Annotated in this window: 33 protein-coding genes and 2 pseudogenes (1 of these 35 cut by a window edge); 19 read left to right on the top strand and 16 right to left on the bottom strand. The window is 68.9% G+C overall.

The window, feature by feature from the left end:
- The first annotated feature begins 699 nt into the window (after window positions 1–699).
- A complete protein-coding gene (locus tag ACQG3P_RS07030) occupies window positions 700–1,893 on the top strand; it encodes a benzoate/H(+) symporter BenE family transporter (protein ID WP_426804623.1) in 1,194 nt (397 codons plus the stop codon).
- 13 nt (window positions 1,894–1,906) lie between these two features.
- Here the strand turns inward: ACQG3P_RS07030 and ACQG3P_RS07025 are convergent, their stop codons facing one another.
- The 4 genes from ACQG3P_RS07025 to ACQG3P_RS07010 all read right to left on the bottom strand — a co-directional run bounded on the left by ACQG3P_RS07025 (window position 1,907) and on the right by ACQG3P_RS07010 (window position 6,877).
- Window positions 1,907–4,084, bottom strand: a complete 2,178-nt coding sequence (locus tag ACQG3P_RS07025; RefSeq protein ID WP_426804622.1) for a lytic murein transglycosylase — start codon at window positions 4,082–4,084, stop codon at window positions 1,907–1,909.
- A 55-nt stretch (window positions 4,085–4,139) separates the two neighbouring features.
- Window positions 4,140–5,114 carry an L-histidine N(alpha)-methyltransferase gene (gene egtD / locus ACQG3P_RS07020; RefSeq protein WP_426804621.1) on the bottom strand — a complete coding sequence of 325 codons (975 nt, stop codon included), beginning with the start codon at window positions 5,112–5,114 and terminating at the stop codon, window positions 4,140–4,142.
- Window positions 5,111–6,403 (bottom strand): ergothioneine biosynthesis protein EgtB, encoded by a 1,293-nt coding sequence (gene egtB / locus ACQG3P_RS07015; RefSeq protein WP_426804620.1) that lies wholly within the window; start codon window positions 6,401–6,403, stop codon window positions 5,111–5,113. Before egtB ends, egtD begins: the two co-directional genes overlap by 4 nt.
- Window positions 6,404–6,487: 84 nt before the next feature.
- Window positions 6,488–6,877, bottom strand: coding sequence for a YchJ family metal-binding protein (locus tag ACQG3P_RS07010; protein ID WP_426804619.1), 390 nt, complete (start codon window positions 6,875–6,877; stop codon window positions 6,488–6,490).
- A gap of 59 nt (window positions 6,878–6,936) precedes the next feature.
- Between ACQG3P_RS07010 and ACQG3P_RS07005 the strand changes: the two genes are divergently transcribed.
- A complete protein-coding gene (locus tag ACQG3P_RS07005) occupies window positions 6,937–7,713 on the top strand; it encodes a sulfite exporter TauE/SafE family protein (protein WP_426804618.1) in 777 nt (258 codons plus the stop codon).
- Window positions 7,714–7,718: 5 nt separating this feature from the next.
- Here ACQG3P_RS07005 and ACQG3P_RS07000 read toward each other — a convergent pair whose 3' ends face one another.
- From ACQG3P_RS07000 to folE, 4 genes are all read right to left on the bottom strand, one after another.
- A complete protein-coding gene (locus tag ACQG3P_RS07000) occupies window positions 7,719–11,090 on the bottom strand; it encodes an ATP-binding protein (protein WP_426804617.1) in 3,372 nt (1,123 codons plus the stop codon).
- A gap of 19 nt (window positions 11,091–11,109) precedes the next feature.
- The gene (locus ACQG3P_RS06995) at window positions 11,110–11,811 is read right to left on the bottom strand and encodes a DUF4194 domain-containing protein (protein ID WP_426804616.1); all 702 of its coding nucleotides are present in this window, start codon (window positions 11,809–11,811) and stop codon (window positions 11,110–11,112) included.
- Complete coding sequence (locus ACQG3P_RS06990; protein ID WP_068847954.1) at window positions 11,798–13,267, bottom strand: DUF3375 domain-containing protein; 1,470 nt, start codon at window positions 13,265–13,267, stop codon at window positions 11,798–11,800. The genes ACQG3P_RS06995 and ACQG3P_RS06990 overlap by 14 nt, the downstream gene beginning before the upstream one ends.
- A gap of 94 nt (window positions 13,268–13,361) precedes the next feature.
- Window positions 13,362–13,964, bottom strand: coding sequence for a GTP cyclohydrolase I FolE (folE, locus tag ACQG3P_RS06985; RefSeq protein WP_068847956.1), 603 nt, complete (start codon window positions 13,962–13,964; stop codon window positions 13,362–13,364).
- 129 nt (window positions 13,965–14,093) lie between these two features.
- Between folE and ACQG3P_RS06980 the strand changes: the two genes are divergently transcribed.
- From ACQG3P_RS06980 to ACQG3P_RS06955, 6 genes and pseudogenes are all read left to right on the top strand, one after another.
- Window positions 14,094–14,549: a MarR family winged helix-turn-helix transcriptional regulator gene (locus ACQG3P_RS06980; RefSeq protein WP_426804615.1), complete on the top strand. Its 456-nt coding sequence runs from the start codon at window positions 14,094–14,096 to the stop codon at window positions 14,547–14,549.
- An 84-nt stretch (window positions 14,550–14,633) separates the two neighbouring features.
- Window positions 14,634–14,843 carry a DUF1656 domain-containing protein gene (locus ACQG3P_RS06975; protein ID WP_017354740.1) on the top strand — a complete coding sequence of 70 codons (210 nt, stop codon included), beginning with the start codon at window positions 14,634–14,636 and terminating at the stop codon, window positions 14,841–14,843.
- Complete coding sequence (locus tag ACQG3P_RS06970) at window positions 14,840–15,748, top strand: efflux RND transporter periplasmic adaptor subunit (protein WP_426804614.1); 909 nt, start codon at window positions 14,840–14,842, stop codon at window positions 15,746–15,748. Before ACQG3P_RS06975 ends, ACQG3P_RS06970 begins: the two co-directional genes overlap by 4 nt.
- Window positions 15,745–17,178, top strand: a pseudogene (locus ACQG3P_RS06965) (efflux transporter outer membrane subunit); the annotation flags it as partial. The gene ACQG3P_RS06970 and the pseudogene ACQG3P_RS06965, both read left to right, overlap by 4 nt.
- A gap of 103 nt (window positions 17,179–17,281) precedes the next feature.
- Complete coding sequence (locus ACQG3P_RS06960) at window positions 17,282–19,306, top strand: FUSC family protein (protein WP_426804613.1); 2,025 nt, start codon at window positions 17,282–17,284, stop codon at window positions 19,304–19,306.
- Window positions 19,307–19,341: 35 nt separating this feature from the next.
- Window positions 19,342–19,764: a hypothetical protein gene (locus ACQG3P_RS06955; protein WP_306990362.1), complete on the top strand. Its 423-nt coding sequence runs from the start codon at window positions 19,342–19,344 to the stop codon at window positions 19,762–19,764.
- 27 nt (window positions 19,765–19,791) lie between these two features.
- On the opposite strand, the gene recD is transcribed toward ACQG3P_RS06955, so the two are convergent.
- The 3 genes from recD to recC are packed head-to-tail and all read right to left on the bottom strand — an operon-like array spanning window position 19,792 to window position 28,666.
- Window positions 19,792–21,681: an exodeoxyribonuclease V subunit alpha gene (gene recD / locus ACQG3P_RS06950; protein ID WP_426804612.1), complete on the bottom strand. Its 1,890-nt coding sequence runs from the start codon at window positions 21,679–21,681 to the stop codon at window positions 19,792–19,794.
- Window positions 21,678–25,325, bottom strand: coding sequence for an exodeoxyribonuclease V subunit beta (gene recB, locus ACQG3P_RS06945; protein WP_426804611.1), 3,648 nt, complete (start codon window positions 25,323–25,325; stop codon window positions 21,678–21,680). The genes recD and recB overlap by 4 nt, the downstream gene beginning before the upstream one ends.
- Window positions 25,322–28,666 carry an exodeoxyribonuclease V subunit gamma gene (gene recC / locus ACQG3P_RS06940; protein ID WP_426804610.1) on the bottom strand — a complete coding sequence of 1,115 codons (3,345 nt, stop codon included), beginning with the start codon at window positions 28,664–28,666 and terminating at the stop codon, window positions 25,322–25,324. The genes recB and recC overlap by 4 nt, the downstream gene beginning before the upstream one ends.
- A 234-nt stretch (window positions 28,667–28,900) precedes the next feature.
- Here recC and ACQG3P_RS06935 point away from each other — a divergent pair, with 234 nt between their 5' ends.
- The 6 genes from ACQG3P_RS06935 to ACQG3P_RS06910 are packed head-to-tail and all read left to right on the top strand — an operon-like array spanning window position 28,901 to window position 32,978.
- A complete protein-coding gene (locus tag ACQG3P_RS06935) occupies window positions 28,901–29,689 on the top strand; it encodes an ABC transporter ATP-binding protein (protein ID WP_426804609.1) in 789 nt (262 codons plus the stop codon).
- Window positions 29,689–30,438, top strand: a complete 750-nt coding sequence (locus ACQG3P_RS06930) for an MlaE family lipid ABC transporter permease subunit (protein WP_068847974.1) — start codon at window positions 29,689–29,691, stop codon at window positions 30,436–30,438. Before ACQG3P_RS06935 ends, ACQG3P_RS06930 begins: the two co-directional genes overlap by 1 nt.
- Before the next feature lie 37 nt (window positions 30,439–30,475).
- The gene (gene mlaD, locus ACQG3P_RS06925; RefSeq protein ID WP_068854468.1) at window positions 30,476–31,000 is read left to right on the top strand and encodes an outer membrane lipid asymmetry maintenance protein MlaD; all 525 of its coding nucleotides are present in this window, start codon (window positions 30,476–30,478) and stop codon (window positions 30,998–31,000) included.
- The gene (locus ACQG3P_RS06920) at window positions 30,997–31,659 is read left to right on the top strand and encodes an MlaC/ttg2D family ABC transporter substrate-binding protein (protein ID WP_068847976.1); all 663 of its coding nucleotides are present in this window, start codon (window positions 30,997–30,999) and stop codon (window positions 31,657–31,659) included. The genes mlaD and ACQG3P_RS06920 overlap by 4 nt, the downstream gene beginning before the upstream one ends.
- Window positions 31,649–31,960, top strand: coding sequence for an STAS domain-containing protein (locus ACQG3P_RS06915; RefSeq protein WP_068847978.1), 312 nt, complete (start codon window positions 31,649–31,651; stop codon window positions 31,958–31,960). The genes ACQG3P_RS06920 and ACQG3P_RS06915 overlap by 11 nt, the downstream gene beginning before the upstream one ends.
- A 1-nt stretch (window position 31,961) precedes the next feature.
- Complete coding sequence (locus ACQG3P_RS06910) at window positions 31,962–32,978, top strand: MlaA family lipoprotein (protein ID WP_210132866.1); 1,017 nt, start codon at window positions 31,962–31,964, stop codon at window positions 32,976–32,978.
- 36 nt (window positions 32,979–33,014) lie between these two features.
- Here the strand turns inward: ACQG3P_RS06910 and ACQG3P_RS06905 are convergent, their stop codons facing one another.
- Genes ACQG3P_RS06905 through rmuC form a run of 3 tightly spaced genes read right to left on the bottom strand, consistent with a single transcriptional unit; the run spans window position 33,015 to window position 35,533 of the window.
- Window positions 33,015–33,575, bottom strand: coding sequence for a glutathione peroxidase (locus ACQG3P_RS06905; protein ID WP_426804608.1), 561 nt, complete (start codon window positions 33,573–33,575; stop codon window positions 33,015–33,017).
- A gap of 58 nt (window positions 33,576–33,633) precedes the next feature.
- The gene (locus tag ACQG3P_RS06900; RefSeq protein WP_426804607.1) at window positions 33,634–34,011 is read right to left on the bottom strand and encodes a hypothetical protein; all 378 of its coding nucleotides are present in this window, start codon (window positions 34,009–34,011) and stop codon (window positions 33,634–33,636) included.
- 58 nt (window positions 34,012–34,069) lie between these two features.
- Window positions 34,070–35,533, bottom strand: coding sequence for a DNA recombination protein RmuC (rmuC, locus tag ACQG3P_RS06895; RefSeq protein WP_426804606.1), 1,464 nt, complete (start codon window positions 35,531–35,533; stop codon window positions 34,070–34,072).
- A 49-nt stretch (window positions 35,534–35,582) separates the two neighbouring features.
- On the opposite strand from rmuC, the gene ACQG3P_RS06890 reads away from it, so the two are divergent.
- Window positions 35,583–36,203 (top strand): glutathione S-transferase family protein, encoded by a 621-nt coding sequence (locus ACQG3P_RS06890; protein WP_426804605.1) that lies wholly within the window; start codon window positions 35,583–35,585, stop codon window positions 36,201–36,203.
- Window positions 36,204–36,206: 3 nt separating this feature from the next.
- On the opposite strand, the gene ACQG3P_RS06885 is transcribed toward ACQG3P_RS06890, so the two are convergent.
- Window positions 36,207–37,214 (bottom strand): zinc-binding alcohol dehydrogenase family protein, encoded by a 1,008-nt coding sequence (locus ACQG3P_RS06885; protein WP_426804604.1) that lies wholly within the window; start codon window positions 37,212–37,214, stop codon window positions 36,207–36,209.
- Window positions 37,215–37,301: 87 nt separating this feature from the next.
- Between ACQG3P_RS06885 and ACQG3P_RS06880 the strand changes: the two are divergent.
- The 4 genes and pseudogenes from ACQG3P_RS06880 to ACQG3P_RS06865 form a co-directional block, all read left to right on the top strand.
- Window positions 37,302–38,266 (top strand): annotated as a pseudogene (locus ACQG3P_RS06880) (LysR family transcriptional regulator); the annotation flags it as partial.
- Between the two features lie 18 nt (window positions 38,267–38,284).
- Window positions 38,285–38,911, top strand: coding sequence for a leucine efflux protein LeuE (gene leuE, locus ACQG3P_RS06875; RefSeq protein WP_217537879.1), 627 nt, complete (start codon window positions 38,285–38,287; stop codon window positions 38,909–38,911).
- Between the two features lie 165 nt (window positions 38,912–39,076).
- Entirely contained in the window at window positions 39,077–39,460 is a 384-nt protein-coding gene (locus ACQG3P_RS06870; RefSeq protein WP_208856117.1) for a hypothetical protein, read from the top strand.
- 100 nt (window positions 39,461–39,560) lie between these two features.
- Window positions 39,561–40,991 carry an amino acid permease gene (locus tag ACQG3P_RS06865; RefSeq protein ID WP_426804603.1) on the top strand — a complete coding sequence of 477 codons (1,431 nt, stop codon included), beginning with the start codon at window positions 39,561–39,563 and terminating at the stop codon, window positions 40,989–40,991.
- A 45-nt stretch (window positions 40,992–41,036) separates the two neighbouring features.
- Here ACQG3P_RS06865 and ACQG3P_RS06860 read toward each other — a convergent pair whose 3' ends face one another.
- Window positions 41,037–41,574, bottom strand: partial view of a dipeptidase gene (locus ACQG3P_RS06860; protein ID WP_217537876.1) — the 3' end only. It continues 698 nt past the right edge of the window; only the last 538 of its 1,236 coding nucleotides appear in the window; the start codon falls outside the window, past its right edge; it ends in the stop codon at window positions 41,037–41,039.

Here is a 41,574-nt window from a genome sequence, read left to right as displayed (position 1 = left end):
CTTGCATGTGTTAGGCCTACCGCCAGCGTTCACTCTGAGCCAGGATCAAACTCTTCACTTAAAAACGCATAGTCCGAAGACTAAAAATTTAAAGCTGCAGATGCTTGACCGCTGGCAACGTTTCGCTTGCTTTAAAACAATTGATATGTTGCTTGATCAAACGTCTGCAAGATGGACAAATCATCCTTCCTGCAGGCGCCTTCACAAGATACCTGCGCATACTGTCAAAGAACTTGGGAGTCGGCCTCAGCGCCTTTCTCCGTGTGCCCCGACGTTTCCGTCGTTGCGAGCCGCCCATTATAGCTGGCTTTTCCGCTTCGTCAACACCCTTTTTCGAGGGCCGTCTCACCGAAGTGGACGTTGTTGCCGATGCTGCTTCGTCGTGCGACCCGGAGGTCTTTTCGTCGAAGCGAGCCGCCTATTATGTCAGGCTTTTCGTTTCCGTCAACACCTTGTTTCGAAGGATGTTGCCGCCGCTTTGGCTTGGTGTTCACCGGGGTGAAGACCGCGTCGCAGCGAGGGAGCGAATACTAAAGACTTCTCGAAATTCGTCAAGCGCTTTTTTCAATTCGTACCGACAAACGCCCGGTACCTGCCGTGTGTGGGCACAGCGCCAACGGCGATGCGCAGCACGCGCGTTGCGCGTGCTGCGCAGGGCTGCCAACAATGCAGCTTCTTGTCGTCAGGGAAGCATGCGTCATGTCTGCGGTTGCCAAGCGTTCGTTGTTGCGCGATCTCTCATTGCCCGCCGTGGTCGCAGGCTTCATTACGGTGCTGGTGGGCTTTGCCAGTTCCGCGGTGATCGTGTTCCAGGCCGCACAGGCGGTCGGTGCAACGCAGGCGCAGATCGCATCGTGGATGTGGGCGTTGGGCCTGGGCATGGGCGTGACCTGCATCGGGCTGTCGCTGCGCTACCGCGTTCCCGTGGTGACTGCATGGTCGACCCCTGGTGCCGCGATGCTGGTGGTAGGCACGGGCGCGGTGGCCTATAGCGATGCCATCGGGGCATTCGTACTGGCGGCGGTGCTGGGGATGCTGGCCGGCTTCTCCGGTGTGTTCGCCAAGGTCATGCGCCGCGTGCCGATGGCGTTGGCCGCCGGCATGCTGGCCGGCGTACTGCTGCGCTTCGGGTTGGAGGTGTTCGTCTCCATGGGCACGCAGCTGGGGATGGCGCTGGCGATGTTCGCGACCTGGCTGGTCGGGCGCCGGCTTTTCCCCCGCTACGCGGTGATTGCCACCCTACTGGTGGGCGTGGGCGTTGCCGTTGCACAGGGCCTGCTGCATGCCGAACAGCTGCGGCTCGAACTGGCCATGCCGGTGTTCACCTGGCCCACCCTGTCATGGCCGGCGGTGTTCGGCATCGCCCTGCCCCTGTTCGTGGTCACCATGGCCTCGCAGAACATTCCCGGGGTCGCCGTGATCCGGGCGTCCGGCTACGACACCCCGATTTCCCCCGTCATCGGCTGGATCGGCGTGGCCAACACGGTGCTGGCCCCGTTCGGCGCCTACGGCCTCAACCTCGCGGCGATCACGGCGGCCATCTGCATGGGACGCGAAGCGCATGAGGATCCGGCCCGGCGTTACACCGCTGCCGTGGCCGCCGGTGCCTTCTACATCGTGGTGGGCCTGTTCGGCGCGACGGTGGCCGCGGTATTCGCCGCCTTCCCGAAGGAACTGGTGGCCTGCGTCGCCGGCATCGCCTTGTTCGGGACCATCGCCAACAGCCTGGCCATGGCCCTGCGCGAGGAAAGCGACCGCGAGGCCGCACTGGTCACCTTCCTGGTGACCGCCTCGGGCCTGTCGCTGGGCGGGATCGGCTCTGCCTTCTGGGGCCTGGTGGCCGGCGGCATCTGCCTGGTCGCCTTGCGGCCGCGTGGTGCCGCCCTGCCCTGAGCGCTGGCCGCGCTTACTGGGGCAGGACGCGGAGGGTCTGCACCAGGCTGTGGCGCGCGCCCGGGGCCAGGGTGACCACGTCAGGGCCGGCGTTGGCCGCCTCCAGGCACACATAGTGTCTCCAGCCGGCGCCGACGTCGGCCATCTTCGCCGCACCTGCCTGGCCGGGGTTCCAGGCCACCAGCGAGCGACTGCCCTGGGTACTGATCTCGATGCTGCGCTTGAGCCCCGGGTCCTTCAGCAGGTAGCGGCCACCGGCCTGGGTATAGATGCGGTCGCTGCGGCCGGGGTCACGCGGGTCGTTGAGCGACCAGTCGCCCTGTTGGGTGCGCGGGGTGGCGTAGTTCTCGAACTTGTCCAGGTAGGTCAGGCCATCCAGCCCGGACACGCTGACCTGCATGGCGTCGCTGACCTTGAAGTAGTTGTGCAGCGCCTGGGTGAAGGTGACCGGCTGGCGGCCGGTGTTCTCGGTGACCAGGCGCTGTTCGAGGGTGCGGCCGATCCGCAGCTGCATGCTGAGGCGCAGGTCGAGGGTCTCCAGCGCCGGCGGGGCGAGGGTCAGCACCACGGTGCCATCGGCTTCGCGCTGCGCGCTCTGCAGGGTCCACGGCACGTTGCGCACGAAGCCATGCGAGGGCACGTCACTGCCCTGCCCTTGTTTGCCGAAGTACGGCCAGCACACCGGGCTGCCGCCGCGGATCGGGGTGGGCAGCGCCTGCGCGGTGGGCGACAGCCACAGCACGTCCTGGCCGCCCTTGGGAATGAAGGACAGCAGCTGCCCGCCAAACACGGAGATCGCGGCAGTGGCCAGCGGGGTTTCCACCTTCCAGGCCGGGAAGCCTTGGATGTCGACGATGCTCAGGCCCTCCAGCTTCGGCAGCGCGGCGCCGGAGGCAGCCGGCGACTGCACGAGGCGGGCGTGGTTGGGCGGCAGGGAGAACGCGGTGGTGTCGGGCATGGCGGTAGTGGGCTTGGGTAGAGGGGGTGCGCTGCGCAGCGCGGTGAGGATGCGTTGGCCGGCGCGGCCGTCCGGATTGGGCCAGCCCAGCGCCTGCTGTTCGGTCTGGATGGCACGCCGCGTGGCAGTGCCGACCATGCCATCGGCGGCACCGATATCGTGGCCGCGTGCCAGCAGCAGGGTCTGCAGCTCGCGGCGTTCAGTGCGGCCAATGCCGGGATCGTCGGTGGGCCAGGCCGCCACGAGGCCGGGGCCGCCCCGCAGGCGGTCGGCCAGGGTGGCAATGGCCAGGGCATAGCTCTCCGCAGCGTTGTAGGCGTAGATCGCGTCGTAATTGCGGAACACCAGCCAGGCCGGGCCCTTGGCGCCGGTGGGCAGCAGCAGCGCGGCGTTGGCATCCTCGGGCAGTCCCGCAGGCGCGAGCGCGCCGCCGCCGATGGGGGCAATGCCCAATGCCCGCCAGGCCGCGAGCGGCTTGCGCTGGGTGCGACCGGCCAGGCTTGCGTTGAAGCCGGTGGGGATCGTGACTTCGATGCCCCACGGCTGGCCGGTACGCCAGCCGGCCTGCTTGAGATAGTTGGCAGTGGAGGCCAGCGCGTCGGGAATGCTGGCCACCAGGTCGCGGCGGCCATCGCCATCGCCGTCCACCGCGATACGCGCATAGGTGGAGGGCATGAACTGGGTGTGGCCGAAGGCGCCGGCCCAGGAGCCGGTCAGGCCATCGGCACTCAGATCACCGGCGTCGAGCAGCTTGAGCAGGGCCAGCAGCTCGCCGCGGAAGAACGGCTGGCGGCGCCCGTTGCAGGACAGGGTGGCCAGCGACTGCAGCAGCGGGCGCTTGCCGAACACGCGGCCGTAATCGCTCTCCACGCCCCAGACCGCGACGATGGTGGCCGGATCCACGCCGTACTGCGCCGATACGCGGGCGAGCAGGTCGCGGTGCTGGTCCAGGCGGGCGCGGCCATCGTCGACGCGCTGGGTATCGACCAGGGCGGCCAGGTAATCCCACAAGGGCGTGGTGAACTCCGGCTGCGCATCCAGCAGCGGCAACACGCTCAGGTCCGGGGTGAGGCCGGCGGTGAGCCGGGTGAACCCGGCCGCGCTGACGCCCTGCTTGAGCGCCTGCGGCTGCAACGTGGCCAGGCAGCGGTCGAAATCGTCCTGCGGCGCGGCAGCGACCGGGGTGCCGGCCAGGCACAGCGCGCCCAGCAGGCCGACGGTGGTAAACCTCATTGGCGTGAATCCCTGCAGCCAAGTGTTACCGCATCATAGCGGCAACCCACGCGGTTCAGGCCCGTTCCAGCAACCGCAGGCCGAAGGCGGGGGCATCGGCATTCCACTGCATGCGCACGCGCAGGCCGGCCTCGGCGATCAGCGCGCCGAAGGCGGCGTCGGTGTACTTGTGGCTGTATTCCACCGTCATCGCTTCCCCGTCGGCGAAATCGAACGCGCGGCCGGCCACGTGCACCCGCTGTGCGCAACGGCTGACCAGCTCGGTTTCAATGCGCAGGTGCGGCACGCTGTAACGCGCGCGGTGCTCGAAGCCGTCCAGGTCGAAGTCGCTGCCGATCTCGCGGTTGAGCCGGCGCAGCAGGTTGAGGGTGAACGCCGCCGTGACACCGGCCGCATCGTTGTAGGCCGCTTCGATCAGTGCCGGGTCCTTGTGCAGGTCGATGCCGATCAGCGCCAGCCCGGTGGGGCCCATGGTCTGGCGCATGGCATCGAGCAGCGCCACGGCATCGTCGTGGGCGAAGTTGCCAAGCGTGGAGCCGGGGAAGAACAGCAGCCGGCGTGCCGGTTCGCGCTGCGGTTCGGGCAGCGTTACGGGGCGGGTGAAGTCAGCGCAGACCGGCAGCATCTCGATCTCCGGCAGCGCTTCGGCCAGGCGTGCCACGCTGTCGAGCAGCGCCGCGCGCGATATTTCGATGGGGGTGTAGGCCACCGGATCGGCCAGGGCATGCAGCAGCAGCTCGGTCTTGCGCCCGCTGCCACTGCCCAGTTCCACCACGTGCAGGTGCGGCCCCACGGCGCGTGCGATCTCGGCGCTGACCTGCTGCAGCAGCTGCAGCTCGGTGCGCGTGGGGTAGTACTCGGGCTGGCGGGTGATCTGTTCGAACAGCTGCGAGCCGCGTGCATCGTAGAAATACTTGGAAGGCAACTGGCGTGGGCGCTGCGACAGGCCGTGCAGGATGTCGGCGGTGATCCGCGCGCGATCCGGCTGCAGGTCGGTCAACGCATCCAGGGCATCACTGACAGTGCTCATGCGGCATCCTTGGCCAGACGCAGGCCGGCGAACTGCCAGCGCGCCGACGGTGCGAAGAAATTGCGGTAGCTGGCACGGATGTGGTCGGCCGGGGTGGCGCAGCTGCCGCCACGCAGTACCCATTGGCCGCACATGAACTTGCCGTTGTATTCGCCGAGGTTGCCTTCGAAGGTACGGAAACCGGGATAGGCCCCGTACGCACTGCTGGTCCACTCCCAGACATCGCCGAACAGCTGCAGGTGGCGGTCGTGCGCGCTGCCCTGGTCGGGCGCGGCCGGATGCAGGCGCCCGCTGTCGGCGAAGTTGCCCTGCGGCGCCTGACCGGCGGCGGCCGCTTCCCATTCGAACTCGGTGGGCAGGCGCGCACCGGCCCAACGGGCGTAGGCGTCGGCTTCGAAGTAGCTGAGGTGGCAGACCGGTGCATCGGGGTCGAGCGCGCGCCAGCCCGCCAGGGTGAACTCGCGCGCCAGTGCGTCATCCCAGTACAGCGGGTGCTGCCAGTGTTCCTGCTGGCACAGGCTCCAGCCCTCGCTCATCCAATGGGCGGGCTCGCGGTAGCCGCCGGCTTCGACGAAGCGGCGGAACTCGCTGTTGCTGACCGGGCGGTTGGCCAGCGAATGGGCAGGCACCAGCACGCGGTGCACCGGCGATTCGTTGTCATAGGCGAAGGCGGCATGCGCCGGCCACGCGGGCGCGCCGATCTCCACGATCTGTTCCGGGCTGTGGATCCACGCCAGCGGCGAGGCGGTGCCGGTGCTGCGCGGCAGGTCGTCGCGGTAGGCCGGCTGCAGCGGGTTGCTCCACAGCGCGTGCTTGATGTCGGTGAGCAGCAGCTCCTGGTGTTGCTGCTCGTGGTGCAGGCCCAGTACCAGCTGGCGGGTCGCCTGCTCATCCAGTGCATCCGCCTGCAGCGCCGCCAGCACGCGCTGGTCGACCAGGTTGCGGAAGCGCAGCACTTCGTCCAGTGAGGGCCGCGACAGCAGGCCGCGCTGTGGCCGCGCATGGGCCGGGCCGATGCTCTGGTAGTAGCTGTTAAACAGGTAATGCCAATCGGCGTCGAACGCGACGTAGTCCGGCTGGGTCGCCAGCACGAAGCGCTCGAAGAACCACGTGGTATGGGCCAGGTGCCATTTGCTCGGGCTGGCATCGGGCATGCTCTGCACCATCGCATCTTCGGCGCTGAGCGGTGCGGCCAGGGCCACGCTGCGGGCGCGTACCCGGGCGAACTGGGCCGCCAGGGCGGTGGCAGCGGTGGCGGCGGTAGGAGGCGGGGCAACGACGGCGTTCATCGCACGAAGGATCGGCGAGCATGGGTGAGCGCGATGTCATGGCGCGGCGTACGCGGTGTTACGCCGTTCAAGTTGAATAGGCGATCAGGGCAGCGCGTCGAGATAGAACCAGCGCCCATCGAGGCGCACGAAGCGGCTGTGCTCCTGCATCTTCACCGCGCTGCCGCCGCCGATCCGGTAGCGCGCGGTGAAACGCACCTGGGCGTGGTCGGCATCCTGCAGGGCGTGTTCGTGCACGGTCAGGCCCAGCCAGTGCGTGCGCTGCCCGGCCGGCTCGTCCAGCGACAGGGTTTCCGGACGGGTATCGGGGTGCCAGCTGGCCAGCAGGTATGCCGGCAGCTGCTTCACGTAGGCGCTGTAACGCGAGCGCATCAACGCCTCGGCATCGGGCGCGGCGTCACCGGCGTGGAACCGGCCGCAGCAGGCGGCGTAGGCGACGGGGCGGCCGCAGGGACAGGGATCGGCAGGGGTCATGGGCGTATTGTGCCGCGAGGAGGCGTATGCTGGCGCGCTTTCCGCCGTGATGCGCTGCCGTGTTCGAGCTGGCTCCCCCTGAACTGTTGTGGTTGGTGGCGATCGCCTTCATCGCCGGCCTGGTCGATGCCGCTGTCGGTGGTGGTGGGCTGGTGCAGTTGCCCGGACTGTTCACGGTGCTGCCGCAGCACACTCCGGCAATGCTGTTTGGTACCAACAAGTTCAGTTCGATGTTCGGCACCGCCGCAGCGGCATTCCGCTACGCGCGCAATGTGCGCTTCCCCTGGCGACCGGTACTGTTCGCGGCCGCCACAGCCTTCGTGTTCTCGTTTGCCGGGGCCACGGCGGTGAGCCTGCTGCCCAAGGACGCGGTGCGCCCGCTGGTGCTGGTGCTGCTGGTGGCGATGCTGGGCTACACGCTGTGGAAGAAGGACTTCGGCGCCCTGCACCGGCCGCGCGAGATCGGCCGCAAGGAACTTGCCACGGCGCTGGCGATCGGCGCGGTGATCGGCTTCTACGACGGCTTCTTCGGGCCGGGCACCGGCAGCTTCCTGATCTTCCTGTTCGTGCGCTTCTTCGGGCTGGATTTCCTGCGCGCCTCGGCCGCCTCGAAGGTGGTCAACCTGGCCACCAACGTGGCCGCGATCTCGTTCTTCGTGCCGACCGGCAACATCCTGTGGCTGTTCGCCATCCCGATGGCCACCGCCAACATCGTCGGTTCGGTGGTCGGGACCCGGCTTGCGCTGCGCGGCGGCACGCCGTTCATCCGCAAGCTGTTCGTGGGCCTGGTGGTGGTGCTGATCGCCCGGATGGGCTGGGACACGTTCGCCGGCTAGGCAGGTCAGTCCTCGACCTGCCCGGCCGCGCTGCGGGTGCGCTCGGGAAGCTTGAGCCGCTTGCCTTCTTCGTCGTACTCGATCAACAGCACGCCGGAGTCGTGCCGGCCGCTGATCTCGACGAAACAGGCGCCGCCGATGAAAGGCTCCAGCGTCATCACCGATTTCAGCGGGGTGGCCACCACCATCTGGAAGCCGAAGTTCTCGAAGATGTTCATCGCCAGGGCGGTGAACTCGTTGTCGGCCTTGTCGAACGCTTCGTCCAGCACCACGGCGGCGTAGCTGGGCAGCTGGCTGTCGGCGCCGCCGAGCTGGTAGCGCAGCGCCGCCGCCAGGCAGGTGGTGGCCAACTTCTGGCGCTGGCCACCGGACTTGCCGGCGCCGCTGCGGTAGATCTCGACCTGCTGGCGGGTGGCGGCGTCCAGTTCCACGCCGATGAACTCCACATGCAGGCGTACGTCGAGCACGTTCTCGCGCCAGCGCTTGTCCTCGCCTTCCTGCGAGCCCAGCCGCTTGACCAGCTCGCGCAGCACGGCGAACTGGGTCTCGGCGACGTCGCGCTCTTCGGTCTGGTGATGCGACAGCACTTCGCGCAGGTGCTGGTGGAACTCGAGCACTTCCGGCAGGCGCCGGTCGCTGAGCTCGATGGTCAGCAGGGTGCCGCGGTTGAACGGCACCTGCTCCAGCGATGCATTGACCTCGTCCAGGCGCTGGCCGATCGACTTGCGCGCTTCGGCGCTGTGCCGCTGCAGGGCCAGCAGGTTGTTCTTGCTCTGGTTCTGCAGCAGGTCGAAGAAACGCTCCTCGTGCTGCGGCAGGCCATCGCGTTCCAGCCGCGCCAGACGCGCCAGGTAATCCTCCGCGGAGGATACCGACGCGGTGAAATCACCGGACTCCTCCGGCCACGCCTGCGCGAAGCGGCGGAAGCAGCCCACCAGCTGGGTCTCGACCCGGTGCACGTCCTGCTGGGACGAGGCCAGGCTTTCGTTGATGCCCTTGCTGATCTCGCGCATGTGCGCTTCCAGCGTTTCCAGGCTGAGCCCGCCGAGGAGATCCAGACGCTTCTTGAGCCCGGCTTCCTGGGTGGCGCCCAGCGCCGGCAGCACCAGGGCGCGGCTGCGCTGGCGCTGGGCATCGAGCTTGTCGCGCTCGCGCGAGAGCTGGATGAGCTCGACCCGGGTGTCTTCGTAGGTGCGCCGTGCCTGCACGATGTCCGCGCGGGCCTGGTCGATCTGCTGGGCCAGGCGGGCCAGGTCGGTGTTGCCTTCGCGCAGCTCACGCAGTGCCGTTTCGATGTCCTGCAGGCGTTGCAGCGCGGTGGCGACGTCGACCTCCTCCCACGCCACGTTCACCAGCTGGTGGCAGGCCATCCGACGCTCGTTGTCGAGGTCACGCTGGCCGCGCAGGCGCGCGACATCCTCGTCGCAGGCGGCAATGCGTTGCGCCAGTTCCTGCGCTTCGCGCCGGAACAGCGCCAGCTTTTCCTGGTTGTTGAAGCCCAGCAGCCAGCGACGGCGATCGCCGATCGCGCTGCGGTCATCCTTCTCGAACCGGTCGCCGGGATGCTTGACCTGGCCTTCGCGCGAAATGCCGCGCTCGACATCGCGCAGCTGCCTGGCATCGACGCACTCATAGTCGAAGCGCTTGCCCAGCTCGCGGCGCAGCCATGGCTCGAACACGCTGTCGCGCAGCTCCAGCTTGTGCAGCAGCGAGCGCGCGGACGGCGAACGTGCGATCGCGTCGTCGTTGCGGCGGACCCGGTAGTAGGTCAGGCGCATGCCCAGCTGGGTGCGATTCACCCAGGCGTTGATCTCGTTGTAGTGCTTGTCTTCGACCAGCAGCGACTGTGCAAAGCCGAACAGCACGCGCTCGATCGCCCCCTGCCAGGCACTCTGGTCCTCGTGGACCTGGATCAGCTCGCCAACGAACGGCAGTGCGGCCTCGGGCACGCCGGTTTCTTCGGACATCCGGCTGCGCAGCTTCTGCAGCGGCGCGGGAATGCTGGAGGGATTGCGCTCCATGGCCTCCAGTTCCGCGCGGACATCGGCGAAACGGCGGGTATCGTCCTGCTTGCCAGCCTGGCGCTCGGAGATGGCGTCATCCAGGGCTGCGGCGGCCTGCTGGCGATTGTCGAGTTCGCCCTGCGCGCGCGCAACCAGCGCAGCGAAGGCATGGGCGTCATCGGGAAGTTCGTTCTGCAGCCTGGCGGCGGCCTGGCGGGCCTGCTCGCGCTTGGACTGGCGGCGGTCCAGTTCGGCCTGGGCCCGGCCCTGTTCGCGTTCGAGTTCCTCGATGCGCTCGCCGCCCTGCTGGCGACGCTGCAGCTCCAGCTCGGCCAGGTGCTCCTCATGGTTGGCCAGGGCCTGCCGGCGCTGGGCTTCTTCGCCCTGCAGCCCGCGGTTGCGTACATCGATTTCCTGCAGCCGCTTCTCCAGCAGCAGCTGCAGGCGCGACTCGCGGAAACTGTCCAGGCCCAGCTTCAGCGTCTCCTCGTCGGCACGCTGCAGGTTCATCGCCTTCAGTTCGGCATGCAGCGCGCGCGCCGGCAGCAGGGTTTCCACCTGCAGGCGGGCGGTGACCACCGACTTGTGCGCGCCATCCAGCTCGGCGAAGTCGCTGACCAGCCGTTCGGCGGCATCGAAGGTGCGCGGGGTATCCAGCATGAAATCGCGCAGGAAGACGTTCAGGTCGCCCAGGTTCTTGGCCGACTGCGTCTTGTGCAGCAGGCGCAGCGCCATTTCATTGTCGATGCCCAGCAGGTGCCGGAAGCGCTCGGCGTAGCCGGTGAAGCTGTCGAAGTGGTGCACATCGCCCAAGCGCTGCTTGAGTTTGCGCAGGTCCAGGTCGAAGCCGCCGAGGTCCTTGGCGATATCGAACGGGCGCTCGGCGATCAGGTAATGCTTGCGTACGTCGGCGGCGGCCGCGCCGTTGCCGGCGATCCAGAACAGCCGCACCAGGCTGACCACGCGACCATCGCCGGCGCGGTACTCCAGCACCAGCGCGGTCCAGGTGGCGCCCTTGCGCAGGTATTGGGTGGCAATTTCGCCGGTGCCCCGGTCCTGCTGGTCCGCCCACGCGCCACGCACGTAGGAGACCAGGTTGCGGTCGCGGCCGCTGCGTTCGGCTTCGCGGGCGGCGGCGTTGAAGTCCACGATCGACGGCGGCACCAGCATTGCCGACATGGCATCGAGCAGGGTCGACTTGCCCGAACCGGAACGGCCGACGAACAGGAAGCCGCGCTCGGCGATCGGAACTTCGGTCAGGCCGTTGAAGGTGCCCCAGTTATGCACCTGCAGCCGGCGCATGCGGAACTGCTGCTGGCGCGGGTCCGGCAGCCCTTCGGTGAACAGGGCAGGAGTGTTCTTGGAGATGGCCATGCGTTATCGGTCGTTCCGTTCAGGCTTTGGCAGCAGGGGTTTCGCGCAACTGGCGGTACACCGACGAAAGTGCGGACACGTCTTCGGCGGAGAACAGCAGCTTCAATGCGGGCGATACTTCGTGCCGGTCTTCCTGGCCCGCCAGGCGGGTCAGGATGTGGTTCTCTTTCATCTTCTGCACCGCTGCGGCGACGCGACGGTTGAACCCGGCGCGGTCGGTGGAGAGGTTCTTCTCGTAGATCGCCAGCGCTTCGGCCATCTCGGTGTCGGCCACGACCGCGCGATTGCCGCGCGCGTCGGCCTCGGCCAGCTGCTGGCGCAGGTACAGCAGCAGCACCGAATCGATGAAGGTCAACGGCGAGCTGCGCAGCAGCACCGGCGCTTCGACGTCCTCGGTGTCGGCCTGGCGGGTGAAAGCCACACCACTGTCGCGGTCCAGCACCAGTTCCAGGAACAGGTCGGCCAGCGAGGAGCGGATGGCCGTTTCACTGCGGATCAGCGCCGGCCACAGCTTGGGGTGGCGCAGCTGGTCGATGCTGGGGCCGATCAGCAGCTGGCACAGCGCGCGGCGCCCATCCAGCGGCAGGCGGCCGGTGTCGCCCAGGTAGTAGACGTCGTTGTTCCGCCGCGGCAGCGGCGTGACCACCACCGGCTCTGCGTCGAGGTCGGGTGCGTCACCGTCGATCAGGGCGGCGTCGTTGGAATCTTCATGCCAGCTCATGGCGTTTCTCCTGGGTGAACCAAACCAACGGGATACGTGCCCGCCGCCACTGTCCATCGCCGCCACGCCAGTGCGCGGTTTCCTGTTCGCCTTCCACCACCGTGCCGTGGCGCGTGCCCAGCGACAGGTAGCCGATCACGCTGCCCAACCCCTGCGGCGCGTCGCGCTGCGACAGGGCCTGGGCAATGCTCAGCTTCGGTTGTATGGCCAGCAGGTCGTGCAGGTCGCGGCGCAGGGTGCGGAAGTCGATTTCCGACGAAGCCACCAGGTCGCCAACGCTTTCAAGGGAAATGCTGGCGGCATCGTTGCGCTGCACGCTGCCATCGACGTGGGCGCTGCGCGGGTCATGCAGTTTCCACTGCGACCACGAGCGCAGGCGGCTGGTGGTCAGCTGCAGATCGCGGCCGATCGGCCGCTGGGCGGTGAATTCATCGCGCAGCGCCAGTGCTTCGGACTGCGCCTGCTTGAGCAGCTGGTTGAGCCGGCGCTGCTCAAGATACCCACGGCTCTGCACGAAGCCGCGCAGGCTCCGTGCGAAGTGCTGCAGGACATCGTGGACCTGGCCGCCGCGGTCGAGCATGGTACCGGTGAAGCCGCGCAGGAAGGCGCGCTCGTCGCGGTCCAGCTTGCGGGCGAAACCGCGCGCGAGCACGGTCTCCAGCGCCGCATCCAGCTGGGCGCTCTGTTCGGCATCGTTGAGCAGCCGCCAGAACGCCTGGAAGCTGCGCCCGGCGTCGCTGTCGCCGATCACATCCACGCCCTCGAACAGCCGCGACAGCACGTCGCCGCGTTCGCTCTCGTCGTCGATGATGCGTTCGCGGAACTCGCGGTTGAGCCGTTCGAAGTCGTCGCGGACACGGCGGAAGTCTTCAGTCAGATCGTCGGCCAGGCCGATGATCTGGCGCGCCCGCTCCAGCGCGCGCTTGCCATCCAGGGTCGCCACGCGGCCAACCCCGACCCGCGCGATCTCCGCGTCGATGCGGTCGCGCTCGTCGCGCAGCGCCGACAGGCGCGCGTCCGGATCGGATTCGGTCTGCGCGGCCAGCTGCGAGAGCTGCTCGATGACCAGCGCCAACCGGCTTTCGGTGGCCGCCACGCGCGTCTGCTCCAGGCTGTCGGCGAAACGGATCGCCTGCAGCGCCTGGGTGGACAGTTCGTACTGCTCCTGGTCGGCGCCCTCGGGCAGGCGCCGCTCCAGCCAGCCCTGGGCCAGCCAGTGGGCGATGTAGGCCTGGGCGGTGCGCGGCAGCTCGCGCGACAGTTCTTCGCCATTGAGCTGGTCCAGCGCGCGCTGCAGGCGCTCGTGCAGCGCTGCCGCCGGCAGGGTGCGCTCGCCGTCCATCAGCAGGCTCTGCAGCAGGCCGATGATCTCCGGGGCGTTGGCAGCGGCCAGCAGCTTCCACTGGGGCTGTTCGCGCAGGGTGCGGTAACGGGTGATGCGTTCGCGGTGCTTCATGCAGCCAGGACATCCGGATAGACGCCGCGCGGCCAGGCGCCGCGCAGCGGGAGGGGCATCGGCCCGGCACGCTCATGCCGGGCGCGCGGCGTACTCAGCGCTTGCCGCCCACTTCGATGAAGCGCAGGAACTCGGCCCGGGTGCGGGCGTCTTCGCGGAAGCTGCCCAGCATCTTGGAGGTGACCATGCTCACGCCGCGCTTGTGGATGCCGCGGGTGGTCATGCACTCGTGCGCACCTTCCACCACCACGCCCACGCCGATCGGCTGCAGCACGTCCTGGATGCACTGGGCGATCTGCGCGGTCATCTTTTCCTGGACCTGGAAGCGGCGGGCATAGGCCTCCACCACGCGGGCCAGCTTGCTGATGCCCACCACCTTGCCGGCCGGCAGGTAGCCGACGTGCACGCGGCCGATGATCGGCGCCATGTGGTGTTCGCAGTGGCTTTCGTACTCGATGTCGCGCAGCACGATCAGTTCGTCGTAGCCGGCAACCTCTTCGAAGGTCCGTTCCATGTAGGCACGCGGGTCGTCGCGGTAGCCGCTGAACCAGTCGCCATAGGCTTCGGCGACGCGCCGCGGGGTGTCCAGCAGCCCTTCACGGGTGGGATCTTCACCGGCCCAGCGCAGCAGGGTGCGCACGGCCGATTCGGCCTCGTCCTGGGTCACCGGGGTCACGTCGTTGTCTTGTTTGCTCATTACATACAGCACCCGAAGGGGGGCGAGCATCGTACCCGACAGAGCCCCCGGGCGTCCCCCGGGCGTTGGGCTGCGGTTGGGCCGGGGGTATTGATAGGAATGAAATTAGTAGTATCCTATCTATCTGCCATGAAACGCTCCCTCGACGAACGCACCCAGCTGCAGATGCAGCTCAGCTCCGGCCTGCTCCACTCAGGGCGGCAATGGCAGCGCCTGGCCGACCAGGCGTTGGGCAGCTATGGCATTTCAGCCGCCTGCACCATGCCGCTGCTGATGATCGGCCGCGCCGGCGGTGGTATCCGTCAGGTCACCCTGGCCCAACAGCTGGGCATGGAAGGCCCCTCGCTGGTGCGCCTGCTGGACAAGCTGTCGGCCAGCGAACTGGTGCGCCGCGAAAGCGATGCCAGCGACCGCCGGGCCAACCTGCTGTGGTTGACCGACAAGGGCGAGGCGCTGGTGAGCGAGCTGGAGAGCCAGCTGATCGGCCTGCGCCAGGACGTGTTCGGCGAGCTGACCACCGAGGAACTGCGCACCGTGCTGAAGCTGTGGAAGCTGCTGGCCGAGGCGTCCGACCGCGTGACGTAAGCCACTGCCCTGCCCCACCTCCCGGTGTTGTCCTGCGACGCCGTGGTGTTCCCTTTTCCGCTTTCCTGCGAACTTCCTGCCCCGATGTACGGTGAATTCAGTCTCTATGGTGTGTTCGTCCCGACCCTGCTCGGGCTGATGCTGCTGGCCTACCTGCTCAAGAGCGGGCTGCGCCTGGTCCTGCAGCGCACCGGCGCCTACCGCCACATCTGGCACCCCGCCCTGTTCAACCTGGCCGTGTACGTGATCGTGCTCGGCGGGTTGTTTTCCCTGATGCGTTGGATGCAATCGTGAACAAGATCCTCAAGCACACCTTCCCGGTCGTCCTGACCGTGGTTGCCGTCATTGCCGCCCTGCTGGTGCTGCGCCACCTGTGGTCGTACTACATGGACGAACCGTGGACCCGCGATGCGCACGTCAGCGCCGACGTGGTCCAGGTCGCGCCGGACGTGTCCGGGCTGGTGGAAGCGGTGAAGGTGGCCGACAACCAGCCGGTGAAGCGCGGTGAGGTCCTGTTCGTGGTGGACCGGGCGCGTTACCAGATCGCGCTGGAACAGGCCCAGGCCACGCTGAGCGAACGCCGCGCCACGCTGGAGCAGCTGCGGCGCGAGATCGCCCGCGACCGCAGCCTGCAGGACCTGGTGGCCGCCGAGGACGCCGAAGTGCGCCGCGCCAAGCTGCAGGCCGCGCAGGCATCCACCGCCACCGCGCAGGCCGCGGTGGACCTGGCCAAGCTCAACCTGGCCCGCACCGAAGTACGCAGCCCCAGCGACGGCCACGTCAACGACCGCACCGTGCGCGCCGGCGACTACGTCACCGCGGGCCGCCCGGTGATGGCGGTACTGGATACCGGCTCGTTCCGGGTGGATGGCTACTTCGAGGAAACCCGCCTGCGCGGCGTGCATGCCGGTCAGAAGGTCGACATCCGCCTGATGGGCGAGGCGCAGCCACTGCAGGGCCACGTGCAGAGCATCGCCGCCGGCATCGAGGATCGTTACCGCAGCGAAGGCTCCAGCCTGCTGCCGAACGTGACCCCGGCGTTCGACTGGGTGCGGCTGGCCCAGCGCATCCCGGTGCGCATCCACATCGACACCATTCCCACCGGCGTGAACCTGATCGCCGGCCGCACCGCCACGGTCACCATCGAGCCGGACGCCGCCACCCCGACGCCGGCGCAACCGGCACGGGCGGCCCTGTGAACCGCCCGGCCCTGCACCGCATCGCCTTCGCCCTGGCGCTGACCAGCAGCCTGGCCGCATGCCGCACGGTCGGCCCGGATTACGCGGTACCGGCCGGTTCGGCTTTCCAGCGCCCTGAGGCCAACGCGGCGTTCATCGACACCGCCAACCCGCAGGTGGCCCCTGGCGCCGAGCTGCCGGCACGCTGGTGGGAGCTGTACCAGGACGCCACGCTCAATGGACTGGTGGAACAGGCACTGCGCGACAACGTGGAACTGAAGGTGGCCGATGCCAACCTGCGCCGCGCCGCCGCCGTGTACGAGCAGGCGCTGGATGCCGGTGGTTTCGAATACGAAGCCGAGGCCGGGGTCAGCCGCGCGCAGCTGTCGGCCGAATCGTTCCTGCTCGAGCACGAGCTGCCGCCGATCAACCTGGCCGACGGCAAGTTCGCGGTGTCCTACCAGTTCGACCTGTTCGGCAAGCTCAAGCGCGCCTCCGAAGCCGCGCGGGACGATGAGCAGTCGGTGGCCGCGGCGATGGACCTGGCGCGGGTCTCGCTGGTGGCCCAGGTCGCCGGCAGCTACGTGGAGATCTGCCACGCCAACCACGAACTGCACGTGGCCGAACATTCCCTGCAGCTGCAGCAGCGCAGCCGCGAGGTGACCCAGCGCCTGATCAGCGCCGGGCGCGGCACGCCGCCGGAACTGGCCCGCGCCAACGCGCAGGTGGCGATGCTGGAAGCCGCACTGCCGCCGCTGCAGGCGCAGCGCCAGGCCTCCGAGTACCAGCTGGCCGCCCTGCTCGGCCGCACCCCGGGCCAGCTGCCCGAGGGCGTGGACGCGTGCGACCACGCCCCGACCCTGGCCCAGCCGCTGCCGGTGGGCGATGGCCGCGCGCTGCTGCAGCGCCGCCCCGACATCCGCCAGGCCGAACGCAAGCTGGCTGCGGCCACCGCGCGGATCGGCGTGGCCACCGCCGAGCTGTACCCGGACATCCGCCTGGGCGCGTCGCTGGGCGCGGCCGGCCTGCTCGCCGATTTCGGCGAGCCGCTGACCCAGCAGTGGTCGTTCGGCCCGCTGATCTCGTGGACGCTGCCGTCCTCGGGCACCCACGCGCGTATCCACGCCACCGAGGCCGGGGCCGATGCGGCACTGGCCGAGTTCGACCACAGCGTGCTGCAAGCGCTGCGCGAAACCCAGACCGCGCTGAGCCGCTACGCACACGACCTGCAGCGCCTGCAGTCGCTGCAGCAGGCGCAGGCCCAGGCGGCGCTGGCCGCCGAGCAGAACCGCCGGCTGTACCAGGGCGGGCGCACCCCGTACCTGTCCAGCCTGGACGCCGACCGCACCCTGGTGTCGGCCGATGCCACGCTCGCGCAGCAGCAGGCGCAGGTCTCTCGCGACCAGATCCAGCTGTTCCTGGTCCTCGGCGGCGGCTGGAACGCCGACGCGGTGGCACAGGCGCCCGCACCTACGGTAGTGCCGACTGTTAGTCGGCATGCTGCCAATCGGCAAGCTGCCAGTCGGCACGCCACAACCCAGCAGCACTAACCCAATGCTCCTGCTCGACCGCCAAGCCTGGCTGTTCTCGGTAAAAACCTTCCTGGCCGCCCTCGCCGCGCTCTACATCGGCCTGGCCGGCAACCTCTCGCGCCCGTACTGGGCGATGGCCACCGTCTACATCGTCACCCAGCCGATGCTGGGCCCGACCCGGGCCAAGGGCGTCTACCGCATCGTCGGCACGCTCATTGCCGGCGCGGCCACGCTGTGGATGCTGCCGCACCTGGTGGAAACCCCGCTGCTGCTGAGCGCGGCGATGTCGCTGTGGCTGTCGGCGTGCCTGTTCATCGCCCTGCTCAACCGCGGCCCGCGCGGCTACGCGTTCCTGCTGGCCGGTTACACCACCGCGTTCATCGGCTTCCCGGCGGTGACCTCGCCGGACACCATCTTCGACACCGTGGTGGCGCGCAGCGAGGAAATCATCCTGGGCACGGTGGTGGCGGTGCTGTTCGCCTCGCTGTTCTTCCCGACCTCGGCGCGGCCGATGCTGCGCGCGCGGATCGGCAACTGGATGGACGATGCCGCGCAATGGTGCCGGCAGATCCTGCTGCGCGGCCAGGCCCATGGCCCGCGCAACCGGCTGGCCGCCGACCTGGTGCAGTTCGAGGCGCTGATCGAGTTCCTGCGCCGCGATGACCCGCGCCATGCAGGCGCAGCGGTGTCCATGGAGCGGCTGCGCGAACGCATGTTGCTGATGCTGCCGGTGCTGTCGTCCATCGCCGACCGGCTGGGCGCGCTGCGCGCCGGCGGCCGCGCGCTGCCGCCGGGGCTGGAGCCGCTGGTGAACGACATTGCGCACTGGCTGGAGCGGCCCGGCCGTTCCACCGCCGACGAATACACCGCCCTGCGCGCGCGGATCCTGGCGCTGAAGCCAACAGTGGATGGGGAATTGGACCACCTGCTGCTGGTGACCCTGCTGTTGCGCCTGGAAGAGCTGGTGGACCTGTGGCAGGACTGCGCCACGCTGCAGGACGCCATTGAACACGGCAGCGCGCCACGCGATACCGCCCACTACCGGGTGCGCGCCAAGCGCATGGGCGGGGCGCGCCACGTGGACTACGGCATGGCGCTGTTTTCGGCCGCCAGTGCCGGCGTGGCGCTGATGACCTACTGCGCGCTGTGGATCGGGCTGGGCTGGGAAGGCGGTGGCAACGGCGCGATGATGGCCGCGGTGGCCGCCGCGTTCTTCGCCGCGCAGGACGACCCGGCGCCGAGCATGCTGCAGTTCCTGCTGTGGGCGATCGTGGCCAGCCTGGTGGCGGCGGTGTACCTGTTCGGCGTATTCCCGGCGGTGCACGACTTCGGCAGCCTGGCGCTGGTGCTGGCGGTGATCTTCCTGCCACTGGGGCTGCTGCTGCACCGGCCCAAGACCGCGCTGATCGGGCTGCCGTTGACGGTCAACCTGGTGGCGCTGCTCAACGTGCAGAACACCTACAGCGCCAACATCCAGAGCTTCATCAATTCGTCGGTGGCGATGTTCATCGGCATTGGCTTTGCGGTGGTGATGACCCGCCTGTTCCGCTCGGTGGGTGCTGAATGGACCGCCCGCCGCCTGGTGCGCCAGGGCTGGACAACGCTGGCCGAAGCGGCCGAAGGCCGTGGCCAGCAGGACCGCCAGCAGTTCGCCGCGCGCATGCTGGACCTGCTGGGCCTGCTCGCCCCGCGCCTGGCGGCCACCCCCGAAGGCAGCGACATCGCCTCGGTGGACATGCTCACCGAGTCCCGCATCGGCCTGAACATCCTGCAGCTGCGCCGGGCACGGCATGGGTTGCCGGCGGCGAGCATGCAGGCGATCGAGGCGATCCTGGACGACGTGGCCGCGCATTACCGCGCCCAGGTGGCGCTGCGCCGGCCACAGCCGGCGCCACCCGCGCTGCAGGCCAAACTGGAGGCCTCGCTGAAGCGGGTGCAGACGGTGGAGGCCGGCAAGGCGCGTGATGAAGCGCTGATGGGCGTTCTGGGGCTGCGCTATGCGCTGTTCCCGGAGCAGCCGGCGGTCACACAGGGGGGAGTATCCTGACGCCCTGCATTCCTGCATGGAACAAGGTAATCCCAATGAGTTACGACGTGATGGTGTTCGATCCGGCCGTGGCGCCGCGCGAAGCGGAGGCGTTCCTTCAGTGGTACAACGCGCAGACCGAATGGAACGAGAAGCACGAGTACGACGACGCCGCCGTCTCGGTGCCGGCGCTGCAGGCCTTCTTCACCGAACTGGCCGAAGATTTCCCGCCGATGGACGGCCCGCTGTCCGATGACGAGGATGACCGCCCGCAGGTGACCGACTACAGCATCGGCACCCATATCATCTATGCCTCGTTCGACGACGAGGTGGCCGAAGACGCCCATGGCAAGGTGCAGATCCTGGCCAACAAGCACCAGATCGGCTTCTTCGATGTCAGCGGCGACGGTGCGATCGTGTACCCGGACGGCACCGTGCTGATTCCCGGGGAAGAGGAAGAAGAAGAAGGCGACGCCTGATTCTGCAAGCGTCGGTAGCGCCTTTCTCTACCAGAGTTCGCCTTGGGCGGGCGCTGCAGGTACAGCCGGGCAAGGCCCGGCTCTACCATTCAGTCGCTGCGCCAGCCCGGACAACCGGCTGGCATGCCGCGCCAACGCGGCCTGCATCACCTCTGCACTGCCCAGTACATGCAATGCCTGCCGCGCGCGGGTCATGCCGGTGTACACCAGCTCGCGCGACAGCACCCGGTTGTCGCGCCGAGGCAGCTGCAACCAGACCTCATCGAATTCCGAGCCCTGTGCCTTGTGCACGGTCATGGCGAAGGCACTTTCGTGGGCGGGCAACGCGGCCGGGTGGAAGGCGCGTGGCTGCTCCGGGCTGTCGCCGGGGAACCAAGCCAGCATCGCGCCTTCGCGGCTGCGCAGGCACAAGCCGATATCGCCGTTGAACAACCGGTGCCGGTAACTGTTTTCGGTGATCAGCAGCAGCCGGCCGTGGAAATAGCGCGGGCCACTGCCCGGGCGCGCGCTGCCGGCCAGGGCGGCTTCGATCCGCTCGTTCAGCCCGCGCGCACCCTGCGGACCCTCGCGCAGCGCGGTGAGCAGGCGCAGCCGGCCGGCCTGCGCCAGCGCCTGCACCGGATCATCGGCTTCACCCAACCCGCGCCAGTGCGCCAGCAGGGTGTGCCGGTGCTGCAGCAGTGGGTCGACCTGGTCTTCGTGGAACGCCACGCCGGCCAGGCTGCCGCCGCGCAGCAGCTGCAGCGCGGTGGCGCTGTCGCCCTCGCGCACCGCGCGCGCCAGCGGCGCCAGGTCCAGCGCATCGCTCTGCCGGTAGCCGCGCTGCAGCTGCACGCGGCGACCGGCGAACGCGCGGGGCGGGGCCAGCGGCAGCAACGCAGGAGCGGCCAGCAGCGGGCGCAGCGCGGCCGCGTCATCGGCCTGGGTGCCCAGGCCGTCGCCGCTGGCCTGCAGGATCGCGCTGAGCACGTCGCCGGCTTCCACCGACGGCAGCTGGTCCGGGTCGCCCAGCAGCACCAGCCGGGTGCCGCTGGCCACCGCTTCGACCAGCTTGGTCATCAGCGGCAGGTCGATCATCGAGGCCTCGTCCACTACCACGACGTCGTACGGCAGCGGGTTGTCGGCGTGGTGGCGGAAGCGTGGCGAATCGGGAATGACGCCCAGCAGCCGGTGCAGGGTCGCCCCGGTGGTCGGCATGGCCTCGGCCAGTTCGGACGCGACACCCACCAGGCGCAGCCGCTGCAGCGCCTGGCGCAGGCTGTCGGCCATGCGCTCGGCGGCGCGGCCAGTGGGGGCGGCCAGTGCCACCCGTGGCAGGGCCGCACCGGCCTGCTGCGCCTGCGCGGCCAACAGCACCAGCAGGCGCGCGATGGTGGTGGTCTTGCCGGTACCGGGGCCACCGGTGACCAGCACCAGCGGATGGCGCAGCGCCACTGCAGCCGCGCGCGCCTGGTGGTCGATGCCCTCCAGCGCCTGCGGGAACAGCTGGGCGAACAGCGTGGCGAGCCCGCCCGGATCGTGCGCCGGCAAAGAATGCGCGGCGATGCGCTGCAGGCCGAGTGCCAAACGGCGTTCGTATTCGCGGTAACGGCGCAGGTACAGCAGGCCGTGTTCGAGCACCAGCGGTGCATCGGCGGCCAGCACGTCGTCGCTGTCGGGGGATGCCACCCACGGCGATGCACGCAGCTGCGCCAGCCATGTGTCTGGCGAAGGCCAGTCCAGCTCGGCATCCACCAACCGCCGGGGCGCTGCCGGGTCGACGCCGGCGTGGCCCTGCGCCACCGCCAGCGAGGCCAGCGCGGCGGCGGCCAGCACCGCATCCGGCGTCTCCGGCTGCAGCCGGCGCAGGCTCTGCGCCAGCGCATGGTCGAGCGTGCGCAGGGTGCCCTGCTTCAGCAGTGCGTCGAGCAGGCTCATGCCTCACCCCGCGCGCGTGCCACCAGTTCGGCGTGCTTCCCGGGGCCGCCTGCAAACAGTGCATCCATCGCCTCGACCAGGGCCGGGGCGAAGCGCTGCGCATGCACGCCCGGTGCGTCGGCGCGTCCCGCTTCCAAGCCGCGGCAGAACAGATAGCGGATGCCGCCCAGGTCGCGCTCCTGTATGTAGTGGCTGCCCAGCCGGAAGCGCAGCCAGCGGTGCAGTGCCACGGTGTAGATCAAGGCCTGCAGGTCGTACTCGCTGCTTTGCATGGCGGCTGCCAGGCGCGCGGCGTCGTAGCCGGGCAAGCGGTTGGATTTGTAGTCGAGCACGTACCAGCGTCCGTCGCGCACGTAGGTCAGGTCGATCTTGCCGGTCATCAGCCCCTCGAGCTGGCGTCGCGTGCCAAAGCCGCGGCGGTCCGGCACCAGCCCGTGGTGGTGCAGCAGCTGCAGCAGCGCCGGCACCGCGGTGGGCTGCATGGCGAAGTGGAACTCGATCTCGGCCCGCCGGTCGTGCAGCGGCACGCTGTGCAGCGCGCCGCCTTCGGGCAGCTGCACGGTCAAGGTCTGGCCGACCAGCGGCACCAGCACCGCCACGCCGTCGTCCAGGTCGGCATCGGCGTAGCCTTCGCTGCGCAGCGATTCGCGCAGCACCTCGGCCTCATCGCCCGGTGCCGGGTCGCCCGCGCGCCAGTCCGCCCAGCGCGCGAAATCGGTGTTCTCCAGTGCATCGTGCAGCACATTGCCGAAGCGGCTGCCCATGAAGCGCGGGTCGATCTCCGGCTGCGGCTCACCGGGCGCGGGCGGTTCCACTTCCAGCGGCAGTTCCACGCCGGCCGGTTCGTCGGCTGCCGGGGCCGGCGCTTCGGTGGCCACCGCGTCGGTGTCGTGGCCGGCGTCGGCGTGGGCCAGCTGGGTGAAGCTGTACACCCACCAGTCGTGCGGCACCCGCCGGGTGATCGCGCGCACCGGCGGCAGCTCGCCTTCGCGCTGCACTGGCAGCTGCGCCGGGCGTGGCTCCACCGGGCCTTCGATCACCGCGATGTCCGGGTGCGCGCGCAGCGCTTCCAGGTCGGACAGCATCGGCGCCAGCCGCGTCTTCGCCAGCCCGGCCAGGTCGCCGGCCGCGATCCACAACGCGTGCTCGGCGCGGGTCAGGCCCACATACAGCAGGCGCGCGTCTTCAGCACGCTGCTCCTGTGCGCTGCGCTCGCTGGCCGCGCTCCAGGCCTCGTCCTTGTCCAGCTTCCAGTGCAGCTCGCGGCGACCGTCGGCGTACACGGTGCAGTTGGAGTCGGTGTTGCCGCCACCGCTGTCGATGCCCACGAACGGCAGGAACACCAGCGGGTATTCCAGGCCCTTGCTCTTGTGCAGGGTGATGATCTGCACCCGGCGCGCATCCGATTCCAGCCGCAGCAGCTGTTGTTCATCGTCCTGGTCGGCGTGCGCCATCTGCACCTGCAGCCAGTCCAGCAGGCCGTGCATGCCCAGAGCCTGGCCCGCGGCCTGCTGCAGCAGCTCGCCGAGCTGCAGGTAGTTGGTGAGCCGGCGTTCGCCATCCAGCAGGCCCAGCAGGCGCTCGGCGTGTTCGGCGCACAGGTCGGCGATGACCGCGAACGGCCCGCCGCGCAGCCAGCGTTCCCGCCACAGCAGCAGCCGGGTCTGGAACGCGCGCTGCGGGTCGCCGTCGCGCTCCATCGCGTCGATGGAGGCGGCGTTTTCGCCCAGCAGCACGGTCGACAGCGCCGCGCGCAGGCGGCCTTCATCGGCCGGCTGCAGCAGGGCCAGCAGCAGCACGCGCAGCTCGCGGGCTTCGGCGGTCGCATACAGGCTCTGCTTGCCGGCAGCCACCGCCGGAATACCCACCGCGCTCAGCGCGCGCTGGATGCGGGTGGCTTCGTGGTGGCGCCGCACCAGCACTGCGATGTCGCCTGGCTGCACCGGCTGCCCGCGCAGCAGCGCGCGGCCTTCGCGACCCTCCAGCAGCACCTGGTGGATCGCGGCCACGCAGGCTTCGGTGGCCTGCTGGCGCGAGGGGTCTGCCTTGAAGTCAGCACCATCGTCACTGCGCAGCAGGCGCAGGGTCAGCCCGGGTGCCGGCTGGCCATCGCGCAGGAAATCGGCATCGCTGCGGGTGCTGCCCGGCAGCACCGGTTCAAAGGCGATGTCCGCTTCCAGGAACGCGCGCTCGCCTGCGGCGTCGTACAACGCCTGCAGCGCGCGCAGCACGCCGGGGCGCGAGCGGAAGTTGCGGTTCAACGCCGGTGCGGCCTCTGCTTCGCGCTTGGCCTTGAGGTAGGTGTGGATATCGCCGCCGCGGAACCCGTAGATGGCCTGCTTGGGATCGCCGATCAGGAACAGCGCCGGCGCCAGCCCGGCGTCGCGGGTTTCGGGCGAATCGCCAAACACGCGATGGAAGATGCCCCACTGGCGGTCGTCGGTGTCCTGGAACTCATCCACCAGCGCAATGGCGTACTGTGCGCGCAGCTGCTGCACCAGCGCCGCGCGGTGCGGGCCCTCCAGTGCGGCGGCCACACCGTCGATCAGGTCATCGTAGGTCTGCACGCGGCCGACCCGCTTGAGTTCGTCCAGCCGCGCGCGGGCCTGCCCGCGCAGCTGGTGCAGCAGCAGCAGCGCCTGCTGGCGCAGCCACTGGTCGTAGGCATCGGCGGCGTGCCACCAGGTCTGCAGCGCATCGAACAGCGGCGAGGCCGGGCAATGGGCCTGCTGGTCCTCCTTGCAGAACCCGAGCAACGCTACCGGCAGCAGCTTGCCCAGGTGCGAGGTGGCACCGCGCGGCCAGGTGCGCGCCGCACGACCGGCCAGCAGCTCGGCAAAGGCTTTGTTGAAGCTGGGCCGGCGTGCGCGGCGACCGTCGAAGATCTTGCGCTCGAAGGCGTTGGCGATGCTGGCCTGGGCGGCGTCGACATGCGCGTCGATTGCAATGACGAGCGCCTCGGCGGCCACCTGCAGCGCGGAGCCGGGATCCTCCAGATGCTGTTGCGGCAAGGCGGGCAGCAGCGGCAACGGCTTGATCAGCGCCGACAGGTCGCGCGCCAGCGCATCGGGCGCGGACCACAGCCGGGTCAACGCATCCACCGTGGCCGGGTCGTTGGCGTGCACGCGCCACAGGTCGGCCGCCAGCTGGTCGTGCAGTTCGCGTTCGCTGGGCAGCAGCGTGGGCGGGTCGAAGGTATGCCCGCTTTCCAGCGCGTGCTCGCGCAGCACGCGGGTGCAGAAGCCATGGATGGTGAAGATCGAGGCCAGGTCGATCTCATCGGCGGCGGTCTGCAGGCGCTGCGCCAACGCTGCGGGGGTTTCCCGGCCCAGCGCCAGTTCGCGCTGCAGCAGGTAGCGGGTCAGCTGCACCTCGGGTGCGTCGTCGGCGGCCGGTGCGCGCGCCAGCAGCTGCGCGGCCAGCGCCAGGCGCTCGCGGATGCGCTTGCGCAGTTCCTGGGTGGCCGCGTCGGTGAAGGTCACTGCCAGGATCTGGCCGATGCGGTAACCCTGCTCCACCACCAGCCGGGTGAACAGCGTGGCCAGGGTGAAGGTCTTGCCGGTGCCGGCGCTGGCCTCGATCAGGCGCACGCCGTCCAGCGGCAGCGACAGGTACGGGTCGTCCTGCAGCATCAGCCCGCTCATGCCACGGCTCCTTCGTCGCTGAAGCCCTGGAACACCCGGCCCTCGCGGACCGCACTGAACACCACGAAGCTGGTGTGCAGCAGCTGTTGATAGCTGTCTGCGTCGGCGAACGGATCGCGGCCGCGCAGGGCCAGCTGCACCGCGTCGCCGCTGGCTTCGCCCCAGCGGCGTTCGCCGCCATGCCATTGCGCCCAGCCTTCGCTTTCACGCTTGGCGGCGGGCGCGCGGTACAGCGTCCAGGCGGTGTACGGCCCGTACAGCAGGGGCGCGCACATGCCTTCGCGACGCAGCTGCAGCAGCGCCTGCAGCGCCGCCCTGGCGGTGGGCGCGGGCACTGCAGGCAGCACGTGCGGCCCTACCCCGTCGTCGCCGCCGTCGTGGAATTCGACCAGCGCCAGTGCATCGCCGGCGGCGTTGGCCAGCAGCCAGTCCAGCCCATGCCGGATCGCCGCCGGGCCGTTCAAGCTGCCCGCGCGCAGGCGCACGATGCCCTGCGGGTGGATGTCGTCCACCCGCCCATGCAGGCGCACGCCATCGATCTCCACCTCATAGCGGCGGCTGTCGGCGTCGCTGTCGCCACGCCATTGGGCCAGTGCCAACGCATACGGGCGGGTCTGCTCCTGCAGGGCCTGGAACTGGCGTTCGCCCAGTGCGCCGGACGGCAGCAGCGCGCGGGCGCGCAGGCGTGCATAGAGAGGGGTGTCATCGCCCTGCAGGGTCGCCTCGATCACCGCGTGCTGCAGCAGGCGCTGCTCCAGTCCCCGGCCGGCCAGCACCAGTGGCTCCAGGTCGTCGGCGGTGGTCAGGTCATCGGGCAGGCGCAGGCCCAGCCGCTGCGACAGGAACTGCCCGGCGGGATCGACCAGGAAGCGGCGCAGCGCGTCCAGCGAGAGTTCGGGCATGTCCTCCTGCTCCAGCGGCGCCAGTGCCTGCTCGAACCACGCCGGCGGCGCGCGACGCACGCTGCCCAGCGAACCGGCGGCCGGGTGCCACTGCTGGCGGTAGCTGAAACGGCGCGGCTCATCGCCGCCACCGAAGGCGGCCGGCGAGAATGGCTGCAGCGAATGGCGCACGGTCAGCTGCTTTGCCGCCGCCGAGGGATCCTCATGGTATTCGGCGGCGGCATCGATCAGCTCGCTGACCAGCACCGAGGGCTCGCGAACGCTTCCATCGCGGGGATCGGCGCCCATATAGCTCAGGTAGAACACATCCTGCGCGGAGGCGAACAGCTGCAGGAACAGGAAACGGTCGTCCTCGCGCAGCGAGCGGTCGCCGTGGCGGCGCTTGTCGGTACCCAGTTCGGCAGTGAGCTGGTTGAGCCCGGCGGCCGGGTCGCGTCGCGGGAAATCGCCATCGTTCAGGCCCAGCACGCAGATCACCCGGAACGGCAGCAGCCGCATCGGCACCATGCGCCCGAAGCTGATGCCACCGGTGAGCAGCGGCGCGCGCGTGTCGGCCTCGCTCAAGGCGCCGGCGAAATGTGCGCGCACTACCTCTGGCGGTACCGTCCCGGTGAACCCGGCGCGTTCGGCATCGCGGGCGAACTCGTTGACCAGCTTGCGCAGCCGTTCCAGCGCGCGCTGGCTGCTGGCCGCTTCCGGTGCCTCGGGCAACAGCGCATCCAGCATCGCCAGCAGGCGCTGGCGCCAGTGCGCCGGTGTCAGCGCCTCGCCCAGTGCGCGCTGGTAACGGGCCAGTACCCGCATCAGCCGAAGCAGGCGGTCCAGCGCATCCAGCGCGCTGCCTTCCAGCTCCGGCCACGGCGCCACCCCGGCGATGTCGCCGTCGCTGCCGCTGGCATGGCCCAGCAGCAGGCGGTCCAGCGCGAACTGCCAGGTGTAGGCATCATCGTCCGGTGCCTGGTGCTGCGCGCGGTGCGCCGCACTCAAGCCCCAGCGCGCACCGGCGGCCTGCAGCCAGTCGTGCAGGCGGTCGAACGCGGCCGCATCCAGCCCGGCCGCTTCGGCCAGCGGCGCGCTCGCCAGCAGGTCCAGCACTTCATTGAGGCCAAAGCGCGACACCGGCAATCCCAGCAGGTGCACGAACACATCGGCAAGTGGTTCGCCGGTCAGCGGACTGGTATCGGCCAGGGCGTAGGGAATGTGGTCTTCGCCACCGCTGCGGCCGCCGAACACCGCTTCCAGGTACGGCACGTAGGGGTCGATGTCCGGTGCCAGCACCGCGATGTCGCGTGCCTCCAACGGCGGATCGAAGCGCGGGTCCTGCAGCAGCGCGCGCAGCTGGTCATGCAGCACCTGCAGTTCGCGCAGGCGGGTGTGGCAGGCATGCACCTGCAGGCTGGGGTCGTTGCGCAGCAGCCCCGGGCGCAGCGCACCGGCCGGTTGCGCGCGGCGGTGAAACAGGTCGCGCTGCAGGCGGTGCAGCAGGCTGTCGGACAGGCCGCCGTGCGCCATGTCCGGGCGCGCGTCGTCTTCGGGATCGTCGTAGGCCGCGATCTCACCGGAAGGATGCACCACTTCATAGCTGCCCAGCACCGCCATGAAGTCGCGCCCTGCCGCGCCCCAGGCCTGCAGCAGGCGGTTCTCATCGCTGCCATTGCCGAACGGATCAACCGCGCCAGCACGCAGCCGCCCGCCCAGGGTCTGGAGGTCGCCCCAGTAGGAGCGCGTCGGCGTGGGCAGGTAGAAGTGCAGCGTGCCGACCCGCGCCTGGGTGGCCACCACGCGCAGCACATCCGGTGAGACGTTCAAGGTGGCGAAGGCGAACAGACGCGGCGGCAGCCCCGCCGGCAACGGACGGTCCGCGCCTTCGAAGCCGTCGAGATAAGCATGGATGCGACGCGCGCGGTACTGGTGGCCGCTGCCGATGTGGCGCCACAGGATCGCCTGCGGATCCAGCGGGTCGGCGCCGGCCTCCCAGCGCAGCAGCCAGTCGCGGCGCCAGGCCTGGTACTTCTCGAACACCGAGGCCAGCTCCCCGGCCAGCGCCCACGGCTTGAGCGGGTCGGGCTGGGACAGGTACGCCTGCAGCGCGCGCAGCGGCGGCTGCGCCATCAGCAGCGGGTCGGTCAGCGCGGCGTACAGCTTCCAGTGCAGCGCGGCGGCAGTGAGGTCGTCATGTTCGCCCGGCACATTGGCATTGAGCGCACGGGCCACGAACTCGCCCGGGGTCAGGAACGCCAGGTTGGCGGCGATGCCATACTCCGCCGCCAGGGTGGACTGCAGCCAGCGCCGCATCGCCACCTGGGGAATCAGCACCACGTCCGGCTCCAGGATCGACTGCCCCGCCACCGGCTCGCGCAGGGTGCGGGCCAGCAGCGCGGCCAGCACGTCGAGCGAATTGGAGTGGTAGAGGCGGAAGTCTGAAGCGGGGTCGGTCATCGCGGCAGTGTGCCGCAGCCCGGCGCCAATCTCGACCCTCGCCGATACGAGCGGCAGGCCGGTGACGTCTGTGACCTCCCTCACAGATCAGGGCGGTACGCAGTGTTGCGGGCCGGGAACCGCGCCGTGGCGGGGCTTGGGATGCCGACATGCGACAATACTGCACGGTCCAGTTCGGTTTTGTTCAGCCGCCCACCACGATCTTACAACGTTGGAATTTTGTTAATGGCGTCCATGACGGCTTCCGCAGAATCGCTGGTGCAGTTGGAGAACGTGCGAATTGATCGCGGCGGTCGGGCGATCCTGCGCGACGTTTCGCTGTCGGTACCGCGTGGCAGCATCACCGCCGTGCTCGGCCCGTCGGGCAGCGGCAAGTCGACGCTGCTGGCCGCCCTGACCGGCGAGCTGCGCCCCGCGGCGGGCACCGTGACCCTGTTCGGCCAGCCGATTCCCCCCGGCAGCAGCGCGTTGCGCGCGATGCGCCGCAGTGTCGGCGTGCTGCTGCAGGGCAATGGGCTGCTCACCGACCTGACCGTGGCCGAGAACGTGGCGCTGCCGTTGCGCACGCATACCAAGCTGCCGGCGCCGGTGCTGCGCCGGCTGGTAGACATGAAGCTGCACGCGGTGGGCCTGCTGGCCGCAGCCGATGCCTGGCCGCGCGAGCTGTCCGGCGGCATGGCGCGCCGGGTGGCGCTGGCGCGCGCGCTGGCACTGGACCCGCCGCTGATGATCTACGACGAACCGCTGACCGGGCTGGACCCGATCGCCAGCGGCGTGATCATGAGCCTGATCCAACGCCTCAACCACAGCCTGGGCCTGACCAGCATCATCGTCAGCCACCATGTGCACGAGACCTTGCCGATCTGCGACCAGGTGATCGCCATTGCCAATGGCGGCGTGGTCTTCCAGGGCAGCCCGGCCGCGCTGGAGTCCAGCCAGGACCCGCTGCTGCGCCAGTTCCTGCACGGACAGCCGGACGGCCCGATCCCGTTCGATGCCGCGCCCCGCGCGAAGGTGGCCTGATGCCGTTCGTTGAAAGCACCCGTTCACTGGGCCGGGCCGGCCTGTTCTCGCTGACCGTGCTGCGCGGATCGCTGCCGACCGCCGATTTCCTGGCCGAGCTGACGCGCGAGATCTACAAGGTGGGCGCGCGTTCGCTGCCGATCATCGCGGTGGGCGGTGCCTTCGTGGGCCTGGTGCTGACTCTGCAGGGCTACCGCACGCTCACCACGTTCGGCGCCGCAGATGCGCTGTCCACCCTGCTGGGCCTGTCGCTGTACCGCGAACTGGCACCGGTGCTGACCGCGCTGCTGTTCATTGGCCGCGCCGGCAGCTCGATTGCCGCCGAGCTGGGGCTGATGCGCGCCACCGACCAGATCAAGGCGCTGGAGCTGATGGCGATCGACCCGGTGGCCAAGGTGGTGGCACCGCGCTTCTGGGCGGCGGTGCTCACCGTGCCCCTGCTCACCGGCATCTTCTGTTCGCTGGCGATCAGCGCCAGCTACTTCGAAGCCGTGCACGTGCTGGGCCTGGACAACGGCGTGTTCTGGTCGGCGCTGAGCAACAGCGTGGATTTCTGGGACGATTTCGGCGTGGCAATGCTGAAGTCGGCCATTTTCGGCGGCACCGCCGCGCTGGTGGCGTCGTACGTGGGCTTCCACGCCGAGCCGACCATCGAGGGCACGTCGGTGGCCACCACCCGCGCGGTGGTGAACGCCTCGCTGCTGGTGCTGATGTTCAACTTCGTGCTGTCGGCCATGATGTTCCGCTGACCCGCAACCCCCTTTGATCAGATACGGTGAGATGAACATGGCCATCCGCGGTCCCAGACTCGAATTTTCCGTCGGCGCGTTCCTGCTGCTGGCGCTGGCCTCGCTGCTGGTGCTGGCGATGGCATCGACCAACCAGCGCTGGGGCTTCGGCAGCGAGGGCTATGAGCTCAAGGCGCGCTTCACCCAGATCGGCCAGCTGCGCAAGCAGGCGCCGGTGAAGATCGGCGGCGTGGTGGTGGGCCAGGTGGGCAACATCGACCTGGACCCGGTCCGCTTCGATTCGATCGTCACCCTGAAGCTGGACCCGAAGTTCAAGGACCTGCCGGCCGACACCTCCGCCGGCATATTCACCAGCGGTTTGCTCGGCGAAAGCTATATCGGACTACAACCGGGCGGTGACCCGGAGGTGCTCAAGTCCGGTGACGAGATCGTCTTCACCCAGCCGGCCGTGGACCTGATCCAGATGGTTGGCAAGTACATGTTCAGCGGCCCGGGCAATGCCGGCGCCGCTTCCCAGGAAGCTCCCGGCGCGGAAGCGCCGGCAACGGAACCGCAGAAATGAAAAAGACCCTGATTCCGGCGCTGCTCGCTTCGGCCCTGCTCGCCACCCTGCCCTCGCTGTCGTTTGCCCAGGCCGCCCCGGCCACCGCCGCCGCGCCGCAGAGCCAGGCCGGCAAGGTGGTGCTGGATGCCAGCACCCGCATCCTGAACACCCTGCAGCAGCGCCGTGCGGAGTTCAGCAAGAACCCGACCGCGCTGCGCAGCTATATCGACAGCGAGCTCAACCGCACCTTCGACCGTGATTACGCGGCGCGCCTGGTGCTGGGTTCCAACGCGCGCACGGCTTCGGACGCGGACGTGAAGCTGTTCGCCGATGCCATGGCCGACAACCTGATGCAGCGCTACGGTTCGGCCCTGCTGACCATCCAGGGCAAGCCGAGCTTCCGCCTGAAGGGCGAGCAGCCGCTGCCGGGCAACCGCGGGGTCAAGGTATCGACCGAGCTGCTGCGTGCCGGCAGCGAGTCGACCCCGGTCGAGTACCTGATGCGCAACGTCAACGGCCAGTGGAAGATCTTCGACGTCAATATCGAAGGCATTTCCTACGTGCAGACCTTCCGTACCCAGTTCGACGGCCCGCTGCGCCAGAAGGGCATCCAGGAAGTGGCCAAGGAACTGCGGGGCGGTACCCTGCAGGCCGGGCCGGCCGGTAATGGCAAGTAACGCCACCGTGCAGCTCGACGGTCCGCGCGCCCGGTTCACCGGCGTGCTGGACCGCGATGCGGTCGTGGCGTTGTGGCCGCAGCTGAAGGCCCTCCCCGACAGCATCTCCCAGCTCGACCTGGCGGCGGTGGAGGGCGTGGACAGCGCCGGCCTGGCCCTGCTGGCCGAGCTGTCGGCGCGCGCGCGCGCGAACGGGCGTACGCTGGTTCTCAACGGTACCCCTCCTGGTTTCACCGAACTCAGCGCCGCCTATCGGCTGGCGCCGTCCCTGGATTTCAATGCCCCTTCTGCCGCGAGCTGACATGAACGTCATACGCACCGCCTCCCTTCTCCTGCTGGCCTTGGCGCTGAGTGCCTGTGCAGCCAAGCCGGCCCGCGACAGTGCGCCCGCCAGCGTGGCGGTAGCGCCCGCCTCCGCACCGGCGGCTCCCGCAGCGTCCGACAGCGCCGCCGATGCAGCGACCTCGCCGACCGTCGCCAGCCCTGCGGCACCCGTGGCCGCCGTTGATTCCGCCCAAGGTGATGGCGCGCCCGTGGCGGCCGCCACGGAGGTCGCGCCGACGGGTGCCGAGGACGACTTCGCCGCGCTGTACGGCGGTCCGGCGCCGACCGCCGACGGTGCCGAACCGGGTCGCTCGCCGTACGACCCGTGGGAAGGCTTCAACCGCCGCGTGCACGCGTTCAACAACGTGGTCGACCGCGCGGTCGCGCGCCCGCTGGCCACCGCTTACGTGAATGTCGTGCCGCGCTTCGCACGCACCGGCGTGACCAACTTCTTCAGCAACCTGCGCGCGCCGGTGACCATCACCAACCAGCTGCTGCAGGGCCGCCCCGGGGATGCCTGGGACAGCCTGGGCCGGTTCGTGATGAACTCCACGCTGGGCATCGGTGGTCTCTTCGACCCGGCCAGCCGCGCGCTGGTACCGCGCCGCAGCGAGGACTTCGGCCAGACCCTGGGCGCCTGGGGCTGGCGCAGCTCGCGCTACGTGGAGCTGCCGTTCTTCGGCCCGCGTACCGTGCGCGACGTGTTCGGCCTGGCTGGCGACATTCCGCTGTCGCCGATCCGCACGATCGAGGAAGACAAGGTCCGCATCCCCCTGCAGGGCCTGCAGTTGGTGGACATGCGCTCGCAGCTGCTGGCACTGGATGACATCCGCGATGGCGCCGTGGACGAGTACGCGCTGACCCGCGATGCCTGGCTGCAGCGCCGCAACTACCAGATCCAGAACGACCTGCGCGGCCGCCGTGACCGCGGCAAGGACGCGGACGACGCGCCGATCCCGGTCGACGCGATGCCGATGCCCAACTGGGGCAACTGATCAAAAGAAAAACCCCGCTCTCGCGGGGTTTTTTTTTCAGGCGGCGAGTGCGGCGTCGATGGCCGCGACCAGGCGGGCGTCGTCGGCCGGCACGTCGGGGGCGAAGCGGGCGACGACCTTGCCGTCGCGGCCCACCAGGAACTTCTCGAAGTTCCACAGCACGCCGGGGGCCGGGTTGACGACCAGGTCCGGGTACTTGGCGACCGCACCCTGCAGCTTCTCGCGCATCGGACCTTCGCCGGTGGCGGCCGGCTGGGCCTGGGTGAGCTGCTGGTACAGCGGGTGGATGTCATCGCCGGCCACGCTGATCTTGGCGAACATCGGGAAGCTCACGTTGTATTCCAGCTGGCAGAACTGCTGGATGTCAGCGTCGCTGCCCGGCTCCTGGGCCAGGAAATTGTTGGCCGGGAAGCCCAGCACTTCCAGGCCGGCAGCCTGCTTGTCGGCATACAGTGCCTGCAGGCCTTCGTACTGCGGGGTCAGCCCACACTTGGAGGCGACATTGACCACCAGCAGCACCTTGCCGCGGTAGTCGGCCAGCGAACTGGACTGGCCTTCAATGGTGGAAACGGGAATGTCGTAGACGGTCTGGCTCACGGGAAATCCTGTGCGAAGTGAAAAAGGCACATCGGAGATGTGCCCCGGGAATGGGAAATCAATCGACGCAGATCGTGCCCTGGGCCACGCCGTTGTCGATGCGCTGGCGACAGCCGAAGTTCTGGCTCACGTCGGTCTGGCATACACCACGCGCCTTGCTGCCAGCCACCAGTTCGGTCTCGCCCTGGGCCAGGCACTGGCCGGTGCATTCACTCTTGGCGCTGCAGGCCTTGCCGGCATCCCCGTACGGCTTCACGCACTGCACGCGCTGCAAGCGGCCGAGCGGCTTCATTTCACCGCCGGCGGCGGCACAGCTGGCGGCATCCGCAACGGCTGCTTCGGTGCCGGGCGTAGTTGCGGTGGTATCGGTCGGGTGGGACGCGGTGCTGCAACCGGCGAGCACGAACATCAGGGACAACATCAAGCCAAAGCGCATCGGTTCAATCCTTTTGGAAACAATGAAGGCGGGGAGTGCAGTGTGCAGGCGGGAGGTGTCAGTCCTGCGCGAGGGTGGTCTCATCCACGCCGGTATCGTCATCGTCGCCGCTGGCATCGCCCAGCAGCAGATCGGTCTGCTCGCTGCCCAGTGATTCCACCCCGCGCAGGCGGCGTTCGATGGTGCGGGTCTTGCGGCTGGCCTCGCCCAGGCTGCGGCCGACCGTGCTGATCTGCTTTTCGGCCTTTTCCAGGATGCCGGCGAACTTGCCGAACTCGCTCTTCACCGCGCCCAGCAGGCTCCACACTTCACTGGAGCGCTGTTCGATGGCCAGGGTGCGGAAGCCCATCTGCAGGCTGTTGAGCAGCGCGGTCACCGTGGTCGGCCCGGCCACCACCACGCGGTGTTCGCGCTGCAGCAGGTCCACCAGCCCCGGGCGGCGGATCACCTCGGCGTACAGGCCTTCGGTAGGCAGGAACATCACTGCGAAATCGGTGGTGTGCGGCGGCACGATGTACTTGTCGCAGATCGACTTGGCCTGGATCCGGATCGCGCGTTCCAGCTGCGCGCCCTGCACGCGTACGCCATCGGCGTCACCCTGCTCCTGCGCATCGAGCAGGCGCTCGTAGTCTTCGCGCGGGAACTTGGAATCGATCGGCAGCCACACCGGGGTGTCGTCATGGCCGCGCCCGGGCAGGCGCACCGCGATGTCCACCATTTCGCCGCTGTCGGGGCGCACTTTGACGCCGCGTGCGTACTGCTCCTGGGTGAGGGTCTGTTCCAGGATGTTGTCCAGCTGCACTTCACCCCAGCTGCCGCGGTTCTTGACGTTGGTCAGCACCCGCTTGAGGTCGCCCACGCCGGTAGCCAGCTGCTGCATTTCGCCCAGCCCACGCTGCACCTGCTCCAGGCGGTCGGAGACCAGCTGGAACGACGCGCCCAGGCGGGCTTCCAGCGTGGTCTGCAGCTTCTCGTCCACCGTGACCCGCATCTGGTCCAGCTTCTGCGCGTTGTCGGCCTGCAGGCTCCGCAGCTGCTGCTCCAGCGTGGCGCGCATTTCGCCCATGCGCTGTTCGTTGCGCTGGGTCATCTCCTGCAGGCGCAGGCCCAGGGATTCGCCGAACCGGTGCTGCGACTGCGTGGCTTCCTCGCGGCCCAGCCGGGCGTCGTCGGCCACGGCCTGGCGCAGCGCGGCCATGTGGGCGTCGCTGCGCTGCTGGGCCTGCCCGGCGTCCTCGCGGGCCTTGCGCGCGTCTTCGCCCAGCGCATCGCGCAGCTGGTCCAGGCGCTGGTCGGTACGGGTGGACAGGTCGGTCAGCGCGCGCGCGAAGGTTTCCAGCCGCGCGTCCTGCTGCCGGCCCAGCCCTTCGAGCTGCTCGCGCAGTTCACTCCGGCCGGTCCGCGCTTCTTCGCGCAGGCTCTGCTCAAGGTCGCCATGGCCGGAACGCCGCAGCAGGGCCACCAGCTGCAGGATGAGGACGGCACACAGCAGGCCGCCAAGGATGAGGAATTCAGGTTGCATGGAAGAAGTGTAGGCTGAGCCGGTCTCATTCGCTGCGCCGGATCGCTCCATGCTGGATCTTCTGGGAAAGTCGACGTCGATCAACGTGCGCAAGGTGCAGTGGCTGTGCGCCGAGCTGGGTCTGCAGTACCGGCAGCTCGGGGCCGACGGCCACGATGCGGATTTCCTCTCGGCCCTGCACCCGCTCAACCCGAACGGCCAGGTGCCGGTGATCCGCGATGGCGACTTCGTGCTGTGGGAATCCAACAGCATCTGCCGCTACCTGGCCGCGGCAGCCGGCCGCCACGACCTGCTGCCGCGCGACCCGCGGTCCCGGGCCCGGGTGGAGCAATGGATGGACTGGCAGGCCACCGACCTCAACACCGCATGGCGGCACGTGTTCATGGCCCGCGTGCGCCAGCACCCGGCCTACCCTGACGATGGCGCCGCGCAGGCCAGCCTGGTGCAGTGGAACCGGCTCATGCAGCATCTGGATCAGCAGCTGGCCGGGACCGGCGCCTACGTGGCCGGCGAGGACTTCACCCTCGCCGACATCGTGCTGGGGCTTTCCACCCAGCGCTGGCGGCTGACCCCGGGCGACAAACCTGAACTGCCGGCCGTGGCGGCGTGGTTCCACCGGCTCGGCCCGCGCCCCGGGTTTGCCCGCCACTGCGACAACGGCGTGGCCTGAGGCTCAGAAGCCTTCCAGCACCACTTTGCCCACCGCACGGTGGCTTTCGATGTGCGCATGCGCGCGGCGCAGGTTGGCCGCGTCGATACGCCCGTAGTTCTCACCCAGCGTCGTGCGCAGCACGCCGCTGTCGACCAGCTCGGCCACCCGGTTGAGCAGCACGTGCTGCTGTTGCAGATCGGGCGTGCTGAAGCTGGAGCGGGTGAACATCGATTCCCAGTGCAGCGACAGGCTCTTGCGCTTGAGCGCCATCACATCGAGCTGGCCCGGATCGTCGATCAGCGCAAGCTGGCCCTGCGGCGCCAGTGCGGCCACGATCTGCGCGTAGTGCTGGTCGGTGTGGGTGAGGCTGGCCACGTGGGTGACGCTCTCGATCCCGATCCGCGCCAGGCCCTCGGTCAGCGGCTGGCTGTGGTCGATGACGTGGTGGGCCCCCAGCGCGTACACCCAGTCCTGGGTGTCCGGGCGCGAGGCAGTGCCGATCACGGTCAGCCGGGTCAGCTGGCGCGCCAGCTGTACCAGGATCGAGCCCACCCCGCCGGCGGCGCCGATCACCAGCAGGGTCTGGCCTTCACCACCGCCTTCGGCGATGCGCAGGCGGTCGAACAGCAGTTCCCACGCGGTGATCGCGGTCAGCGGCAGCGCGGCAGCGGCCGCATCGTCCAGGCTGGCCGGCTTGCGGCCCACGATGCGCTCGTCCACCAGCTGGTACTCGGCGTTGCTGCCCGGGCGGTTGATGTCGCCGGCGTAGAAGACCGCATCGCCGGGCTGGAACAGGGTCACCTCACTGCCCACCGCGTCCACGATGCCTACCGCGTCCCAGCCCAGCACGCGCGGGGCCTCGACGGCCACGCCACGGCGGACCTTGGTGTCCACCGGGTTCACCGACACCGCGCGCACCTGCACGCGCAGGTCGCGCGGGCCCGGGGTCGGCACCGGCAGGGTGATGTCGACCAGCGCCGTCGGGTCGGTGATGGGCAGGCCGTGCTGGGTATAGGCGATGGCTTTCATGGGATGGTCCTTGGATAAGGCGCTCAGATTGGCTTGCACGGCCCCGGCCGGAAAGGCGCAGAATGCAGCAGCACTTTCACTCCTGGAATGAAAATGGTCCGCTTCGAGGATCTTCAGCTGTTCGTCCGCACCGCCGCGCTGGGCAGCTTCTCCAGTGCAGCGCGCGAGGCCGACCTGCTGCCCGGCCAGGTAGCCGCCGCCGTGGCCCGGCTGGAGCGGGAGCTGGACCTGCGCCTGTTCGTGCGTTCCACCCGCAGCCTGCGCCTCACCGCGGAAGGCGTGCTCTATCTACCGTATGCCCAGGACCTGCTGGACACCCTGCACGAGGGCCAGGCCCGGGTGCGCGGCGAAGATGCCGAGCTGCGCGGCGTGCTGCAGGTGGCCGCGCCCTCTGATCTCGGCCGCAATGTGCTGCTGCCCTGGCTGACCGAGTTCCGCACCGCGCACCCTAAGCTGCAGCTGCGCCTGCTGTTGTCCGACCAGGTGGCCGACGTGTTCCGCGACCCGGTGGATATCGCGTTCCGGCTGGGCCGCTTCGACACCGCCAGCTACGTGGCGCTGCCGCTGCTGCCGGGCAACCGTCGCGTGCTGTGCGCCGCACCGGCCTACCTGCAGCGGCAGGGTACGCCGGCCTCGCTGGACGCACTCAAGGACCACCACTGCCTCGTCTACCAGCTGGCCGGGCGTCCCTACGACCGCTGGAGTTTCGAACAGGACGGGCGGCGCGTGGTGGTACCGGTGCGCGGCCAGCTGGTGTGCGATGACGCTGACGTCGTGCGGCGCTGGGCGGTGGCCGGCGAAGGCATCGTGTTCAAGTCATGGCTGGATGTGGCCGACGATGTGCGTGCCGGGCGCCTGCAGGTGCTGATGCAGGGCGCAGGCGACAGCCTGCCGTTGAACCTGGTGTGCCCGCACCGCAAACAGTTTTCGCCCGCGATCCGCCAGCTGCATGCGTTGTGCGCCCAGCGGCTGCAGCCGATGCTGGCCGATCTGCCCGGACGTGCGCTGTAGCGCTGTCGGCAGCGGGCCGGGTAGCCGACAATGGCGGCCCCCGAAGTCGAGTCACCGCCATGCCGTGGATGGGCATCCAGGACCTGTGGACCTTTGTCATCGCCGTGCTGGTGTTCCTGGCGCTGCCCGGGCCGGGTACCTTCACCCTGCTCACCGCCACCGGGCGCGGTGGCGTGCGCGGCGGCTATACCGCGCTGTTCGGGCTGCTGCTCGGCGACCAGATCCTGATGTGGCTGGCGGTGGCCGGCGTGGCGGCCCTGCTCAAGGCCAACCCGCTGGTGTTCCACGCGGTGCAGTACCTCGGTGCGGCCTATCTGGTGTGGGTGGGCATCGGCCTGCTGCGGCCCGCGCCGGCCAGCGGTGACACCGGCGGCATCCGGCTGCAGCCGGGGCACTACTTCCGCCAGGCGGTGCTGATCAGCCTGCTCAACCCCAAGGCGATCATCTTCTACATGGCGTTCCTGCCGCTGTTCATCGACCCGGCGCGGCACCAGGGCGTGGTGACGTTCGCGACCATGGCCACGCTGATCTTCGTGCTCAGCCTGGCGTACTGCTCGGTGCTGATCGGGGTGGGCAACCTGTTGCGCCGTCGGATCATCCAGCACCCGCGTGTGGGGGTAGTACTGAAACGCGTCGCGGGGGTTTTCCTGATCGGGTTTGGCGTGCGCCTGGGGCTGAGTGGCTGAACCCTTTGCAGGGTGGGCGTTTGGTCTGCTTTACCGGCGCGCGGCGATAGGCAACGTCATCGAAATTGCCCTCGGCGATCGATAGCGCGTAATTCTTCCCAGGCGCCGGCAGGTGTCAAATCGTTGCCATCGCGGGCATCCGACCCGTGGCGAGGCAACCGCGAGATGACCACCCCCATGTACTTCGTGCAGCACCTGGCCGGCCACGACGAGCGCCTGCTGGCATTGAGCACCGACCGCGTCGACCTGGCCCATCCGTCGGTCCAGCGGATCGTGGCGGACCTGCAGCCGCTGGACCGCATCGAGCTTCGGGGCTGCCGCTTCGATTGCGCCGCCAGCCTGTTGCTGGGGCTGCGCCGACGCATCTGCGAAGCCGAGGCCGACGCCTGCGGTTGGCGGGTATTCGATGAACGGGGGGTTCTGCGCTGCAAGAAGCTTCCCGACGACACCTGCGTGATCTATCCACAGGGCGCCGACGATGTGGCGCGCTGGGGCCCGTTGATCGCGGCCAGCCGTGTTGTGCCAGATTCGTCAAAGCGGGCTATTTGAAATGATCGTCAAGGGATTCACGACGTCCGGCAGTAGTAATGGTGCGCCGCGTTCGGTCACACTCGGAAAATTGTCGATACCAGTCACTCTGTGAGGTTCCATGTCATCGCTGCTACGGCGCAAGCCGCTCGATTCCGTCACCGTCCATGAAGCCGGCAGGAGCCTGGTTCGTACCCTCAGCTGGCCGCACCTGATCGCCATGGGCATCGGTGCCATCGTCGGTACCGGCATCTACACGCTGATCGGCGTGGGTGCCAATCTCGCCGGCCCCGCGGTACTGATCTCCTTCGCCATCGCCGGTGCGGTGTGCGCCTGCGCGGCGCTGTCCTACGCCGAGTTGTCCACCATGATGCCGGCCGCCGGCAGCGCTTACACCTACAGCTACACGGCGCTGGGCGAAATCTTCGCCTGGGTGGTCGGTTGGAGTCTGATCCTGGAGTACTCACTGGTGGTGAGTACCGTGGCGGTGGGGTGGTCGGGGTATTTCGTCGGCTTCCTGGAATGGATACACGGCAACACCGGCATCGACATCCGGCTGCCGTTGGCGCTCTCGGCCGGCCCGCACGTGGAAGGCGGCGTGTTCAACCTGCCCGCGGTGCTCATCACCTGGGTGGTCGCCGGCGGCCTGATGCTGGGCACCAAGGAAAGCGCCACGCTCAATGCGATCCTGGTGGTGCTGAAGATCATCGCGCTGGGCGTGTTCGTCGCCGTGGCGCTGCCCGCGTTCGATTCGGCCAACCTGCACCCGTTCATGCCGCACGGCTTTGCCAAGTCGCTGGGCCCGGATGGCGTGGAGCGTGGGGTGATGGCCGCGGCCGCCATCATCTTCTTCGCCTTCTACGGCTTCGATGCCATCTCCACCGCCGCTGAAGAAACCAAGAACCCGGGCCGTGACCTGTCGATCGGCATCATCGGCTCGATGGTCGGCTGCACCATCATCTACATGCTGGTGGCGCTGGCCGCCGTTGGCGCGATGAGCTACGCGGTGTTTGGCAGCAGCGCCGAACCGCTGGCCCTGATCATGCGTGAACTGGGCCAGCCCAAGGCGGCGGCGGTCATCGGTGTGGTGGCCATCGTTGCGCTGCCCACCGTGCTGCTGGCCTTCCTGTTCGGCCAGAGCCGCGTGTTCTTCGTCATGGGCCGCGACGGCCTGCTGCCGCGCGGCCTGTCGGCAGTGAACAAGCGCACCGGTACCCCGGTGGCCACCACGTTGTTCAGCGCTGCCGTGGTCTCGGCCCTGGCCGGCGTGGCGCGGCTGGACGAGATTGCCGCGCTGGCCAACGCCGGCACGCTGGCCGCCTTCACTGCCGTGGGTATCTGCCTGGTAGTGATGCGCAAGCGTGCACCGGGTGCCAAGCGCACCTTCCGCACGCCGATCGCCTGGTTCATCGGCCCGGCCGCCGCGCTGGGCTGCATCTACCTGTTCATCAGCCTGCCGAGCAGCACCCAGCTGTACTTCCTGATCTGGAACGTGATCGGCCTGGCCGTCTATTTCCTCTACAGCCGCCGCAATGCGCTGATCGGCCGTTGAGGCCTTGACGGTAAGGGTGCCGGGCGTTGCCCGGCACCCCAACGGTCATTTTTTGTTGGCATGATCCTGCGCCTGCTGCAGCACACGCAGCAGGTTGCCGCCCCAGATCCCCGCGATCTGTTTCTCGGTGTAGCCCTTGCGCAGCAGCCAGGCGGTGATCTTCGGTAGATCGCTCACGTCCTGCAGGTCGGTAAGCCCGCCGCCGCCGTCCCAGTCCAGCCCGATACCCACATGCTCGGGGCCGACCACGCCCAGGATGTGTTCGAAGTGGGCGAAGAAATCGTCCAGCGTTGCCTTGCGCAGCGGCAGGCGCTGGTCGATCTCGGCCAGGCCCTGCTTCAGCTGCACGCCCTGGGCCATGCTCAGGTCGTCGTAATCGGCGCCGATCTGCTTCATCAAGGCGTCTTCGGCCTGCGTTCGCGCCGCGTTCTTGCCGGTGTCGATCAGGTAGCCCCCATAGGCGTTCACCTGGATCACGCCGCCGGCCTTGGCCAGCTGCTTCAGGCGCACGTCGTCCAGGTTGCGCGGGTGGTTGTAGATTGCCTTGGCCGAACTGTGCGACAGCACGAACGGCACCGGCATG

This window comes from Stenotrophomonas sp. SrG, assembly GCF_050031795.1.
GTDB lineage: Bacteria > Pseudomonadota > Gammaproteobacteria > Xanthomonadales > Xanthomonadaceae > Stenotrophomonas > Stenotrophomonas rhizophila_A.
Note: the sequence above shows the minus strand (reverse complement) of the source record. Positions and strands in the feature narration are given on the sequence as shown.

Bases quoted from the DNA above. Each gene is read 5' to 3' on its own strand.
- ACQG3P_RS07030 (WP_426804623.1), top strand. From the start codon at position 700: ATGTCTGCGGTTGCCAAGCGTTCGTTGTTGCGCGATCTCTCATTGCCC.
- ACQG3P_RS07025 (WP_426804622.1), bottom strand. From the start codon at position 4,084: ATGAGGTTTACCACCGTCGGCCTGCTGGGCGCGCTGTGCCTGGCCGGC.
- egtD (WP_426804621.1), bottom strand. From the start codon at position 5,114: ATGAGCACTGTCAGTGATGCCCTGGATGCGTTGACCGACCTGCAGCCG.
- egtB (WP_426804620.1), bottom strand. From the start codon at position 6,403: ATGAACGCCGTCGTTGCCCCGCCTCCTACCGCCGCCACCGCTGCCACC.
- ACQG3P_RS07010 (WP_426804619.1), bottom strand. From the start codon at position 6,877: ATGACCCCTGCCGATCCCTGTCCCTGCGGCCGCCCCGTCGCCTACGCC.
- ACQG3P_RS07000 (WP_426804617.1), bottom strand. From the start codon at position 11,090: ATGGCCATCTCCAAGAACACTCCTGCCCTGTTCACCGAAGGGCTGCCG.
- ACQG3P_RS06995 (WP_426804616.1), bottom strand. From the start codon at position 11,811: ATGAGCTGGCATGAAGATTCCAACGACGCCGCCCTGATCGACGGTGAC.
- ACQG3P_RS06990 (WP_068847954.1), bottom strand. From the start codon at position 13,267: ATGAAGCACCGCGAACGCATCACCCGTTACCGCACCCTGCGCGAACAG.
- folE (WP_068847956.1), bottom strand. From the start codon at position 13,964: ATGAGCAAACAAGACAACGACGTGACCCCGGTGACCCAGGACGAGGCC.
- ACQG3P_RS06980 (WP_426804615.1), top strand. From the start codon at position 14,094: ATGAAACGCTCCCTCGACGAACGCACCCAGCTGCAGATGCAGCTCAGC.
- ACQG3P_RS06975 (WP_017354740.1), top strand. From the start codon at position 14,634: ATGTACGGTGAATTCAGTCTCTATGGTGTGTTCGTCCCGACCCTGCTC.
- ACQG3P_RS06960 (WP_426804613.1), top strand. From the start codon at position 17,282: ATGCTCCTGCTCGACCGCCAAGCCTGGCTGTTCTCGGTAAAAACCTTC.
- ACQG3P_RS06955 (WP_306990362.1), top strand. From the start codon at position 19,342: ATGAGTTACGACGTGATGGTGTTCGATCCGGCCGTGGCGCCGCGCGAA.
- recD (WP_426804612.1), bottom strand. From the start codon at position 21,681: ATGAGCCTGCTCGACGCACTGCTGAAGCAGGGCACCCTGCGCACGCTC.
- recB (WP_426804611.1), bottom strand. From the start codon at position 25,325: ATGAGCGGGCTGATGCTGCAGGACGACCCGTACCTGTCGCTGCCGCTG.
- recC (WP_426804610.1), bottom strand. From the start codon at position 28,666: ATGACCGACCCCGCTTCAGACTTCCGCCTCTACCACTCCAATTCGCTC.
- ACQG3P_RS06935 (WP_426804609.1), top strand. From the start codon at position 28,901: ATGACGGCTTCCGCAGAATCGCTGGTGCAGTTGGAGAACGTGCGAATT.
- ACQG3P_RS06930 (WP_068847974.1), top strand. From the start codon at position 29,689: ATGCCGTTCGTTGAAAGCACCCGTTCACTGGGCCGGGCCGGCCTGTTC.
- mlaD (WP_068854468.1), top strand. From the start codon at position 30,476: ATGGCCATCCGCGGTCCCAGACTCGAATTTTCCGTCGGCGCGTTCCTG.
- ACQG3P_RS06920 (WP_068847976.1), top strand. From the start codon at position 30,997: ATGAAAAAGACCCTGATTCCGGCGCTGCTCGCTTCGGCCCTGCTCGCC.
- ACQG3P_RS06915 (WP_068847978.1), top strand. From the start codon at position 31,649: ATGGCAAGTAACGCCACCGTGCAGCTCGACGGTCCGCGCGCCCGGTTC.
- ACQG3P_RS06910 (WP_210132866.1), top strand. From the start codon at position 31,962: ATGAACGTCATACGCACCGCCTCCCTTCTCCTGCTGGCCTTGGCGCTG.
- ACQG3P_RS06900 (WP_426804607.1), bottom strand. From the start codon at position 34,011: ATGCGCTTTGGCTTGATGTTGTCCCTGATGTTCGTGCTCGCCGGTTGC.
- rmuC (WP_426804606.1), bottom strand. From the start codon at position 35,533: ATGCAACCTGAATTCCTCATCCTTGGCGGCCTGCTGTGTGCCGTCCTC.
- ACQG3P_RS06890 (WP_426804605.1), top strand. From the start codon at position 35,583: ATGCTGGATCTTCTGGGAAAGTCGACGTCGATCAACGTGCGCAAGGTG.
- ACQG3P_RS06885 (WP_426804604.1), bottom strand. From the start codon at position 37,214: ATGAAAGCCATCGCCTATACCCAGCACGGCCTGCCCATCACCGACCCG.
- leuE (WP_217537879.1), top strand. From the start codon at position 38,285: ATGCCGTGGATGGGCATCCAGGACCTGTGGACCTTTGTCATCGCCGTG.
- ACQG3P_RS06870 (WP_208856117.1), top strand. From the start codon at position 39,077: ATGACCACCCCCATGTACTTCGTGCAGCACCTGGCCGGCCACGACGAG.
- ACQG3P_RS06865 (WP_426804603.1), top strand. From the start codon at position 39,561: ATGTCATCGCTGCTACGGCGCAAGCCGCTCGATTCCGTCACCGTCCAT.